This window comes from Loktanella agnita, assembly GCF_046640325.1.
GTDB classification, from domain to species: Bacteria; Pseudomonadota; Alphaproteobacteria; order Rhodobacterales; family Rhodobacteraceae; genus Yoonia; species Yoonia agnita.
In genome coordinates, this window is sequence record NZ_JBJMBF010000009.1 from 112388 (window position 1) to 170058 (window position 57671).

Genomic DNA, 57671 nt, shown 5'->3' on the forward strand with positions numbered 1-57671 from the left:
CAAGGGCGGGGAAACATCTTTGGTCAGCGGCGCTTTACCGGTCACGGTCAACTGATATCCTGCATCCAAACGCAGCGTGGCCTCTGTGCCGTCAATCTCCAGCAGAGTTTGCGGAAATGTCTCTGGCGTGCGACGGGTCGCGTAAGAACAATCCACGACACTGGTTGCGCCACCCTCATGGGCCAGCAACATGGTCGCGACGTCCTCGCCTTTGATGGCAGGATTTACACGTTTCGTTGTCGCGGTGATCTGACTGGCATCACCGAAAAACGCCCGCGCAATATCAAGAGTGTGAATGCCAAGGTCTTCGATGATGAATCGTGTGCCTTCTGCCAGATAGGGCTGGCCGGAAAACACGTCATACCCGGATCGGAAGCTAAAGCGCCCAAAGAACGGATCGCCAATACCGCCCGATTTCACCACCTCCAAAGCCGCTTGTATCGGTGATTGCCAGCGGAAGTTTTCATGCACCATCAGCACCTTTCCGGCGTCTTCTGCCGCCGCGACCATCACACGGGCATCTTCCAGATTTTCCGCAAATGGTTTTTGGCAGATGATGTGCATGCCCGCCTCTGCCGCCATGCGCACAAGCGGCAGATGAGAACCTACAGTGGTGGCAATATCAACGAAATCAAAACCACCTGCCGCGAACATGTAGGCGGCATTTTGATAGGTCCGGCTGATATCAAAATCCGCAGCGCTCTGCGCAAGCCGACCGGCGTCTTGGTCGCACAGCGCGACGATTTCGACGCCATCAATGTCACGCCATGCGTGGAGCTGATTTTGGGCAAAAAACCCACAGCCGATCAGAGCACCCTTCATGCTCTCCCCCCTATTTATCCATCGCCGCTTGTGCCCGCAGCACGACACGCGCTTGAACCTTTTGTTGCGCTTGGTCGATCACCACCGCCGCAATGATCACAAGACCTTTGATCACCGTCTGCCAGAAAGACGACACACCCATCATGACCAGCCCGTCTGACAGCACGCCGATCACAAAAGCGCCGATAATGGTGCCGATGATCCGGCCGCGGCCGCCTGACATGGACGTGCCACCAAGCACCGCCGCAGCAATCGCATTCAACTCGAATGTATTGCCCGTTGCGGGGTGTGCTGCCACCAATTGGGACGAGATGATCAGCCCGACCAAGGCCGCACAGAAACCCGAAAAAATATAGACGAAATACTTGGTGCGATTAACCTTGATCCCGGACAGACCGGCCGCACGTTCGTTGCCGCCGACCGCATAGATATGGCGGCCAAGTGGCGTGCGCGCCGCGATGTACCCCGCCAGACAACCGACCACGATCAGCAGGGCAATTGAGAAAGGTATCCCAAAAATCTCGCCCGCTCCGATCCAGCGAAAGGTGTCAGACCCATATTCCGCATTGCCGCTCAGGTTCGGAAAAGTCCGCCCGTCCGAGCTCAGCATCGCCGCACCGCGCGCGACGTATAACGTGCCCAGTGTCGCGATGAAGGGGGCGACGTTTAACTGAGTGATAAGGAACCCGTTGATCGCACCAATTGCCATGCCGACAAGGATCACTAACAGGCAGATTTCGACGGTGTTGAAGTGGATCGTCCAGCCCAGGCCCACATCAATCCCATTCAACAGCAGATACCCCGCGACCATACCGCACAGCCCCACAATAGAGCCCACCGATAGATCAATCCCGCCCGAGACAATGACAAACGTCATACCAATCGCAAGAAAAGCGTTCAGCGCCACGTGTTTGGACATGATCAACATGTTCGCTGTGGACAGAAAGTTCGGCGCGTTCAGCGCGAAAAAACTAAAGACGAGTATCAGCGCGATGAACGTCCGCGCCTTGAGCAGCAAAAGCCACACATTCGCACTCGACCATGATGGCGCATTCGTTGTTTGATCAGCCATCAGACGGATTCCCTGCTATCTTGTTCTGTCTTGTGTCCAATTGCCGACGCTGCAACCAGCTTGGCGTTGGTTGCTTCGTCGCGCGTAAATTCTCCAGTGATACGCCCGTTGGACATCACCAAAATCCGGTCTGAAAGCGACATTACCTCGTCCAGATCGGAGGTGACGAAGATGATCCCAAGCCCCTCTGCCGCGAGTTGTCGCATGACGCGAAACACCTCTGCCTTGGCGCCAATGTCGATGCCGCGTGACGGCTCATCCATCAACAGCACCTTCGGCCCCGTCATCAGCGCCTTCGCAATGACCACCTTTTGCTGGTTGCCACCCGAAAGGGACGAGACTTCGTGTTCGGGTGATGCGATCTTGATAGTCATGCTTTTTACAAAATCCGCGACCGTTTTCTTTTCGCGGCCAAGGCTCAGATGAACGCCTTTGGTAAAGCGGCCCAGACTTGACATGGTCATGTTTTCGCGGATCGACAAAAGCTGCACCAGACCGTCGTTCTTTCGATCTTCGGGGATCAACGCCAGCCCGCGCTTGATCCGCCCTGCAACGCTTTTTTCTTTAAGTGCAACGCCATCAATCGACAGTGCGCCAGAGGCATGACCATGACGCCCGATGACGCACTCCAGAAACTCGGACCGCCCTGCCCCCATCAATCCGTAAACGCCTAAGACTTCACCTTTGCGCAAGGACAGAGAGACATCATTCACGACCAGCCCCCCACCCGCGCCGGGCAGGGAAACGTTTTCAGCGCGGAACACCTCTTCACCGAACGGATGGTCGATCTCTTTCGCGAAATCCTTGCCGCTTTCGCCGATCATGTTCCGCACGATCCAATCAATGTCGACACCTTCCATCGACCGCGCGCCGGTGATCACGCCATCACGCAGCACCGTAATGTAGTCGCCAATCCGGATCAGTTCTTCTAACCGGTGCGAAATATAGACCAGCCCGACACCGCGCTTTTTCAAATCGGCAATGACACGAAAAAGGATTTCAACCTCGGCAGAGGATAACGCCGATGTGGGTTCGTCCAGGATAAGAATGCGCGCGTCATGCGCCAGCGATTTGGCGATCTCGACGATCTGCTGCTGGCCAACCCTCAGGTCACCGACCAAATCATCCGGGTCAATATCCTGTTCCAGCTGTACCATCAGTTCACGGGTGCGGGCTCGCTGCGTCGCCGTGTCGATATCAATGCCGACACGGGTTTTTTCGCGCGCCACAAAGATGTTCTCGGCCACCGTCATATTGGGAAATAGGTTCAGCTCTTGAAACACGATACCGATGCCATGGTGGGCAGCCTCCACCGTATTTCGAAAACTCACCTCGCCGCCATCGGTGATGATCTTCCCCTCGGTCAGCTGCTCAACCCCAGCGATGACTTTCATCATCGTCGATTTGCCCGCCCCGTTTTCCCCCACAAGGACGTTGACCGCCCCCATGTGCAGGTCGAAATCCACAGATTTCAGCGCAATGGTGCCCGGGTATACTTTGGTGCCGTTACGGATCGACAAGCCGATGTCATGGGGCGTCATGGCGCACCGAATGATAGGGAAATCGGCACGATTTCGGGGCGGCTCGCAGTATCCTTGAACGTATAGACACCCTCAAACGTGACTGTTTGCCCGATTGGGTCCTCTGTCGGGATTGTCAGCGCCTCATACGCCATCGCGTTCAACCCGCCTGCCAGTTTCGCGAACTCGATCTGGTCGCGGAAATCGGTAAAGCTGAGGAACGGCATGGCGTCGCGCAGCGCGGTGCCTCGGATGATGGGTCCCAATTGGAGCGTTACATCCGCTTCACCATCACTGTCCGTATCAACCTGTATCTTTGCAGCACGGCTTTCCATCTTCGTTTCAACGATGACACCCGTTCCGGCCACGGCAAAATTCCAAGGACTTGCTTCGCCTTCAGGCTTATAGCCAAATTGCGCGCCAGCGGCATCGACATCCTGCGCCAATGCAGCGCGCAGATCCACAAGCGGCGTGACAAGCTGCGCGACCGCCGGAAGAACCTGCGGCTCCCACATCTCGCGCGCGAGGTTGGCCATGCGCACTTCGTCGGTTTGCGCCTCTTCCGCTTGCCCCGCCTCGGACGGATCAGCGTTTTTGACCACCTTGCAGGCACTCAGGGCAGCAAGACTCCCCGCTAAAAGCACTGATAAATACAGAGCACGATGCATGCTGCCCCCTTCCCGCAAAAGGCCCGCCCCGAACGGCGGACCCCTTGGTTTTAAGTAAATGTAACCTTGATCAAGAACTTAAAGCAAAGGTCTCAAGATCGGCGGCATTGTCAGCATTGATCAGAACACAATCCATCAGCTGCTTTTCTTCCAAGCCGGTAGAGCCGGTCTGGATATACTGATCGGCCTGCTCGACCGCGATCTGCGCTTGGCGATAGGCTGGCTGCAAAACAGTCGCTTTGATGCCACCAGCAAGGATGCTGTCACGCACATCGTTAGAGCCATCAAACCCGACAACGATCACCTCATTACGGCCCGCAGCTTCAAGCGCGGCCCACGCGCCCATTGCCATTGTGTCATTGCCACAAATGACACCCTTGATGTCAGGGTTCGCCTGAAGGATGGATTCCATCTTTTCAAAGGCTTCGGTCTGGGACCAGTTTGCAGATTGCTGCGCCACCATGACTAGATCAGGATATTGGTCGATGATATCGTGATACCCGGCTGACCGAATACCGGCATTGGTGTCCGCCTCACGCCCGACGAGCTCAACATAGTTGCCCTCTTCGCCCATGATGGTCACGAACTCTTCTGCACCCAATTGCGCGCCCTGATAGTTGTTCGACACGATCTGGCTGATGGCGATACCAGATTCCTTGATTTCACGATCAATCAGGAAGGACGGGATGCCCGCATCAAGCGCGCGCTGCACCACAGCGACAGTGGCATCTGCACCTGCGTTATCCAGAATGATTGCATCCGCACCGCGTGCGATGGCCGTATCGAAAAGCTCGGATTGTTTGTTCGGGTCATCGTCGTGGACCAGAATAATTGTCTCATAGCCCAATTCCTGCGCACGTGCTTCGGCCCCAACGGCCTCTGCCTTAAAGAATGGGTTGTCATGGCTGGGCGTAATAATCGCGATCAGACCCTTATCCTGGGCCCTGCCCACACTCGTAGTTGCCAGTGTCACTGCGGCAGCAAGCCCGGACACAAAAACGCGGCGGTTCGTGTTCATATTTGTTTCCTCCCAAAAACGCAGCTTGGCGAAACCACACTGCTTGAGAGCCACTTTTTTATAGTTTCATCATATTGTCAACAGGTATGATGAGTATGCACTTTTTGATACCAAGCGAATGCACTGCATGTTCACCACGCAGCTAGTCCCCAAAGCATTTCAAAAGAACAACCGCACAGTCTTTCTCAGACCTACGTGCGGCCACGAGATCAGCTTTCACGATTTAAAACATCGATTTCATTGCTGGGTGGGAGGTGGCATTGTAGAAGTGGCGTGCAGTCGCTGACTGTCGCTACTCCGTCAGCAAACCTTCAAGGTATTGTCCGTAATCATTCTTGGAATACTTCGCAGCCTCGGCCGCCAGCCGATCACCTGTGATCCATCCCTTGTTGAACGCGATCTCTTCGGGGCAGCCGGTTTGCATGCCCTGCCGTGATTGCAGGGTGCGAACGAAGTTCGATGCATCCAGCAGGCTGGAATGCGTGCCCGTGTCCAGCCAAGCAAAGCCACGTCCCATCGTCTGCACGTTCAGCTTCTGTTCAGCCAGATAGCTTTGCAGCAATGTGGTGATTTCCAATTCGCCACGCGCCGATGGCGTGATTTGGCGCGCACGGTCAGGCGCCGTCTCGTCCAGAAAGTAAAGCCCGGTTACAGCATAGCGTGAAGGTGGATTTTGCGGTTTTTCAACGATCTCTGTCACTTGACCGGTCGCATCCATGGCCACAACGCCATAACGCTCCGGATCGGACACATGATACCCAAACACCGTTCCACCTGCCCCGCACATATCGGCAGAGGCCAAGAGCTCTGGCAGCCCATGCCCAAAGAAAATATTGTCGCCCAACACCATGACAGACGGGTGGCCATCGAGGAATTCCTCACCCACCAAATACGCCTGCGCCAACCCCTCTGGCTGCGGCTGAACAAGATAGGTCAGCGACACCCCCCATTGCGACCCATCGCCCAACAAGTTCTGGAACTGCGCGGCATCCTGCGGCGTCGTAATAATCGCAATCTCACGAATGCCAGTCAGCATCAGAACCGAGATCGGATAATAAATCATCGGCTTATCGTAGATTGGCATAAGCTGCTTGGAAATGCCCATGGTAATCGGATAAAGCCGCGACCCGGTGCCACCGGCAAGGATCAGACCTTTGCGCTTACTCATGGCTAACCCTTTCGCAAATCTCGCGCAGCGCAGTGGCCCAGTCAGGGCGGGTGATACCAAATTCGCGCTGCAAATCACGGCAATCCAACCTGCTGTTAAGCGGGCGCACCGCAGCAGTCGGATAATCGGCAGTGGCGATATCATGCACGTCAACGCTCTGCCCGCTGCAAGCAAAGATCGCGCGAGCGAAATCTGCCCAGCTTGTGTCGGGCGTGCCCGATAGATGATAAATCCCTGGCGCGCCGCGACCCGCAACAAGCCCCTCTGCGATTTTCACACACGCTTCCGCAATATGACTGGCAGGGGTCGGTCCGCCGATCTGGTCGGCAACGATGCTTAACTGATCCCGCGTCGCGCCAAGCCGCAGCATTGTGGTCACAAAGTTCCGCCCTACCCCGTCAAAAACCCAAGATGTCCGTAGCACTACGCTCAGGCCTCCAGCAGCCATCACCGTCTGCTCACCAGCCAGTTTGCTACGCCCATAGGCATTGATTGGACCAGTTGAATGGTTCGGACGCCACAGGGCATCCCCGCTGCCATCAAACACATAGTCACTGGACAGGTGAATAAATGGCAGGTCACGCAAAGCAGCGGCCCGTGCCATCACGCCCGGCGCGACAGCGTTGACTACAGTTGCAGCAGCCTCTGCCGCCTCTGCCCCATCAACATCAGTCCAGGCCGCAGCATTGATCACGGCGTCAGCATCAGTGTCTCGGATATGTGCGGCACAGCTATCAGGATTGGACAGGTCAGCAGCAGCCCGATCCAGCGTCATGACATGCGCACGAGTCACTTGCGACAGCGCACGGGCAACCTGCCCGCTTTGCCCAAAAATCAGCAATCGGATCATGCTGTCTGCCCCAACCGCATCCCCACGCCATCACGCTCAAGTAGCGGCTGCCACCAATTGGTGTTTTCCAGATACCAGCCAACGGTTTGCGCCAAACCATCCGCTAGGGTGTAAGACGGTGTCCAACCTAGATCATCCCGGATACGGGTCGCATTAATCGCATAGCGCAGATCATGGCCCGGACGGTCGGGCACATGCGTCATCAACCTTGCATGCGGCGCAGCGGCGGGACGTCGGGTATCAAGTATCGCACACAGCTTTTGCACCAGATCGATATTGCGAACCTCTGCATTCCCGCCGATTCCATAGGATGACCCCGGCCCGGCATGGGTTAAAACAAGAAGCAGCGCGCGCGCGTGATCCTCCACATGTAGCCAATCACGCACGTTCAGCCCGGCCCCGTAGATCGGCAATGGCCGCCCCGCCAGCGCGTTCAGGATCGTCACCGGGATCAGCTTTTCGGGGAATTGTCGTGGGCCATAATTGTTAGAACAATTCGTCAGCAGCACCGGCAACCCATAGGTTTCACCCCAAGCGCGGACCAGATGGTCACTGCCTGCCTTTGTCGCTGAATAAGGCGAACGCGGATCATAGCACGTATCCTCATCAAACTGACCCGTGGTACCAAGGCTGCCGAACACCTCATCCGTCGAAATATGGTGGAAGCGGAAGTCTTGTGGTTTTCCACGGCGCTCCCAATAAGAACGGGCCACCTCCAACAGGTTGAACGTCCCCATGACATTGGTCTGCACAAAGGCCGCCGGCCCGTCGATGGATCGGTCTACATGACTTTCCGCTGCAAGATGCATCACCGCATCCGGGCGATGGTCGGCAAAAACCTGGGCAAGCGCAGTCCGATCGCAGATATCCACCTGAGCGAACTTATATCCGGGCCGGTCAATGACATCAGAAAGGCTGGCGGGGTTCGCGGCATATGTCAGGCAATCGACATTCACGACGTCATGGCCATCTGCCAACGCCATGCGCACAACGGCTGACCCGATAAAGCCCGTGCCGCCCGTGATCAGGATTTTCATGATGACCCCTCGTAGATGAACGGGCTATCGAGCGCGGTAAAGGACGGTGCGGCAGCATCCTTGTCAGACAGCACCGCCTGCTCGACAGGTATGCCCCAGTCGATCCCAAGGTCCGGGTCGTCAAAGCGCACCGATCCTTCCGCGCCTGGGGCATAAACATGGGAGCATTTGTAAACGACCTGCGCATTGGGTGTTCGCGTCACGAAGCCATGCAAAAACCCTGCGGGGATGAAAATCTGCTGTCCACTCTCGGCCGACAAATCAACGCCAACCCACTGCCCATAACTTGGGGAGCCCCGCCTGATATCAACAGCCACATCCCAAATCGCCCCGGCGATCACCCGGACCAGCTTGGCCTGCGCGGCAGGCGGGCTCTGAAAGTGCAAACCACGGACCGTGCCTGCCTGACGACTGATAGACTGGTTGTCCTGCACGAATTCTACATCCAACCCATGTCGCGCAAGGGTCTGCCGGTTGTAAGTTTCACAAAAGGCGCCCCGCGCATCGTCGAACCAGCGCGGTGTAATCACTCGCACGCCGTCCAACGCCGTTGGTTCCAACATTCCACCTGCCCCAGTGTCAGTTTCGAGCATAGACATCCTCGTAGCGCAGAATGTCATCTTCACCCAGATAAGCACCGGTCTGCACTTCAATCATCACAACGTCAACCTTACCGGGATTGGTAATCCGGTGCACCGTGCCAAGCGGAATGTAGATCGACTGGTTTTCTGTCAGCAGACGTTCTTCTTCGTCCAGCGTGACGCACGCGGTGCCCTGCACGATAATCCAATGTTCAGAGCGGTGGTGGTGGCTTTGCAAAGACAAGGCCGCACCCTGCTTAACCATGATGCGTTTGACCTGAAACCGGTCACCGATGGCAAGGCTTTCGAACCAACCCCAGGGCCGGTAATCCTTTGGAAAGCTTTCGGCCTGACGTATCTTTTTGGCCGACAGAATCTCGACTGCCTTCTTCACGTCTTCGCCACGGCCACGCTGGCTGACCAGCACCGCATCCGGGGTGGCAATGGCGATGATATCGGTTAGGCCGATCCCCACGATCTCCACCCGCTCATCCTCTGACCGCAGCAGTGTGTCGGTACAGTCAATGACCGTGGCGCGGCCACTGGTGGACACGCCGTTCTCATCGCGGCCCAATTCGGTCCAAACCTCGTTCCAATCGCCCATATCGCTCCAGCCGCCATCAAAACGGACGGCAAAAACATTCTCCGCCCGTTCCGTTATTGCGTAGTCGATAGAGATGTTTTCCGTCTGGGCCCATGCATCGGGGTCCAACCGGACAAACCCAAAATCATCACAAGCGCCCTGAAGTGCGGCATCGACCTGTTGCACCATTTCAGGCGCATATTGATCAAACGCAGCGCGCGCGCCTTTCACCGACATCAGATAAATCCCGGCATTCCAGAGTGTGTTTCCCTTGTCGATCAGATCCTGCGCAGCCTCTTTATTAGGCTTTTCGACAAAACCCGACAGTGGCACCGGACCATCACCCCCCGCCTCGGCAAGTGTCAGATAGCCAAAACCGGTTTCGGGTCGGTCAGGGGTAATACCGAATGTCACAATACTACCCGCTTCGGCCTGCGCGCACCCGCGCACGATGGCGGCATGCAGCGCGGCGCGGTCATTCACCGCGTGATCCGACGGGGCAATGACCATCACAGCATCGGGGTTCTGTCCTGCAAGAAACAAAGTCGCGGCCAGCACAGCAGGCGCTGTATTGCGGCCCTCTGGTTCTATCAGGATCGCCTGCGGTTCAATCCCGATTTCCTGCAATTGTTCGATCACAATAAACCGAAAGGCGGCGTTGGTGACAATCACAGGCCGGCCATAGCCATCGCCTGACAGGCGCAGCGCGGTGTCCTGCAACATCGTATTTTCACCCACAAGCCGGGCGAATTGCTTTGGATAGCTTTTACGCGACATCGGCCAAAGCCGCGCCCCGACCCCACCACAGAGAAGCACAGGCGTTAACATATCAATATCCCCCTTTTTACAAATAGCACAATTTATGCGTTAACGCGAAGGCCGCGCCGCACGCTGATAGGCTGCAATCAGCGGCGTCACCTGATGGTCCCAGCTGAGCTCTGTTTCGATCCGGTCCCGCCCAATGCGACCCATCTCGGCCCTGCGATCTGGATCATCAAGCAGTGTGATGATCTTATCGGCCATATCAGCAGCATCATTCGGCGCGGCATAAAGCGACGCCTCACCTGCGGAATACCGCCCTTCGGTCACATCGAACTGCACAATGGGTTTTGAAAATGCCATGTATTCCAATATCTTATTCATGGTTGACTGATCGTTCATCGGATTCACCCGATCAGGGTTCACACATAAATCCGATGACGCCAAAACCGAAAACAGGTCATCATCCGGGGCACGGCCTGTCATGGTGACATGGTCAGAAAGCCCCAGTTTAACAGTCATCGCACGCACCTCTTCCAATGCTGATCCGCCGCCCACCAGTACGAACTGCACGTCATATCCACGCTCGAAAACGACGATGCGCGCCGCCTCTAGCAGCAGATCAAGCCCTTCTTGTTCGCCCATCACGCCAACGTATCCCACAAGATGTTTGCGCCCGTCGCGCCACTTCGGATCTGGATCGGGGAAACGCAGGCGCGTCAGGTCGGGGCCAGAGCGGACAACAAAAACATCCTCAGGCTTTTTCCGACCGCGCGTCATCGCAATCTTACGATAGGAATTATTGGTCGAAATCACCACATTGGCTGACATAAACGTCAGCCGCTCGAATAATACCATCAACCGCCAGAAAAACCCGCGCTTCCCAAATTTCGCCTCGTAAAGCTCTGGGTTGATGTCGTGATGATCAAAGATGTAACGCTTGCCGAATAGCCTGAACGGCAGCGCCACAAGAAAGATCAGGTCCGGCGGATTGCAGCCTTGGATCGTATCGAACCCGTGTCGGCGCAACACCAGCAGCGCCAGCCGCATTTCATGCCAGAGCGCGGCACCATATTCCGCCAAATAGCCCATCGCGCCCTTCGCCTCCAAGGGCAGCGGATGACGGTATATATGCACACCATCCAGCTCTTCATAGCGCGCATCGTATCCCCGGCCAATTGGGCAGATTACAGACACCAGCGCCCCGGCAGCCGTCAGCGTCAGGCATTCGTGCCAGACGCGGCGGTCAAAAGGCAATGGCAGGTTTTCAACGATAATCAGGACCTTGCGCCCGGCAAGCGGCTTGGCACGGCTGACAGCTTCGATCTGACGTTCGTGGATCATTGCAGCGCTCCGATATCAACAAGCGGGGTGTCCCCGGTAAGCTCCAACTGCTCCGACGTCGCATTGGCCACGATGATACGGTCATAGGTGGTTGACTGGGCGTGCTCATTGCTGACCAGCAAACGCTCCAACGTCGGTAACTGGCTGAAGGCATAACCAAGGTTCGCGCCAATCAGCATGTCCGCCTTCACCGCAGGGTCAAACACATCAAGCGCATAGCCCGCGTGCAAAATCTTTCGCGCCAAATCGACATTGGGACTTTCACGTAAATCATCGGTGCCCGCCTTAAACGCCAGCCCGACCAAAAGTAGCTTCGCGCCCGCAGAAACGTCACGGGTCGCATGCTCAAATATCATGTGCTTATGCGCCTCATTTGAACGCAAAAGGCTGTCTATTAAGTGTAAATTTGATCCCGTATCCGCACCAATATACTGTAGCGCGCGCACATCTTTTGGCAGACATGAACCACCAAAAGCCCCGCCCGGACGCAAGTAATAAGGTGAAATGTTCAGCTTTGTATCGCTGACAAAAATCTCGTGGACTTTCTTGGCAGAGATACCTGCGTTCAGGCACGTACGCCCGACTTCATTGGCAAAGGCAATCTTGACCGCATGCCATGAATTATCGACGAATTTGGTGATCTCCGCCTCTTTGTAGCGGGTCAGGAACACCGACGCGTCAATGTTTGCATTCAGCATCGACATCGCCGCATTGGGCTTTCCATCCACCGTGCCGATCACGATTTTTGGTGGGTGAAAGTAATCATGTATCGCACTGCCTTCGCGCAAAAATTCCGGGTTATAGACGATATCCACGTGATCTTCTGCTGGCGCGTCAAGGATCGAACGAAAGATCGGCGCGATCAATTCCTCCGTTGTGCCGGGACGAATGGTCGACCGATACGCAACGGTGAACCGGGGTAAGCTGTCGCGTTTCACGACTTGCGCGATCTGTCGGCTGACATCCGCGATAAAGCTCATGTTATGGGACCCGTCCGGCGTCGACGGCGTGCCAACGCAAACCATCGCCAAATCGGCACCCTGCAATGCGTCGCCAATTTCAGTGCGCGCGGACAAAAGACCTACCGCAAGCGCCTGCGACAGCATCTCATCCAATCCGTTTTCAAGGATTGGCATCACACCGCTATTGATTGCGTCAACCTTCTTGGCACTGACATCGACACCAATAACTTGATGCCCTTCACTGGCGATACAGCATGCGGCCGTAGACCCAACATAGCCCAGCCCCAGAATAACAACTTTCATCAATATTCCCCAAAACAATCATATCAAAATCTAGCCACGTCTATCGCGTTGCACCCGAAAATTGAGCGCCGAAACCAATCTCATAAAATGTCATAACGTCACGAAAAGCAATAAATTACTGCGACAGCGCCCAATCTGCGGGGCTAAAAGGTCATAGAATACAGCATTGCACCTTACACAGCATGAAAATCACCGCTTTGGCCGCAAACGAAATGCAAAATTCCGGGGCCGCAGCAAATGCAACAGCGGGATCAGCGGCAGGCGCAGCCCCCAATGCCACGCCCGCCCGCGTATCAATGTGGGCAGATGACGAAAGTAGATCGCATAGGCCTGTAGCGGATGACCCTTGGCAAATGCGATCCGTGTGGCGTGGCTGACCGAATGCGCCAACAGTCGAGCGCGTGTCGGGTTACCTGACCGCCCACCCGGATAATGCCCTGCCTTTTCCTGTGCCAGCAAAAAGGCCAGCCCCTGCCGCACATTCGTGACATCTCCTGTCAACTGATCAGTGCCCTCAACCTGATGCGCCATCATAACAGGGGCGCGCAGCAATGCACAGCCAAGCCCCAAGCCGCCCGCACGCAAAAATAGATCCGTATCCTCTGCTGCGTTTACCTGTGTGGTAAAACCGCCCAGTGCCACGAACACATTGCGCCGGATCACCGCGTTGCAACTGGCAAAGCGGATGTGGCGTGTGTACCCGGCAGCGGCCACCACGTGCGGAAAATGTTCGATCTGCAAAGTGGCATCGGGTGCAGAAATCGGCGCATCAGCAGCAAAATCCTGATGTTGCAGGAACAGTAACGCTACATCATTCGATTGCGCGATCGCTGCCAGAAGATGCGGCAACGTGTGGGAAAACCAATAATCATCACTGTCCAGAAACGCCAGATATGCGCCTTGCGCCTTCGCTGAACCAGTATTGCGGGCCGCACCCGGCCCGGCATTATTCTGGGTCAACACCTCCCCCGGATGTCCGCTCTCTGCGAGCGCACGACGCGCAGCATCCGCGCTACCATCGGTCGAACCATCATCGACAACAATGATTTCAGCCTCCGTGCCGCGAATGCTGTTGATCGCACGCACGACAGCACGTTCGCGGTTATAAACGGGAATGATGATAGAGATTTTCGGACGCACAGAATCTTATCCGGTAAATTGAAAAGGCAAATGCAAATTGATTCGTCGGGTAAAGCCCGTTAATCTTAGCCTCATTTACAAAGCGGATGTCAGATATCTGCGATTATTTTCTTTGAACTACTTTTGGAAAGGAATGCCCATTGCCCAAGGTTTCCATTGGACTACCCGTTTGGAACGGCGAAAAATACCTGCCCGCAGCGCTGGACGGGATCCTGTCGCAGGATTTCACCGATTTCGAACTGCTGATTTCGGACAATGCCTCCACGGATACTACAGCTGAAATCGCAACCAGCTACGCCGCACGCGATCCGCGCATTCGCTATATACGGCAGCCGCGCAATTTAGGTGCAGCAGGAAATTTCAATGATGTCTTTCATCAAACAACGGGCCCCTATTTTCGCTGGGCCGCCTATGATGACGTCATCGCGCCCGGGTATCTGTCTGCTTGTGTGACCGCATTGGATGCGCAACCGGATGCGGTGTTGGCCTTTCCGCAAACAATGGCAATCGACTCCGAAGGGCGCGCGCTTGGCATTTACGACGCCGTGACTCGCACGCAGGGCCAAGGACCAACAGGCCGCTTGGATGACCTGATCGGCCCCGGCGACCATAGCCAATCCTACTTGCATATGTGTTTCCCCGTGTTCGGGCTGATACGACGCATAGCACTACAGGACACCAGCCTGATCGCGAATATGCCACGCTCTGACAAACTGTTGTTGGTCGAACTGGCATTGAAAGGCGCATTCGCGGAGGTGCCCGAACCGCTTTTCTTGCGCCGCGAACACGCGGCTGGCTCAGTCATTTCCGCCGAAGGGGCCGCCAACGCGGCAGAGCTTGAACGCCGTCTCGCGCATTGGTTTGATCCGCAAAAAGGCAATTTCTTTCCCGCCACGACAACCCGACTTGGGTGGGGATACCTGCGGGCTGTACTGCGCACGCCGATGCGCGCGGGGCAAAAATGGGGCTGTACAAAAACCCTTCTCGGCTGGGCGCGTCAGCATTTCCGGATCATCGGTGGTGAGATCAAGATCGTGCTGCGCGAACGGCTGTCCGCGTGGCGGTATCGTATTTTTGGACAGCCAGCGGGCCAGCAAAAACAGCGCTAAAACGGCACAAACGGCGGCAGCAATGCGATACTCTCAGAAACAAGGCCCGTCAGCCGCGCGTCCGCTTCGGCCTCTGTCTCACCTTCCGCAATATCCGTGACATAACGGACCAACGCGCCGTCGGTGCGGCCCCGGATAATGCCATCATAGATCACGACCAGCTTGGCCGCGACGTCATTTGTCATCCGGCGGCCCCGCTGTTCGAACCAGTAATAGACCAGCTGCCGTTGCAATCCATTCTGAATCACGGCGCGATTGACCGCGAACGTGCCATAGGCGCTGTCAGGAAAACTCAGGCTGTGGTGGTCAAGGCTCGCCACCTCCCACCCGTTCACAGGCAGGCAAACCTCTGGCGAATGAATGGCCGATCCATCCGCCTGATCGCGGTACCAAGCAACAAACAGATTTACCGGGGCAGCCGCCTGCGCCGCACGATAGGTAATATCAAGCGTATCATCCGCCCCAAGCACCCCGGCAATCCCCGGTTCAAGCCCGCGACGCACGCCTTGCCAGTCACCCAGATCGACGGGAAACAGCACGAAAGGTTGCCGTGCAATCTGTCCTAGCGGCTTGGATTGCACCGCCACTGCCAGTGCAGAGGCGATCACCCCTGCGGCAATCACCCCCAGCAGGCGGCGACTATCTGGCAATTCAGCGAAACGGGCGGCGGCGCTGCCCAAACCCGCTGTTTCGATCATCAACATATGGGCCGGACGATCCGCACGCGGGATCGTCATGAACAACAGCCACGCCACGACCAGCAACAGCCCAATGCAACTGGCAAAGATCACCCAGCCTTCGAACAGATGGATCAGCCCCTCGGCCTGCGCGATGCCAAAGCGGTCGACCGCAATTCCGACGATCCCAATCCTGATCGCATTCAGCAAAACCGTAATCGGGCCCGCCGCCAGCACCAGCAACCAACGATGTGCACTAGGACCATTATACAGCAGCGCCAGAACGATCCCAAGCGACATGACAGGGATCAGGTATCGCAACCCCGAACAGGCCTCGGCCACTTGCAACTGGTAGACGCCCAGATCAATAACATTGCCTTCCAGATAGACTGGCACCCCCGCCTGCGCGATCACCCAAACACCGATTTGCGAGGAAACCAATTGCAGCCAGATCGTAAGCTTCCAGTAAAGCACCTGCGGAAGCGGCAGCATGAAAACCAAAAGTGCGACAGGAATCAAAAGATGTCGCCCGCGCCAGCCGCCTGCCAACAGCAGAACCATGCCGCCGATCCAGAAGATCAGCCCATATGCAGCGATATCGCCAACCCGCGCCGCTGTCCCTAAAACGCCCAGCATCAGTCCAAAGACAAGCACCACAGCGCCCGGCCAGACAGGGTCTTCCTCACGGCCCCGCGACGGAAGCGTATGCACCGCCCTTAGAAACAGATAGATCGCCAGAACCACGATGGCCGGGCCATGGCTGTATTCGGCGGTCATCCATTCCCGCAGCAGCGTTTCACCCGCCAACCAGAACACAGGCAGGGTGATCAGCACGGCCACGACAACCAACATTGGCGCTGGCCGCAATTGCCGCGCTGCGCGAAGACCTAGCGTCGCCATTAAAAGCCTCGCCGCAGTGCGATGTAAACATTTGCCGCTGTATCAGCATCAGACCCGTCACGGTCGGACCGATCAACCCCAGCGCCCACCGCCGCAACCCAGTCACGCGTAAAATCATATGCCAGATCAATGCCAACATTGGCGCGATACGTGGTATCACCGCCCGCAGACAGGTCCTCCACCTGCGCCAGTTCGGTCGACAGCGTCAACGTCAATGGTCGGTCAAGCTCTTGACTATGGCGCAGGCTGGCGCGCGTCAGAACCCGGTCAGTTTCATCATCACTCACTCTGACAGAACGCGACGCCGTAATGCGCAGTTGGCTTCGCGATAGATCCTCTTGCCACTCAATCTGGCCGATCAAAGCCGGATCCGTCGCCGTTTCGCTGACGCCAAGGGCAAAAGATAGAACACCACGCGGCCGCTCGGCCACACGCCCGAAACGCAATGTACTGCGCTGAAACGGATCGTCTGATACCCAAATCAGATCGGCACTATAATCAGCCGTGGCTGTCTCTCGCGTAGCATTCAGATGTGTTGTGACACCGTCAGTGGTACGGCTTGTGCCACTTTCAGTAATCTCAATGCGTGTGGCACGAACATCGCCCCCCAGTGTCGTGGTTGCGTCCAAATGGGCCGTCAGCCCAAAACCGAAGTTGGTGCTTTCACGCTCGGTCTCTTCCGCATCATCGGCCCGATAAAACGATCCGCCCGCAACAAGATGCGCCGCAAGAGCAGGTGAAACAGCAAGACGCAGGTCGGCGTCCAGCGTATATGTTTCCTTGTCCGACAGCGTGTCGATTTCAACATCTTCATAGCGCAGGATTTGCCCGCCTGTCGCCAGCGTCAGCCCCAGTGGACGGTCGATACCCAGCACCAGATCGGCGCTGTAATTGCCGCGCGACAGCGTCCCGGTATCCGCAGTCAGCGCATCCGGGTCGATGATACCGCCATCTTCGGGCAGGATATCCCCGAAATAGACCGCACTGCTCTGGTAATTGGCACTCAAGCCAACGCGGCTGCGGCTGCCGTCGCGGGTATAAGCAAGGTCAGTGCTCTGCCCCGACAGACCATAACAACCCGATGCATCCGAACAGCCAAAAGTTCCGGCAAGACCGAAGGTCAGCGATTGGGTCCGGGTTGCAGTGGTGTACCCCGCATCCAGTGACTGGGTCAGGACAATCGCGCCGGTTTCACCATTCGGATCAGCCGGAAGGTCCTCCCCACTGGTCAGGCGGGTCTCGCTGTTCAAACTGAACCCGCCGCCATCTTGGTCTTGCGCAGAAAGCGGCAAGACCAGCATGGTCAGGATCAGACAACTCGTTGCGGCATGGCGCATGTCAGCCTAGCCCCGCTATTCGAACAGGGCGCGTTCGGGGATGACAATCACATCACCTGAGAGCAGCCGCGTATTGCCCATGCTTTCACCGCCGGCCAACGCATTATCATAGTTGAACGGATAGACGGTTTCCTGCCCTGTCCGGCCATCGGTACGGCGCAGCTGGATACGCTTCGTCGCAGCAAAGCGGGTCATCCCCCCGCTTTCAGCCAAAAATTGCAAAAGCGTGGTACCGCCGGACACAGATAACTTACCCGGGCTTTTAAACTCACCCAGCGCAAAAACGTCGATGGTTGCCGGACGGCGTGCGACCGGGGCGGAACGTTCCGCAAGGCCGGTGACCGCGACCGTGACCGAAGGCACGCTGACGAAATTCGGCTGTAGCGCGGCGGCAATCGCCGTTTCCACGGCAGAGACACTCCGTCCCCCCGCCTGCACTGACCCCGCGATGGGCAGGTTGACCGACCCGTCCGGCAGGACCAATACCGATCCATTGACCGTCTGATCTTCCAACACCCGGACGGACAGCGTATCACCGGGCCGGATGCGATATTCCCCCTGCGCGATCGCGGATGTCGCCCCGGCGCATAGCAGCAGTACACCAATAAGAATGCGAAACATGGCGTATATCCTTTCGTGTTGTTTTTCGGCGCGCGTAAAAAGCGGTTTTTTGTCAATGCTTTGGCCAGATCGTATTTCTCTAAAGATTGTCATTGCACCACCGCCGTATCCTGATCGAGGCGGGCCAAGGCATCGGTCGCCTGCTGGCGCAGCGCTGTCTGATCCGGCTCAACCACATCCAATGCAGCCATGTAATAGGCGCGCGCTTGCGCGGCTTGACCCGCAGCCACCAATATCTGGCCAGCCCTAAATTGGGCCAGCGCACTACGGGGTAATTCACTTGCAGCGGGGACCTGATAGGCCAGCGCAGTATCCAGATCGCCCTTGCGGAACGCGACCCAACCATAGGTTTCGCGAAATTCCGGCTGTGGCATGTCTCGCAGACGTTCCGCAATCACAGCGGCACGGTCCAGACTTTCAGGATCATCGCGATATGTGGCCAGCAGGTTCGCCAGATTGTTCACTACAGTGGGGATCGCACTATTGACGGCAAGGATGCCGTCATAGGTACTGATCGCCGCCTCGATCTCGCCTGCGTTTTCCAACAGGATACCGACCTTCCAATGCAGCTGCAGCGCACGGGGCAAAGCCGCGACGCCCTCACGTGCGGCCACTAGCGCAGCTTGCGGATTATCCATCGCGCGCAATGTCTCAATCAGGTTCAGCCACAGCTCTTGGGATTGAGCATTCTCCGCAAGCATACTGCGATAAAGTGCAACAGCCTCACCCGGTTGCCCCTGCATCCGTGCCAGCATCGCCAGCCCTAACTGCAACGGGCCATTCTCTGGAAAATCCGCAACCCCCTGCCCGGCAACAGCATAGGCCTGCGCGATATCCCCCACTAAAATCTGCGCCCGGATCACCGCAATGACGGCTTGCGGGCCATCTTCGATTTCAGCGGAAATTGCATCCAGCGCCGCCAACGCCTCTTCGCCCTGCCCCTGCGCGATCAAACGATTAGTACGCAATGAATTGGCAGCGGCGACTGCATCCGGCGTATCAACCGCGCGCAATTGCACTTCAACGGTTTCGGCACGCACCCATGCTTCGGTGCGAACATAGAGCTCACCCAGCGCGATCAACACGCCCGCATGCGCAGGGCGTCGTCGCCGGGCCTCTTCCAGCACATTAATCGCAACAGCCAGCCGGTCATCCGCCGCGAGGAATGCAGCATAGTTTAACGCATCCTGCGCCCCATGGTCCGCGCGTTCAACCGCCATGGCCAACATTCGCGCCTGTAGATCAGGTTCAGCGCGCATCCCATGCGCCTGCGCCAAAAGACGCAATATCTGAACATTGTCCGGTTCCCGATCAATCGCGCCGCGCAACAGGATGATAGCCTCATCCGTTTGGCCCCGATCCAGCAGCCACCCCGCACGCAGCACATTGGCCTGCGTATTGTTCGGGTTGCTCTGAATAACCTCGGCAAGCACCACCTCTGCCGCGTTCCTTTGGCTTGTGGCATCAAGCATTATCGCCAATGTTGTCTGAAACCCTGCACGGATCGCCGCATCTGGGGTGGTCTCTATCAGATCGCGCATCATATCGATTGCAAGATCCTTGCGGTCTGCATCGAAATGCAGCGCGGCGGCCATCGCGTGAAAAACATTCGGGTCGGCCACATGCGCAATCAGCGTCGAAATTTCCTCCAACGCAGCATCAGCGCCATGCAGTTTGGCAACCAAACGGACCAGCACCATAGCTGCCCCCATGTCCCCGGCCATCGCCCAGTCATGCAACGTGCGTTCAGCGCCTGAAACGTCATTGGCCAGGTACCACTGTACCATCTGCCCCTGTAGCGCCTCGTTTTCAGGGAACTGCCTGATGAGATTCTGAAAACTTGCTGCGACATCATCTTTGCGACCCATGGCATCCAAGATACCGATACGCGTCAGATGCGGATTCAGCTGGTCAGGACGATCCTTAATCACCGCCTCGGCCAGTGGCAGTGCGGCTGCGTAATCGCCCACGCGGATCGTGCCATCCAAAATGACATCATCAAGCACATGTAAGCTGTCAACCTTTGACCGCAGCGCCTGCGCGGCAGTCAAAGCTGCAAAACGCGCTGTGGGCGCATCCGCGATAATCGCATCATAATAATCGACAACGCGACCCAAAGCGCGGACCCGCAGATCATCGGGCGCAACTTCGGTTGCACGGCTGATCTGATCGCGGGCGGCAGCCCAGGCACCCGCATCAATCTGCATTTCAGAAAGCAAAATGCGGGCATCCAGATTGTCCGGATCCTGTTCAAGCAAGCGCAGATACTGGCCAGAGGCTTCGATCACGTTGCCGCTCTGCAGCATCAGCTGCGCATAGGTTTCGCGGGCCTCTAAATTCATCGGATCGTATTTCAGCACATTACGAAAGGCGACCGACGCTCTCGCGACATCGCCATCCGCCGTGAAACCCAACGCCTGCGCATATGCGTGCGCAGCACGCGTCGCATCATCCTCATGAAAATAGAGCGCCAGCCCGGCCATCACAGCCAGCACTACAGAAATTCCGCCCAGTATCTTCACAATATTTACTCGCTTTTTCGTTCAGGTCAGGCGACCCTCGCCGCCCTGGCAATCACTCGCCAGAGCAGGCAAACACGACCGCAAATGTTTGTAGAATAATTCGCAGGTCTGTCTTTAGTGACAGCGTTTCGTAATAGTCACTGTCGTAGCTTGCGCGCGCAGCAAACGTGGAATTACTGCGTTCGGACACCTGCCACAAACCTGTCAGACCCGGACGCATGCTCGCATAATCTGTGCCGGGATAGATGGCCCATTGATCCGGCATCATCGGGCGTGGACCGACAAGCGACATTTCACCGCGCAGGACGTTCCAAAGTTGCGGCAGCTCGTCCAGCGACGTCTTGCGCAGCAAGCGACCAAAAGGCGTCACACGCGGATCAGGCCTAAGTTTCTGGTGCTTTGACCAATACGCGGCTTTCACGGGATCTTTCGCAAGTATGCCAGCCAGTACAGCATCACCGTTCGGCACCATACTTCGCAGCTTGATCAAGCGAAAAACCTTTCGGTTCCGCCCCAGACGTTGCTGGAAATAGAAAGGCGAGGCACCGTCCAACACGCTGAGAAGACACATCAACAGCATCAATGGCACAATCACAGGCGCTGCAAAAACTATGAGCGTGATATCAAGTGTTCGCTTACCGTAACGCTCGTAAAATCGCGCCTTGCGCAATAGGCGTGACAGCGATCTTGAATCCGATGTAGCAACGTCAAAACTGTGATCTAGTCTTGTATATGACATAAAAATAAAACCGAACCGGCCCCCGAAAAATTACAAATTTATTGAATTAGGGATTAATCACCCCTAGGTATTCTTCTTGATACTAAAATTGGCACCGATCCACATATTCAAATGCGCGGAACGGCAATTCATTGGCAGGGAATACTGCCAGAAAAACGACTTTAACAACGTCACCAATGACCTATCGAACACATTGTTGACACATTTTTTGCGCAATTACTAACAAATAATTAACGAAATTATCGGTAGGTTGCCTTATATGCTGTTTTTTATGGGCGCCGGGACGGTGTTTTTTGGGAATCGCGCCAAGGGAGATCAGCACACGCCAGCCTCACAACCGCGAATCAACTCAATCCAAGCGAATCGATACTCATCAACAATTTATTAAATTTACGCCTATCCGGCGAAAATAATTACCGACATGACACCTAGGATGTATTGAATGAAGAACTTCGGCAATGTTGCCAGTGTATTCGGGTTCGATGACCGGCCCTTCAAGCTGCTGCCCGATCCAAATGTCATTTTCTGGTCCCCGCGCCATGAGCACGCGTTTGAGACTCTGCGCTACGGCCTGACCTCTTGTGCGCCAATTACCCTGCTCACCGGCGAGATTGGCGCGGGCAAAACCACCCTCCTGCGCAAGCTAATGGAAGAAACCGCCGAGGATCTGATCATCGGACTGGTCTCTAATGTGATGGGTACCACCGATCAGCTATTGCACTGGATCCTGAACGCACTGGATGTCCGGATCGAAAGCGGCGCGAGCTACGTCACACTGTTCCAGACCTTACAGGACTTGCTCATCGAACACTACGCAGCCGGGCGGCGCGTCGTACTGATTTTTGACGAAGCACAAAACATCCGTAGTTCGGGTCTCGAAGAACTGCGGATGCTCACCAATATCAACTCTGGTGTTGACGAACTGCTTCAGCTCATCCTGATCGGCCAGCCAGAGTTGCGTGATACGATCAACCTCCCAGAGCTGCGCCAGGTCAAACAACGCGTCGCGGCAAACTATCATCTGACATCAATGGGACCGGAAGAGACCACCACCTATATCCGCCACCTTCTGCGCGCCGCCGGTGGCACGGGAAACGAAATTGCCGACGATGCCATATCAGACATCTTTACCGCAACCCAAGGCACACCGCGCCTGATCAACCAGCTTTGCAATTTCGCCATGGTCCGGGCAGCCACAACTGCGGAAAACCCGGTCAGCCGCAAAACAGTGACCGATGTACTGGGGGACGGAATGTTCCTGCCCTATAGACTATTTCAACAGGAAAAGACCTCATGACGTTCGACCTGCGACATTATCTTGCCGTTCTCAAACACCGGTTCGGGCTCTTTCTTTTGGTGGCGGGCGCGATTATCGGGCTGGCACTGACACTCGCGATAACATTGCCGACCGTTTACCGGGCAAATGCCAATCTACTGGTCGAACCTTCGCTGATCCCGGGTGACCTTGCCGCTTCGACCGTGCGCACCGACGCACTGGAACAACTTCAGATCATCCAGCAAAGGCTTTACGCACGCGGCACGCTTCTCGATCTCGCCGCGACGTTGGATATCAAGGCACCGGGGCAGATACAGACACCTGATCGCCTCCTCAGGCACATGCGGGACTCTATCGTGCTGGACATCCGCTCTGGTGGGCGCGGACAGGCGACACTTGTGGCAATCAGCGCCGATGCGACAGAGCCGCAACAGGCGTTGGCCATCGCTAACGCCGTGGTCAGCTTTGTCCTGACCGAAGATACCGCCTTTCGGACAGAAATGGCCGGGCAGACTTTCAGTTTCTTCCAGAACGAAGTGGTCCGGCTCGGTGAAGAACTTGACGCAATCAACGCGGCGATCCTGTCTTTCATGAATGAAAACGTGGACGCGCTGCCAGAAGGCGCAGAATATCGGTTCAACCGACAATCCATCCTGCAAGAACGATTGGCCCAAATCAGGCGCGAGCGCACGCAATTGACTGAACAGCGCAACCGCCTGTTAGAGGTGTTCGAGGAAACAGGTCAAGTGCGCGTCCCGGACGCGGTGCCGATGACACTGGCCGCACGCGAATTGCAGGACGTACGCGCAGAGCTAAACCGCAATTTGGCCGTCTTTTCCGAAACCAACCCAAGAATTAAATTACTACGCGCACGGGTCGCCCAACTCGAAGCGCAGGTAGAGGCAAACGCAGCAACCGTCGTGCCTCCGACCACAGGCACCACGCAGGTGGACGTGCAACTTGCCGAACTGGACGCGCGACAGGAACAGCTGGACGAACAGATTACCGCGGTCGAAACCGAAATGGCCGAAATCGACGCCGCCATTCGCGCCACGCCCGCCAATGCGATCGCGCTGGACGGGCTGGAACGGAACTACGAAAACATGCAGGCGCAGTATAATGCGGCCGTGGAACGTCTATCGACCGCCGCCACCGGCGAACGGATCGAGGTTTTATCCAAAGGGCAGCGCATTTCAGTTGTCGAACAGGCCGTGCTACCGCGGAGCCCGGTTAGCCCCAATCGCATACTGATCGTTGCTGGCGGGCTCAGCCTGGGGCTGGCGCTAGGGCTGGCGGCAGTTTTCCTCTTGGAAATGCTGCGCGACACGGTACAGCGCCCCTCCGACCTGACGCGGACCTTCGGCATCACACCGCTGGCGACGATCCCCTATGTGACCACCGGGGCCGAGCGTTGGCGCACAAGGTTGTTCTGGTCAGCAGCCATCCTTGGAACGCTGCTGGCAGGCTTCGCGATCATCATCTTCTTGCGTGGCGGCTTGGGCGCGGTCTTCGACATCATACAGGCAATTGCACGGACATAGGATTAGAACGATGGAACGAACGCAGAATGCGATCAAAAAAGCGCGCGGACAGCGCAGCACAAAGAAACGGGCGCATATCAGCCCAAATTCCGAGGCGTCAGATGATGCATGGCGTGCACTGCGCCGATTTACGCCTGCGGCGGCACAACTCAAACACGCTCGAATTATCACCTCTGGCTTGGACCCGGCGCAGGTGTCTGTTGATATTTTGCGCACGCGTTTGCTACAGCAAATGCGGCGCTCCGGCTGGACAAAGCTGATGGTCACCTCGGCTGGCAGCGGCTGCGGCAAATCGACCACCTGCGTCAATCTCGCGATCAGTATCGCGCGGCAGCCCGAAATGCGCACTATACTTCTTGATTTCGATCTGCGCGCGCCCTCGCTTGCAAATATTTTTGGCTATCGCAGCGCCATCGGTACCGCCAGTGTGCTGGAAGGCCGCAAAAGCTTTGCGGATCACGCCGTCTGTATTGGCAGCAATCTGGCAGTTTGTATGGGAACAGAGATCAGCCAAAGCCCCGCCGAAAGCCTGCTGAACCGCAGAACGCATGACCTGATCGCACAGATTGAAGAGACCTACGCACCCGACCTCATGATCTTCGACATGCCACCGATTTACTCAAACGACGATACCGCCGCCCTCGCCCCTGCGGTCGACTGCGCATTGGCCATCGTCGCTGCCGAAGAAACCAAAATGTCCGAAATCGACAGCTGCGAGCGTGACTTGGCAGCAATCACCAACGTGGCGGGGTTGGTCGTGAACAAATGCCGCTTCCCCGAACTCGGCCAAGGCAGTACGGACCCATCCTATTGACGGGCTCAGCTTTGCAGAAAACCGACGCTAAGCATCGTCATAAAGCCGCCCTTCAGGGCGCATATCGGGCCTGCGGATGAGCTGCCCAATCATCCAGACCGCACGCATGCTGCGCAATCGCAGCAGCGTCCAACCCGCAGCCAGTTTTTCGCGCCGGGAAAGTAGCGGATGCCGCGCAACCTTGCCTAGATGCAACACGCCCGACCCCGCTACGATCAGCGCGCGCGCGCCCCATCGCAGGCGATCCCTGAAACCCGCACCGTTTCGACTGTAAGCGACGCGCACATTGGATTTCCACTTGCGGCATAGACCCGCAAAATCATCACGTGTCGGATGGGACACAATTAACCCCGGATGCCACACCACAGGAAACCCAAGCGCACCCGCACGCAGGCACCAGTCCTTGTCCTCAAATACGCCCCCAGCGAAAAGACCGGTCTTTTCAAAGACATTCCTTGTCGTGATCAAATTCCCTGTGCCAGTGAATTTCTGGCGCTTTACGTAATCTTCAAACGGGAAGGCAAAGACAGTCTCAAACGCCTGCGCCCCACTCCGCGGTGGCGGGTCCTCGTCAAACGTATTGACCGGACCGCCCGTAATCTTATCAGTAGGACTGATCGCCAGAGCCGTAGCCACCCAGTCAGGGGCCGGAACACAATCGCTGTCGGTAAAAAACAGACGCGGTGCGGTGGTCTGGACAACGCCTAGATTACGCGCCGGACCCGGCCCCTTTTCTGGCTGGTCAAGAAAACGCACCCGTGGAAAATCTGTTTTGATGGCGCTCAGATCAACGGTTGATGCATTATCGACGACAACGATCTCAACCGGCTGATCCTGCACCTGTGGCACCAACACGGACAGGCAGCGGCGCAAGCGGTCGGGATCATTGTAATGCGGAATAATGATCGCGGCCTCGTTCATGAACGATACCCTCCAAGCCACAGCGCACGCGCCGACCAAACTTCGGACCATTTTTCTGCCAGCGCAGGTCCTGAACGCATGCGCAACAACATCATGACACGCGCGGCCAGAACCCTGTTCCAGCCCCACAACCACATCAGCGCGACGCCAAAAGGCACCAGCGTCTGCGGCCAATGATCCCGGATCAGCGTTGTGCGGGCACGCGCCACAAGAATTGCCTTGCTCGCGGCCCATTTCGACGATGCGCCAACCAAATGCATGATCTGCGCAGCAGGCGTGATCATCGGATGATAGCCAATATCTTTCGCGCGCAGGCACAGATCGGCCTCTTCCCCGTACATGAAATATTTCAAGTCGAACCCGCCAAGCTCATCCCACAGGCTTTTACGGATCATCAGGAAACAGCCAACGACAATGTCCACCTCACGCACGGTGTCACGCCGCCAGTCAGCCATGGCCTCAGGATTGAAAAACGCGGATTTGCGAAAGACCGCTGTTAGCCCGGTCGCCATACAGAAAGCGCTCCACGGCGTGATGCGGTTCCAACAGGACGCAATGTTAAGCGAGCCATCAGGGAAAACTGTGCGCCCGCCCGTGATGCCCGCCTCCGGATGCGCGACAGAAAAATCATAAAGCGCGTCGATCGCCCCGGAATGAACTTCCGTATCCGGGTTCAAAAGCAACAGCCACTCAGTCTCTGCCGTTGCCGCTACGATATTATTTGCGGCGGCAAAGCCGCAGTTTTCCCGCGCGCGGATCAGTTCGACCTGCGGGAACTCCGCAGCCACGGCATCGGCTGACCCATCGCGCGAGGCATTGTCGTAGACGACAACGCGAAACGGAACGCGGTGGGTATTGTCAAAAACCGTATGCAAGCACGTCAGCGTCAGGTCCCGTGTGTTGTAGCTCACGACAATGATGGTCAGGATCGGTGCATCAGCCATGCTGAGTTCCTCCGTTAGTCAACCGATCAGCCAGCCGCAACGCCATCTGCACCCCCATCAGTGTCGGCGTAGCCTGGGATGAGGTTGGCAAGATCGCGGTCGAGGCAACATGCAGACCGGGAATATCAAAAACACTGCCCCACGGATCGACCACCGCCGTTTCGCGGTCGCAGCCCAGCGGGATCGTCCCGATCTGGTGATTGCCGTGTTTGGCAACAGCGATGATTTCCTTCGCACGTCCTGCCTTCGGCACCCTGTAGATCAGCTGCCCCAGACCTTCCGCACGCAACCACTCATCCAGCGCGTCATGTGCGCGCAGAATATTGGCGGCATCCATTTCAGAAAAGCGAAAGTCGATGCGCGCGCGCCGTGCGCCGCTGGCATCGCACTCGTCGGACAAAGTGATGCGGCTGTCGGGATCGGGCAAATGCTCCGCATGGAACTCCAACCCATAGCGATGGGCCGGATTGATCAAAAAGAAACCGGGTATACGCAATTTCGCACCAAAACGCTGCCACAAGAACCGGGGCGCGAAACTCAGCACAGACCACAGGTCGCGAAGGACATTGCCCAGATGCGCCACACGGCGATATGGCGGCTGACCGACATGCTTTTGCCGGATCGGTTCCGCAATCACCTGACGTCCCAGCCAACCAAAAGATAGCGTCAGAAAAATCGCAGAGAGGATGCCAGAGCGGTGCGCGGGATCATGGATCGGCGGCACAACGGGCCAGAAGGCGATATTCGCAAGGCGATGCTCGGCTTGCGTGTCATCAGTCGGCACAATACGGTGGCGTAAATAGCTCGTGCCATCTTGAATAAATGGTGCCAGTGCGTGAAATGCCTCCGGCCCCATTTCGATGTCTGCGATCTGGCCGTTAACATGGCCCATGTAATGCCGCCCCAACGGACCTTCCGAACCGCCAAACAGCCGGGGTTCCACGTCCTGAAGGTTAAGCAAGAACTGCGTCGTCGCGACACCGCCCATCGCCAAAACGACGTGATCGGCGTCTATTTCATACTGCTGATCTTCTGACAGCACACGCAGCGCCATCACCCCGCCATCCTCGCGCCGGATTACGCCGGTCAGCATGACACCCAGCACCAGCGCAAGGTCAGGATCTGCCGCTATCTCAGCCCGATGCAGCTTGGCGGTCAGCGGTTGATTGCTCCACCGCTCCAAGCGATCAAGCGTAAAGGGACTGCCTTTTGAGAGAGGCACATCATGCCCGTGCAGAAAAACCGGCGCGCCACATGCCAGTTCGACACAAGCGTCTGCAAGATAGTCATCCATTTCAGTGCTGTCGAACGGCCAACCAGGCAAATTCAACCAAGGGCGCGGCGCATAATCAATAGGATCAAAAGGCACACAGCGCCCCCCCCAAAGATGGCCGCCTCCACCCAGACGGCGGCTGACCGCGATATCAGGAGGGTGATGCGTGAGCGGGGTCAAAAGTTCGGCCTTCGCACTGTCTTGAATATCAGGATCTCGCTGGCGCATGCCGCACTCCAAGACCAACACTTTGCGCCCGTGCTTACGCAGTCGGCGCGCAATACAAAGCCCAATGGGCCCGCTTCCCACCACCACGAATTCTGCTGCAAATCGCGCAACATATGCTGGATCAAAACGGTCGATGATCATGTAAACCGGGAATGGTGATTTCAATTAAGACGGATCAAAGCAACAACGCCGCAATGATGAAATGATTACATAAAATATGGACCCGCCCCAAACCGGGACGGGTCCATAAATAATTGCAGATCTCAGGCCGAAAGACCCAAGGATTCTCCGCCGCGGCGTCGCGCCACCATTCCACCCAGCATCAAGACCACTGCCATGATCGGCAGGCTTGCCGGTAGCGGCACCGGGGACGGCGTTGTCATTGGCACAAGGTTCGCCGCCTTAATCTGCAAGGCAGATCCAAGCGTCCCATTGTGATCCAGCCACTCTAGCCCATCCATACGCACCTTAATCTCAGAACCCTGAGCGAACGATACCGTTTGCCAGTCCTTGCTCCACTGAACGGCTCCTGAGATAACTTTTCCCATAAAGCTAACAAATGTTGCCGCCCCACCGGTGCCCCCGGTGACGGAATCCGGTGCCGAAAAGACAATATCAAGGCTCACATCGTATTCCCCAATGGATGATCCGTTTGCTGACCAGATCACAAAATTCCGGATCTGCTCGCGGCTACCTGCACCCGACGGGTCAAGGGAAAATGATACGTCGCTCAACGCAGGATTAATTATCGGCGTAATGCCGCATCGCGGCAAACAACTTGCAGATGTGACACTTACGGATGAAGCCGCCGCATCAACAGTAAAGGTAGGGTATTCGACGGCAGCGGCTTGCGACGCGGTCAATGCAATTGCAGCAACTGCCAATAAACGTTTCATGTGAACTATAATCACGGGTCACCTATGTTCTGATTAAAATAATTATCATAATTAACACGAGTTGATGAAATTTCAAAACAAATTCGTACGGGATAACCCCTTGATAAAAGGTTAAATTGAGCAAATTTTTAGGCTTCGCCTATCAATCCATGCAAAATCTCTAGGGCGCAATCAATCAGGGATTGTGCTCTTGACTGGTTTGCGACTGCGCACGACGGCAAGCCAGTCGCTTCAGACACGAAAACGCAGACATCGCGATCACCACAGCTAGCCCGCCAAAGACGCCGTTCCGCAGTGCCGCGCCAAACCCCGTGCCAGCCAAGAGTGTCGCGATCAATCCGATCCAAAAGGCCGCTGCTGCCAGCAGAACCATAACCACCATCACAAGCGTCGCTTGCGGCCTTTGCGAGTCGTTCATCTCAGTTAATTGCTCTTTCATAGTCGGGACCCAGACCAACCCTTAGCCCCGAGCAAATACAAAATCAACTTGGCAGAAAAGCGACGTAACGGTGAACCCGAACAATACACCGAGACCCGCACACGCCACCGTGCCCAGGCCGGTCGTGCGCACCGCTCCAACCGATGCGGCGCAATGCATCCACGAGCCCAAATGTGGCAGCGCCCGCCACAATTGGGCACCCCCTCCCCAAGAATAGCTAGCAAGATACGCGAGACGACCACACCCTGAGTTGCACCAAACGGTGCATAAGCAAAGATTCGCCGACATCGCGAGTAGATAGGCGGATTTCTGCTATCACCTGCATTTAAAGCCTAAGGAAGCGCCCCGATGTTAACCTATCGGCTTAAATCAGCCGATAACCGCGATGACGAGCACGCCGCGCCAGCGTTTTGAACTCCAACATTTTTTCACGCCTGTGTTGAAATTATCGCACCCATAAAATCGCAACAATCGTCTCTGTTAGGAAAACTTAAGCCGCTTTTATCATCAATTAACCACCCCGGTTGAGCTTCACCCAGAACCCGCCACATTACTCTGGAACGATCACAGCAAAGCCTGTCAGGGGCCGAAGGGGACGAGAATGGGACTTCTAGACATGAAGTGAACACATTCCCCCTAAGACTTGGCAGTACGAAGCACGCAATGGAGAATCAGAATTTTGGCAACCGATCAACACATCATCGTATCCAGCACAAACGAACTAAAAACGGCATTGGCGGCAGCATCCGGCGGCGAAACCATTGTCCTCAAGAACGGCAACTACGGCACCATTCAGATCAACGACAACTATTCTTCCATGATCACGATAACGGCGGAAAACCCGCTGCAGGCGACCCTATCCGGTATCAACTTCGAAGGTGCATCAAACGTCACCGTGAACGGGCTAAACGTGAACAGCCATGTGCGCGCACTCAAAGGCTGCAGTGATCTTGTCTACACCGACAACAACTTTAAGGCGGGCATTTATTTCCGTGACGCAGACAGCATCACCGTGGACGGAAACGAAATCGCAAACAGTTACAATGTACTAACGCTAAACGATGTGACAAACTTTCGGATCACCAATAATGATATGCATCATGCCGAAAGTGACATGCTGCGGGTGACAGGAACCTCGAAATACGGCCTTATTGAAAACAATACGCTGCATGACATCACTGCTACTCCCCCCATGCACCCGGACATGATGCAGTTTATCGGAATTAAAGGCGTAAACCCCTCCGACATCGTGATCCGGGGCAATCTGCTCTATGACAACGAAAATACCGGCAGCGTCTATGGCCAAGGTATTTTTATGAGCGAATCCTACGGACCCGGCTACACGAACATGCTGATCGAGGATAATCTGATCGCCATTGGCTCGCCCAATTCCATCTACATCAATGGCGGGCAAAGCGACGTACTGATCCAAAACAACACACTAATTCCTTGGTCCAACGACGGCGGTGCGGTAATCCGCCTGACCGACAAAAATGGTTACGATAACAGCGGCACGACCGTACGCGACAATGTCGTCAAACTGATCATGGATGAAACAGGTTCATCTGCAATCGACGGCAACTATGTCTATGGGCGCGGCGCCAACCTAGAGAACCTCTTTTCAGGCGACGGCAACGTGTGGACCGATTTTCTGCCACCCAGCGGCTCACCTGTTGGGCTTTCGTCTGGGGTCGGGGCCTTTGAACGTCTGCGTGAATTGATACAAAACGACGGCGGAACGTCGACACCTACGCCGACACCCACCGATCCGCCCACTGGCACACCGACCACACCGGAACCGGCGGACACATTGCCGGGGGTCAGTGATACCATCACTATCAGCACCGTGGCGGATGTGCTTGAAATCGCGCCAGACCTGATTCCTGATCTGGAAGAAGGCATCATGCGCTTCAGCTTCAACGCCAACGATGTTGACGGGCGTCAAGGTCTGGTGTCGCGGGATGCGTCCGGCTGGGGTGATCATCTGAACGTCTATCTGCAGGGCGACACGCTGATTGCACGTTTCCAGACCACCGACGGAACAGAAATTTTGCTGACCCGCGACGGGATCAGCGCAGGCACCGACTACGATATCGCAGTGACGACAACCGGCGAAAAAATTCAACTCTCCATCGATGGCACCGTGGTAGACGGCGCCGATCTCGATTGGTCTTGGACCGGCTCGGCTGAATATATGCAAATCGGTGCGAATGGCTGGGCAAGCAGTTCTGGTGGTGCAGGCTTCGTCGATGTCTTCTCGGGTCAAATCAGCGACCTGAGCTTTGGCAGCCTGACGCCGGATGTACCGGACCCGCAGGAACCAGTCGTCACTCTCCCGCTGCCGGGCGCGGAAGAGGCGTTGATGATCCGCACTGCCGCTGATGTGGTGGAAATTGCGCCTGACGATGTGCCTGAGCTCGACACCGGCACACTAAATTTCAACTTTAACGCCATCGACACCAGCGGTCGACAGGGGTTGATATCCCGCGATGCCTATGGTTTTGGCAACCACGTGAACGTCTATCTCGAAGGCGATACACTGATTGCGCGTTTCCAGACCGAAGACGGGCAACAGGTATCACTGTCCTATAATGGGATAGCGGCGCGCACCAACTACGAGGTGGCGGTGATTGCAACCGGAGACACGGTGGCGCTCTCCGTCGATGGACAGATCGTGGACGACGCCGCGATGAACTGGTCTTGGTCGGGCTCCGATGAATACATGCAGATCGGTGCGAATGGCTGGGGCAGTGCGCCCGGCAGCGCGGGTTTTGTCGAGGTATTTGCCGGAGAGATCGATGGCATATTATTCAGCGACGTCGACCTACCGGCCCCGGTACCGACACCGGATATTGATCGAAACGAACTCCCCCCTGCAACGGCGGTCATCGACTTTGCATCTGATGCCGACGTGATCGAAGTTGCGCCAGACGGGGTGCCCGCCTACGACGCGGCCTCTTTAAGCTTCAGCTTCAATGCAGCGGACGCCGATCAGCTTCAGGGGCTGGTCTCGAATGATGCCAAATATTCGGGGCACCACCTCAACATCTACCTGCAAAACGGCAATCTGAACGTCCGTTTCCAAACACCAGAAGGTCGGGAAGTCGTGATGACACTACCCGGTATCAACGCAGGTCAGACCTATGATGTAGAGGTCACAACCGACGGGACCGAAGTCGCCCTGATCGTGGATGGTGCAGCGGTACAAGACGCGCAACTCGCGTGGTCTTGGGCGGACACCGATCAATATCTGCAAATCGGCGCCAATGGCTGGGCCAGTAGCGACGGCGCGCCCGGCTATGACAATGTGTTCACGGGCAGAATTTCTGGGTTCACCTTTGAAGAGATTGCAGTCCCCTCAGCCGCATCTGCAGCCGCGCCGACAGTTATAGCTGGTCCGATGGTGGACGATGAAACAGAAGCCACCAATACGGATGATGCCAGTGGCGATGCCAGCTCTTTCGCAGAAATCATGGCACAGTGGTTTGATTTCTTGCGTGGTTTCGATGCGCAATCGTCCAGCCGCATCGCAGAAACAGATGCCGTAGCTTCGACAGAGGACGATCAAGGGGTGATTGTGACAGCCGAAATGATCGAATCCGTATTGGAGGCGCATATCGACACCAGTGACGCGTTCATATTCTAAGCCGTTTCACTGCACCTCATAAGCACCAAGATCAGGAGCCGGGCCCAAGGGTCTGGCTCCTGCGTTAATGTCTTGGTCCCACCCGGGCAGTGTCCGCGCTGCATCAATCAGCGGTCCGCCCCGACGCGGGCGATAATCCAATTGCAGCGGATCGGCAAAAGCCGAAACAAGATCGACCACCGTGGCATTCTCTGCGGCGATAGGCGTGGTGATCGCCCCGCTGCGGTCGGAAAAGCGCATGGCAACATTATTCACCAGCGTCACATTCCGCGCCGGCGTCCCTTCCTTGCCATTGCCAATCATAATCCACGGATGCCCTGCAGAAATGCCAGCGTCGATCAGCACCACCGTATTGCCGACAATCTCCAGCCCCTGCGCGCCGCTGACGGTAATCCCATGATAGGCACTGACCGCGACCAGATTGTTGCGAATGCGAATATCCTGATAAGGGCCGTCGAACATACCAATCCCTTGCAAAACACAGCGCAGCGGATGATTTGGCGGCCCGGTCCATTCAATGAAACTGTTTTGCTCTAGCACCAACCCGCTCAGGGTCGCCCCTGCCTGATCGCCGCGCGGGGCCCAAGCCTGAAATCCATCATCGTGATTACCGTCGATCTTGATGCAATCCTCAATGCGATTGCCCACAAATGTCGTTTCATCCCCCAGCCCGCGCAACCCGTCCGCACTGAACCCCGACAGATAATTGCCAATTACCTGCGCCCCAACCCCGGTAGAGGTTATACCCGTCGTCATGCCGATAATCCGACTGTCCAACAGCCGATTACGCGGCCCATTCAATCGCACGCCGCCAACGGCCATCGGGCCAGTCCAATCGGCGAAACGCCACGCCCGATATTCAAGGTCCGGGCGGGATTGAACATGAAGACCCTCAAAACTGATATCGGAGGACACGCTATCGGTCTGCACCAATACGCGCTGGCCGGTCGGCTGGTCCGGGATCACATGCAAATCACGGATGGTCAGGTTACGACTATTCTTGACCGCAATGTAATCCACCCGCGCAATCTCGCCCGGAACGGGCTGAAAAATCACGGGCCGGTCATAGTCCAACCCACCCAGCACCAGTGGCCCATAAGAGCCTTCGCGCATCAGCAACCTGTCACCGCCGTTCACGGTGGTCATACGAAACGCATCGGCCAGCGAAGGGTAAGGCCGCGCATCACTGCCGTCCGGATCAACATGCGTCGGCGCCCCGATGGGTGCAACATAAAGGTCGCGCGCGATCACCGGCGACGCGGCAAACAGGTAAAGCATCAATATCGCGGCAACACGGATCACGTCGCAATCCCCCGCAAACTGGTCCAAAGCGCACTCGCCAGATATTTCAGGTTCCCCGGCTGCAACCGCCACGCCGCTCTGGCATGGGGCACACCCTGCCGGTACTGCCCGAAACTGCGATATCCGCCCGCCACCCGGTGATGATGCCGCGCCAGCGATGCAGGATAACGTGCCAACAGACCACGATGCTTTTTCAGCACATATTCCTGCGCGACCAGTCGCTTTTGCGTGGATTTGGTGATTGAATTCGCCGTCATCCGCTGCACCACCAGATCAGCATCAACAAATGCAACAGGCCCCTGCCCCGCCACCCGCAGCATCAGATCCCAATCAACCAAAGCAGGCAGGTCCTCGTCAAAGCCACCAACCTTGTCGAACACGTCACGGCGCACGGCCAACATCTGGGTAGAGATATAATTGCCACGCGTCAGACTGGGCAGAATATCCCCTTCAAGCGGATGCACGGTGCGGTCAGGATAGCGGCGCTGAACCGGCGTGTTGGGGTCCGTATCCGTCTTGACAAGCATCCCGCAATACACGGCAACATAATCGCTGCCAGCCACCCGCGCCATCTGCGCAGCAAGCTTACCGGGCAGCCACAGATCGTCGCTATCCTGAAACGCGACCCAATCCGCGTCCGACATGGCCACACCATGGTTACGGGTGCTGCTGGGGCCCCGCGCGCCGGGATTGACGGTCACCCGCAACCGCGGATCGGTTATTTTCTCCAACACAGCGCGGGTGCCATCAGTCGAATTATCATCGACAGCAATCACATCGAACGGCGCGTAGTCTTGGATCAACACGCTATCAACCGCATCGCGAACGGTCTCCTCTCGGTCAAAGCATGGAATAACAACTGTGACAGTGGGGTTATGCATACCGGTTCACGCGAGCTGACGGCCAAAGACACGGGCGACGGCGCGCCTGTCCTGCGGCTCAAGGCAAAAGGCATAAAGCACGATCAAATAAACCACGCCCCCCGTCAGGCTAACGGCGATCAGGCTGGTCCAGTCAGTTGGCGGTTCGATCAGTTTCAGCGTGATCCACATCGCCCCGCCCGCAAGTGCTGGAAGATGGCCAGGGATCAGCACCTGACGCGTGAACTCCGCCAGATTGACCTGCGCCATGCGCAAGCACATCCGCCAATAATAGCTGACTTGCGATCCAATCGTAATCAGCGTCAAAGCCAGCGTGGCAGCAATCGCGGTCTGATCGGTCATCCGCACAAAGATCAGCATCAACACAAGCCCCAGCAACTGAAACAGGAATGCAGGCAGATAAAATGCGCGAACTTGCCCATTGGCGATGGCCAGCATCCCCAAAAGCTGGGTTGGCTTGGTAAAGGGAAACATAATCATGAACAGGATTGTCACACTGACCGCCTGCGAAAACCCGGGCCCAAGATAGATATCAATAAAGTCATCCGCATAGATCATCAGCGGCACCGCCACCGCCAGAGAGACCCACAAAGCGTAGCGACCACCGCGCAAAAGCGTGGTGCGCAGCCGCAATGTGTCACCCGTCGTATGCATCGCCGTCATCGCCGGTTGCAGCGGCAGCGACGCAAGCGAGATCACACTTTCCATCTGCCGAAAGAAGGTCGACCCGATATGATAGGATGTGACATCGGCGGCAGAGCCATAAATATTCAAAACCAATGTCGCCGCATGGGTATACATCACACTCCCCAGCCTCCCCACCGTCGTCCAGAGGCCAAAGGAAAACAGCTGCCGTGCCTGCCCCGCATTGAAGGCGGCAGGCCTGAATTGCAGCTGCGGCACAAGCGCCTTACCACGAGTATAGGTCACCAGCGCATACAGCGTCTCGGCAATGACGGTCGCGGTGACGACCCAGATCACCTGCGGTCCGACCCCCAGCAACAATACCAGCAGCAGCACCATCCGCAAAAGATCGCGCGCCACACCCAGCAGGTTCAGTTCAATGAACTTCTGATGCACATGAAACCCCGTCTGATAAGGGGTTGCCAGCATTTGAAAGGCATAGCTGATCACCAGCAAAGCCATCATCATCCGCGCCTGCCCCACCATATGCGGCGCGATATTCAGGATCGCATCAATATGGGCCGCGAATACCAGCCCCAGCCCGATAAATGCCAGCGCGGCTGCCGCCAATGGCACCATGATCGATGATATGATCTGCGTGATCCGCGCATCATCACCCAGCGCATAAGCCGCCGTGACATATCGGCTGATCCCGCCGGTGAAAAAGGAAAAGAACAGTGGCGCGAAAACCATCATCGCGCCGACCACCGGCAAGACGGCGAATTCCTCTGTGCTGATCCGTTTCAGCAGATACTGATAGGTCCACAAGATCACCGTGACACTAATCAGCTTGGACAGCACCGAACTGGCCGCGTTGATCATCACCAGACGTTTCGACAGAATGACTTTGCCAGCCTCAGCCATCGCCGGTCACCCGGCGATCACACCAAAATCCGGTGACAGCCCCATATCGCGGACCTGTCGCGTGATTTCGGTTTCATAAAGCGTGTTGGCAATCAGAATCAGTGCCGGCTGCACGTGCGATAGCGCCTCGGGTGCCATCACGGGCAAGGCCGCACCCGGTGCATAAAGCCCATGTTTGCGCGTGTTCAAATCGACAAGCCCGGCAAGGCTATCTGGCGGCGCGCCCACTGCATTGGCAAAGGTGATCCCTTTGGACCCTGCCCCCCAGATCACGGCCTGTCCGTCCAATTCAACCAGCCGGTCGTGCCATTTTTCCAGCTCAGCATTGGACAAATCGGCAAAGCGCTGTGCCGCATCGCGCGTTGCCTCAACGGCTGGATGAACACTATTCGGCTGGGCCTCACCCGGCCACGCCCGCACCATCAGAAACTGATCGCCATAACCAACATTGACAGCCACCCTGTCAAAACCTGCCCGTACAAAAGCCACGCTGATCGACGCTTCGGTCCAATAGCCCACATGTTCATAGATCACATCCCAAAGCGACACGCTGTCCAGCATCCAGCTCGCATTCGGCACCTCGAAATAGACGGGAATATCGCGGTCGCCAATTGCTTTGCGGATATCACGCAGCAGCAACATCGGATCGTCGAGATGTTCCAGCACGTGGCGGCAAAGCACCGCATCGAATGGTCGGTCAAGCTGATCTGATCGGAAATACTCCGGCTCAATGCGCACCCCGTCGCGCCGTGTATATGGGGTTTGCACGTCACGCATGCTCGGGTCGAACCCAGTCGCATGGGCCACACCATTGGCGGCCAGCAGATCCAGCATATAGCCATCGCCGCAGCCGATCTCGACCACGTCTTTACCCGCCAAATCGAATTCATCCACGAGCGATTTTGCAAGGCCTTCGGCGAAGGTGCGAAAATTCGGTGAAAAATGCAGCGCGTTTTCATAGCCCGGCGCATAGACCATCTTCTCTGGCGCAAACCCCGCGTTCCAGATCATCGCGCAATTATTGCACAAAGTCAGATCCACATCACCCGCAGGCGCCGCGCGCCCGGCCGCCGCATCAGGCCAAAGCTGGTTGCAGATGACTGGCACAGCCGGCAGCGTAAAGAAAGACGCCACATCCGCGCTGCCACAAACCGGGCACATCATACCGCCACCAGTTCAGGGGCAAGACCCATACCCGCCAGTTGGTCACGGATCTCCGGCAAATAGATCGGGTTCATCACGATGACCGTATCAGGCGGTGCCGCGTGCAAATCATCTGGGCCACTGACCCGGTGGCCGGTGCCAGGCAGATACTTACCCTGCTTAAACGGATTGATATCAATCACCTGTGCGATCTCCGCCGCCAAGTCATTTGTGGTCAGGAATGAGACACCCTTCGATCCGCCCCCCCAGATCGCAACGCGCTTCCCGCTTGCATGGCGGCTTTGGACATAGTCCGTCCAATAGGCGCGGGTTTCGGCAACTTTCGCCGGGAAACGCGCTGCCAATGCCCGCACGCGGTCAAGGTCATCCGCCTGCGCCAGATACTCCGACCCACCAATATTTGCATATTGAATGATATATTGACCATCATAAGCGAGATAGAGCCGCGTCACGCCCATCCCTGCCCGTTCAAACAACCGTGCGTGACTACCCAGCGTGAAATACGAACAATGCTCGTAATAAATATCCCAGAACGCACCTTCATCCAGCACGCGCGCCACATCCGGTGTCTCGAAAAACACGCCGATCTCATCTCGGCCTCGCGTGGCAGCCATCACATCAGCCATGAACTGCCCCACCGCAGGAATATGCTCCAGCGTATGGCGACAGACGATATAATCGGTGGCAGGGACCGTTGCAGGGTCAAAATATTCGCGCTGAAACCGGATGTCCTGCCCATTAGCACCGGGCAGGCGCGCCGGGATGAAACCGGGATCAACACCCAGGCCCTGTGCCCCGGTCTGCTGCACCAGCTCTTGCAGGAAGTCACCCTTGCCACAGCCGATTTCAAGCACCTGCTGGCCTTTCAGATCGTGCAGCGACGCAATCTCAGCAACAAGATCGCGCGCAAAGCGATTGAACGTACCCGAAAAATGCTGGCTTTCTTCAGTGGTCGAAGCGTAATCCACCTGCGCCAGATTAAAGACCGCATTATAGACAAAGCCACAATCATCACAAAACCGCAGCACCAACGGGCGGCGCGGAAAAGCGCGCGCCTCTTCCGGCGTGTCCAGCAAAATACAGCTTTGCACCGGGATCGCGTCAAGCTGGTAGATCACCGATGTGGCAGCGCTGGCACAAGCCGGGCAGCAGGTGATCTCGCTCATGCGCCAACGACCTCAAGATAGGGAATTGGCACGATGAACTTACCCCCGGCTTGCAGGTAATCCTGCTGCTGGCGGATAATTTCTTCGCGAAAATTCCACGGTAGGATCATCACGTAATCCGGGCGGTCCGTCTGCATTTTCGACGGATCAGCGATCGGCACACGCACGCCGGGCATATATTTCCCCTGCTTGTGCACATTGCGATCCGCCGCCCAATCCACGATGCCTGCATCAAGGCCGAGATAGTTCAGCATGATCGTGCCCTTCGCCGCAGCACCATAGGCTGCGACACGTTTCCCCTGTTGTTTCAGATCATGCACCAGCTTGCGGGCGGCTGTGCGAAAGTTGACGACCCGCGCGCCGAACGCCCCATAATAGGCGTAGCTATCCAGCCCCAGCGCTGTCTCTTCCGCCAAAAGATCGGTCACAGTCCGACTGGGGTCCGACGCTTTTCCGAAATAAAGCCGGATAGAGCCGCCATGGATCGGCAACCGCCGCACATCGTTCAAATGCAGCCCATGGCGGGCAAACAGCACTTGGGCAGAGCGGGCTGAGAAATAGCAAAGATGTTCATGATAGATCGTGTCGAATTCGATATAGTCGATCATGTCGCGCACATAGGGGAATTCAACAACCACCTGCCCGTCATCGGCCATCAACCGGGCCATGCCTGCAACCAAATCATTCTGATCCGCCACATGGGCCACAACATTGTTGGCGATAATAATATCCGCGCGGCGGCCTTCTTCATGCAATCGGGCGGCGAGGTCATGCGTAAAGAAATCGTTGATCGTGTCGATCCCTTTTTCCTGCGCAGCAGTGGCCGGTTGTCGGGCCGGGTCAACCCCAAGCACAGGCACGCCCGCATCCTTGAAATTTTTCAGCATATAGCCGTCATTAGACGCAATCTCGACCACCAGACTGTCCGCCCCCAGATCGCGGTTCGCAATCAGTTCAGTTGCATTCGCGCGTGAATGGGCCAGCAGATCGTCGGAAAAAGACGAAAAATACACATAGTCATCGCCGAACATTTCCTCAGCCGGGCGGGTTTCCAGCAGCTGCACCAGCGTACAGGCGGGGCAGAACCCCAAACGCAAAGGCACAAGGCTTTCCTGCCGGGCCAGCGCGGCATCGTCCAGCAACCCATCGGATCGCGGCATCAGACCCAGATCAATGATCGGCATCAAACCTTGATGCGCACAGGAAATGCAGGCCACACCAGCCGCGTCACGGGTAAAAACTGCGGAAAAGCTCGGCGGTCGCGCGCCCTGACCTTTGTCAGTATGACGCAGCTCTGCGTCGATCAGATCGTCGGCGATTAACTTCTTAATATGACCAATGCGCTGATATCGCGGCCCCTCAAACTCTTCCAGCGTCAGCTCCTGCGCCATGTAAGCATCATAAAGCTGCTGCGCGCCCCGCCGGGCATCCCATTGCGGCTTGAAATGCGGCATGACGCGCTGGATCTTATCGCAGTTCACTCGGTAAGACCGCTTGTCCGGCCCCGCATCATCGGCAAAGGTCACCTCGCAACCCGGCACAATATCAGCCACGACCTGCGCCAGTTCACTGATCTGATAGTTGTGTTCTGTCACGCCGACGTTGAACGCCTCGTTTCGGATCATCTCAACCGGCGTGTTCAGCGTAGCCACCATTGCAGCACTGATATCCGCAATATGCGTGATCGGACGCCAAGGCGTGCCATCCGATTTCATATGAATATTACCCGTGGTCACAGCCCAGGCGACCAGATTGTTCAGCACCAGATCAAACCTGATCCGCGGGCTGACACCATAGGCCGTGGCAGAGCGCAGGAAGGTCGGACAAAAATCATCATCGGCGAGTGCCGCCAGATCCTGTTCCGAACGCACCTTGCTGACGCCATACGGGGTCACCGGATTAAAGGCGCCAGTTTCATCAATGAAATCAGCCCCGCCTGCGCCGTAGTTGGAACAAGAGGACGAAAAAACAAAGCGTTTCACGCCAGCGGCCTTCGCCGCGCGGGCGACGATCATCGTACCTTCGTGATTGATGGCGAATGTCGTGTCAGGCCGGAAATCGCCCAGCGGATCATTTGACAGCGCCGCAAGATGGATCACCGCATCGACACCCGCGAAATCCGCAGGCACGCAATCACGGATATCCTTCATCACCGTGGGCACCTCGGGCATGTCACCACCCGGCGCGAATGTGCAACGCTCGTAAAGATCGCTGTCGATCCCCAGAACCTCATGGCCCTGCTCTTGCAACATCGGGGTCAGCACCACGCCGATATAGCCACGATTTCCTGTTACCAATACACGCATCTCAAACGTCCCACTTTGCCCATGGGCGATTGCCCTGATCCCACATCTTTTGCAGCACATGCTTGTCGCGGAGCGTATCCATCGCCGCCCAGAACCCGGTATGGCGGTAGGCCATCAACTGGCCATCAGCGGCAAGATTTTCCAAAGGCGCATGTTCGAACATCACGTCATCGCCGGCGATGTAATCCAGCACCTGCGGCTCCAGCACGAAAAAGGCACCGTTGATCCAGCCCTCGGCGGTCTGCGGCTTTTCTTCGAACGCGGTGACCTGATCACCGTCAAAACGCATATGACCATAGCGCGCAGGCGGACGAACGGCAGTGATCGTGGCCAGCTTACCATGGCTGCGGTGAAACGCCAGCAACGCGTCCAGATCAACATCCGCCACGCCATCGCCCCAGGTCAACATAAAGGTTTCATTGCCCAGATGCGGCTTCAGCCGTTTGACACGCCCACCGGTCAGGGTCTCATCCCCGGTTTCAATCAGGTCAACATTCCAAGGCGCATGATCCTGCTCATGCCGCTGCACCGGGTTCTTTTCCCCCAGTCGCACAGTCAGATCACCGCTCAGCGCACCGTATTCGGCAAAATAGCGTTTGATGTAATCGCCCTTATAGCCCAGCGCGACCGCAAAGTCGTTATACCCGTAATGGGAATAGATTTTCATAATATGCCAAAGGATCGGCTTACCGCCGATTTCCACCATAGGCTTGGGTCTTACAACAGTTTCTTCGGCAAGGCGCGTGCCCTTACCCCCTGCAAGAATTGCAATCTTCAAAACAAAGCCTCTTCAAAAAATTCAGGCGTATATCAACAAAGGCACCGGATGCAGTGTGCAAAACCGGCGTATCTAATGGGCTAAACTTTGCATGAAATCCGGGTGTTTTCCAAGAAGATTCGATTGTGGCAAAAAAATGGCATGTTTCCCGCGGCTTGCCGCTCGTAATTCACTCACTCTGGCGCAAAGCGGGTATATCTGACGGGCGCACGCATAGGGCGTTCCGAGGGAACCTGCGCGTCAGGATTCTGTGGTGGCTGTTGATACATCCACGCACCTGCCCCGATATAGAACATCACAAAGACAGACAGCGTTTCCCAGATATGCACCGTAATCAGGGTAAAACCGATGCTTATCAGGGTGATGACATAGGTGATGCGCGCCCAATCGACAGCACCAGACAGCTTTGCCCGCCCAATTAGCAGCAGATGAAAAAGGAACGCGGCGATCAGCAACCCTGCCCCCGGCATCCCATAGCGCATCGCCGTCAGCAGCCAGAAATTATCGACTGAACGGGTCAGCCAGCTAGGCTTTGGCCAATCATTGAACCCAATACCAAAGACCGGGTTATCCAACGCCGCCGCCCAGCCATATTTAAATATGGCAATCCGCACCCAGCCGGTGCCCGAATTGAATGTGACCGTATCAATCATAATCGTGATCGGCGTCCGGTTTGAGGCGAGGTCGAGCGCGCCATAGGCCAACACGGAAAGGATAATCAACAGCACCCAGCGCCCGCGCATCAGCCACCACCAAAGCAGCAGCCCAATTTGCATTCCGCAGGCCAAAAGCGGTGCCGAAGACAGCGACATAAAGGTCATCCCCAGCGCCAGCGCTATGGTCATCCATGTCAGCGTGATCCGTGACCGCATCAGATAGACGGCATTGGCCAGCAATGTCGCGCAATACAGCCCGTAAAGGATCGGATGATGAAACACCCCATAGGCGCGCTCCAGCCCGATCCGGCCATAGGCACTATGAGCACGGACCGGCGTGTCGGAAAACAGACGGCCAGCCTCTAGGATCAACTGCCGTCCGCTCAGGGTTTCGACAACCACAAAAGGCAAGAGTACGATCAGCGAGATCAGAATAAAACGCAGCACGCGACGATAATCTTGCTCACTGCGCACAAGGGCGCGGCCCACAAAATAGCCGCCCACCAGTTCAACGGCCGTAATGCCCGCAAAAGGCAGACGCGCCAGGCCGTGCATAACAAGCAGCGCAAGCACGATCCACAGTCCATGTAACATGAAAAGCACGTCAATTAACGTGATCCGACCCTGCACCACAGCGATCACACAGGGCACAATCGCCAGTAGCAGGTAGACCCGATTAGGCGACAATCGCAGACCGGCCAGCGTAAAGGCAAAGGGCATCAGAATAGTTAATAGGAACAGCGTCAGAAACACAGATCGCGCATCTGATTTGCGCTCCAGCCGGGGTGAAATATCAGCAGACGCAAGGACCACCTGAAATACCTCCGCTGGTCGCAATAATTTTATTCGCACGTTAACAATAGCGCAAAGGATATCGCAAAATCTGCCACCCGCCAAGAGGCGCAGGGCGCTTATAAAGGCTCTGATATAGATCGCAGGCGGCTTTTTTTATTGTCACGCGCCCTGCGTTCTGTTGAGTTAACCATATTAACAGACGAATTTTAACGCCACGTGCTTTACCGACCGGGGCTAATACAAATGACCTATATTGCTGACCGGTCAAAAAGCCGGGATAACAATTTTAATCTCATCCGAATTCTCGCCGCTCTGGCGGTATTGATTTCGCATGCGCACCCGATCACGCAGGGTTTCGGCGCAACAGAGCCTTTTCAGCAAAGCCTTGGACATTCGCTGGGCACTTTGGCCGTCTATGCGTTCTTTATCCTCTCAGGCTTTCTGATCGCCAACAGCTTTGAACGCAGCCGCAGTCAGGCGGATTTCATCATCGCGCGGATGCTGCGAATTCTTCCCGGCCTGATCATATCGGTTCTATTCGTCATGCTGGTCATCGGCCCCATTGCCACGACCCTGCCCCTGCATCTTTATCTGGCAGCGCCCGCCACATGGGAATTCCTGCCGCGCAATGTGCTGCTGATGTACCCGCAATATACCTTGCCGGGGGTTTTCACAGACCAGCCCTACCCAAGCGTCGAAGGCTCGATCTGGACATTGTTTTACGGGGTTATCTGTTATTTCGGGCTGTTTCTCATAGGTGTGATCGGATTGTTGCGGCATCGGGTGGCCTTCACCGTCGCGACCCTGCTTTTCCTCGCGGCATGGATCACGCTATCGGTCCTGACTGTCGATCTGCATCCGAAACTGCGCAACCTGATGGGGCTCTCTGCCCCTTTTGCGATCGGGATGCTCGCCTACACTTGGCAGCATCGGATCGGACTATCGGTCTGGATCGCTCTCACGCTCTGCGCACTGACATGGGCACTACGGGCGACAGTACTTTATGACCTAAGCCTGCTTGTCACAATGACCTACGCACTCTTCTGGCTCGCCTATATCCCGTCAGGGCTGATCAGGGCCTATAATCGCCTTGGCGATTATTCTTATGGGCTTTATATCTATGCCTTTCCGATGCAGGGGTTTGCGGTCTTTCTATTTGGCGCGCAAACACCATTGCAGAATATCATGTTTGCGCTACCGCTCAGCCTGATTCCAGCGATCCTGTCTTGGCACTATGCAGAGCAGCCGTTTCTGTCAGCCCGCCGCATGCTCGTGGCGCGCTGGCATACCATCGTCTAAGCGATTGTATCGGCGAAAATAAAATCATCACTGCCCAGATCAAGCCCATAAACATTGCCCGCAAGCCCGATCAATTCACCATCGCTGCGCAATATCGCGGTCCCCGGTTGCAAGCCCGCCATATCCACCAATAGCGTATAATTGGCAGCACTGCCCGCAAGTTGAATGTGATCAACACCAGTTACGAAATCCCAGATGTAGGCATAATCCGCCTCGCCCAGCGTACCGGCCTGCCCGTCGTCGTAATAGGCCCCCATAGCGTCACCCAGCACAAAGGTATCTGCCCCATCGTCGCCGACGAAAACATCGACCTCACCCAGTCCGGGCAGCGATGCTCCGGTATCGACCGCGGACAACACATCATCCGTGTCCAGCCCGCGCATGATGTCGCGCCCGGTAATTTCGGTCACTGTAAGATCATTGAAACTGACATCCATGTAATGAGCATTAAGGTAAAGCGAGCCGGTCGCGGGCATGTCCGTCAAAGCGTAGGTCTGAACGCCCTGCATGGTCCAGCCCACCGGTTCCGTCGCACCATCTGCCCAGATGCGAATACTGTATTGGCGGTCGTAAAGCCCGACTTGCTCCACCCGCATGACGATATTGTAGGTAGCACCTTCATCCAGATCCAACGGGGCCTGCGCGAGTTCATCAAAGAAACTACGCGACGGATGCAGGTTAAGCTGGCCCACACCATCGCCATCATTATCCGTGTAAAAGAACGCCGCCCCCGGTTCCCAGCCAGCCTTGGGTTGCCAGCCTGAAACAGGCGTATCTGTATGCCCGCCCCACAGCATACCAATGGCGAACCCATTGCCATCACGACCGTTGGGGTCTGCATTGATCAAGTCGTGCGTGGTGACGGTCAGTGACAGTTCGTAATTGTCCCATGTGTGATCACCAAAAACCAGCAGGCGGTCATAGCCCAACTCCACCGGGCGGACCCCGCCATCTGCGATGTCCCACACCCCATCGGCCACTTGCACCACATCCTGAATATTGGTGACCGTCTCCCAATCAATATGGTAATTGGCATCCCAGGTCGGACCAACCTCATAATCGATAACGACCTCACGCGTTACGCTGCGCCCGTCGCTCATCACTGCGGTGATTGTGATGATGTCATCAACGCTGCTGCCATCCAGCGCGCTATAGGCAAGGTCAATATTGAAATCGCCCTCATTCTGAAGCCGTCTTGTATCCGCACCTACTGACAAAATGCGAGCCGCCCCACCGTTCAGGGTATAGCTCAGCATGTCCACATCGCCTTGCACATTGCCAAGCACATTGATCCATTCCTGCGCCTGCCCCTGCGCCCCAAATGTCTGCGTCTCACCGTACCAGACATCAATCGGGTTCCCGACGAACAGCGAAACCGTGGCAGGGTCAGCCAGCAGGCCATCTGTCGCGCTGTAGACAAAGCTATCCATCCCGACAAAACCCGCGTTCGGCGTATAGGTTAGCGTCCCATCTTCATTATCGGTCAGCGTTCCGTGCAAAGGTTCGGTAAACCCGTCAAACAGCACCGTATCGCCATTGCTGTCCGCGTCATTGCTCAACAGCCCGACGATACTGATCAGCGTCACCTGATCCTGCGCAAGCACCAGCGTGTCATCCGCCGCGATTGGCGCGACATTGGTCGGCGTCAGCGCGCCGTCTTCCGCAATGATCGGGTCCGCATTGTTTTGAAAGTAATCAACGAAGGCCGTGTAGCCTAGCACCGCGCTCGTGTCAGAGGTGCTGCCCGCAAACAGGCCAACCTGCGACACGACGATACCATGGTCCAGCGTATAGCGCGCGGTCCAATTCACGCCGTCAGCAGAGGTCTCAAATGTGAAGATGTCTCCGACGCGAGTAATACGGAAGTCCGACACATTTCCGGAAGGCACCGTGGTGAACAGCGGATAGGTTGTTTCGCCCCCCGCAATCACCCCGACGATCAGGCTCAGATGACCATTGGTATAGGCAAGATCAAAGCGAATCCAGTTTTCATCGTCCTGCTGAATCAGCAGGCCATGTTCCTGATACTGGCTCTCCGGTTCCGTCAAAAACCCCGCGCTGATTGAAAAATCCACGTCAGGTTGTTCTTGCATCAGCCGTGGTGTTGTCAACTGATCCGAAGCGCTGACCGACACGCCCGGCGCGGAGTGCAGTTGCAAAAACCCTTCCGTCGCCGTGGTCGCAATCTGGGCCGACCCGGTGATGCCATAAAAAACCCATTCCGGTGCCAGCGGCCCGCCTGAAAAATCATCCGAAATCGCTGGTGGCTTGACCGCGACTGTCGCGGTCCCCGTCACCTGTGTTGTGCCATCAGAGATTTGATAGGTAAAACTGTCATTGCCTGAAAAGCCCGCCAGCGGCTGATAGGTATAGGTCCCATCACCGTTCTGGATCAGCGTCCCGTGTTGCGGGGGGTCAAGCGCAACAAGGCTGATCGTCTCACCATCTGCGTCCGTGTCATTTGCCAAAAGCGCATCATTTGCGTTGAATATCAGCGCCGTATTCACCTGCGCGGATAATATGTCAGCGACCGCAATCGGTTCGGAATAAGGAATGACGACGCTGCCATCCTCATCCGTAATTGGGCTCGCATTGTTCTGAAAGTAATCAACAACCGCCGTAAACCCATCCGATCCGCCAACATTCCCCGCAAACAGCCCAGCGCTACTGGCCGCCATTGCATGGGCAAAGCTCCCGGCAATCGCCCAAAGTGTTCCATTGGCAGAGGTTTCCAAGCGCCAGACATCGCCGCTTCGGGCCAAGCGCAGATATTCGGCCTGCGCCGGGTCTATTTCCTGACGGAACTGTATCGTGCTGTCGCCATTGATGGTCGACGCCCCAAAAGCATAAAGCTTTGTCCCGTCAGTATAAACATCCAGCCTGACCCAGTTATTGGTATCCTGCGTGACCAGAAACCCCTGCATCTCATTCCCTTGGGACGGGGTCGATAGAAACCGCGCCTCCAGCGTGAAATCGGTATCCATGACCGACTGCATCGCGCGGGCTGTCGTGTTCTGATCCCAAGCGTCAAAATTCCCGTCAGCCGTATGCAGCAATAGCGCGCCATCCTGCCCGACAACGGCAACCTCTGCCGAAACGCCAGCCGGGCCGGCCACCAGCCACTCCGGGCCCAGCACCGGAGCCGCGAAATCATCCGAGACCGCAGGCGTCACGTTCCCCGAGGCAAGCGTTACAGTCGCCGTATCATGCTGCCCACTCTGATCGGTGATCTGATAGGTGAAACTATCGGGGCCATCATAGCCGACATTCGCGGCATAGCTGAAACTGCCATCACCGTTCAGCGTCACAACCCCATACAGCGCGTCTGTCAGCACCGACAGTATCAGCCCAGCCCCGTCGTGGTCCGTATCATTGGACAGCACCCCTGACATAACATCGACGCTCAGCGTGCCGTCGGGTTCCAGCGTGTAATAATCATCCTGCGCCACAGGTATCAGATCACCGGGGATGATGCTGCCATCTTCATCAGACAGCGGCGCTTGTGAGGTTTCGAAATAATCAACAGCAGCAGTAAACCCCGTAGAGCTTCCCGTGTTCCCAGCAAAGACCCCGACCTGGGACACGGTCATCGACTGGGTGAAACTGCCCGCGCTGACCCAGGTCTGCCCATCGAGTGAATAAAGAAACGACCAACTGTCACCGCTGCGGCCAACCTTAAGGAATGGGGCGCTGCCGCCCGGAATTTCGACCTGAATCCGCGCCGCACTGCTGACCCCGGTATTATAGGCCGCAAAGGCATAGAGGCTGCCGCCATCTGAATAGGTATCAAAGCGCAACCAAGTGTCAGCATCCTCTTCGATCAGCAGCCCCTGCATCTGATAGCGTTCAATGGGCGTGGACAGAAACCGGGTTTCGAGCACAAAATTCACATCGTCATGGGCCTGCATCACACGGGATGCATTATTGGTTCCCCAGATATCCTGCGCGCCATTCGCGGCGATCGCAATCCAGCCGTCTGCCCCCGCCTGATCAAAGCTGATCGCGGCGCTGTCAGGGCCTTGCAACGTCCAGATCGGCGATAACGTACCGCTTGCGAAATCATCCGATTGCCCCGTGGCAGTCCCCGGCGCAGGCGCGACGGTGACAGCGACAGACCCAATCGTCTCGTTCACCCCGTCGCTAAGCGTATAGGTGAAATTGTCATGGCCCGAAAAACCCGCCGCTGGCGTATAGGTATAGGTGCCATCGCCATTGTCGTTCAGCGTGCCCTGCGATGCCGCGCCCATCAGGATCAGCGTGATCGGATCGCCTTCTGGATCGCTGTCATTGGCAAGCAATACAGCAGCCGAGAATGTCAGCGGCGTGTCAAAAGGGACAAGGATCGCATCATCACTTGCCTCGGGCGCAAGGTTGACAGGCACCACGCCCGGGTCCTCTGCTCTGAGCGGCGCGAGCGAGGTTTCAAAATAATCAATCTGCGCGGTGTAGCTTGTAGAGTCACCGGCATTGCCCGCAAAAACGCCCACTTCAGCCACTGCAATGCTCTGGATGAAGCTACCGGCGGTCGTCCAGTTTTGCCCATCGACCGAATGAAGCAGCGTCCATTGATCGTCGGTGCGGGTGACCCGCAAATAAGGGGCGGTACCGCCGCTTATCTCAACCCGGATACGCTCTGTGCTGACGCCGTTCACTGTAGATGCGGCAAAGGCGTAAACCTCGTCACCGTCGGAAAAAATGTCAAAGCGCAGCCATGTGTCTGCGTCCTGCTCAACAAGCAGCCCCTGCATTTCGTAACGTTCGGTTGGGTCGGACAGAAACCGGGTTTCCAGCACCAAATCACTGTCCAGACTGTCCTGCATGATCCGGGACGCGTTGTTACTTCCCCAGATGTCCTGAACCCCATTGGCGGTCAGGGACAGCCATGCCTCAGATGCTGATGTTGCCATCATCACAGCATCAACACCCGCCCCCAGAGCAGACCAAAGCGGATCAAGATCGGCGTCATCAAAATCATCGGAAAACGGATCATCTGCGCTGACGGGCGCATCCGCGACAGTCAGGACAATTTCCCCTGCCACCGTATCCGTCCCGTCGCTCAGCACATAGCTCAGCGGATCAGTCCCGGAATATCCGGCGGTTGGCGTATAGGTATAAGTCCCATCACCATTGTCGATCAGGATGCCATGCGCCGGGGCAGAGATGGACAGAATAGAAAGCGTATCGCCATCCGCATCAGTGTCATTGGCAAGGATTTGCGCCTGACTGAAGGTGATCGCATCGTCATGCGCCACCGCAAAATGATCGGTGACAGCCACAGGCGGCGCATTGGGCGGCAAGATCACCGCGTCTTCGTCAATGATCGGATCAGCAGCAGTTTCGAAATAGTCGACTTGCGCCGTAAATGCGCTATCGCTGCCGACGCTGCCCGCGAACAGGCCGGCAGAACTTACGTTCATAGCATGTGTAAAGCTGCCAGCGCTGACCCATGCAGCCCCATCCAATGAATATGAAAATGACCAAAGATCACCGCTGCGCGTGACACGCAAATAGGGTGCCACATCGCCCGGAATAGCAACTTGGAACGCCGGGCTGCTGACCCCGCCAACCGTGATTGCCGCAAAAGCATAAAGCCTGTTGCCATCCGAATAGGTATCAAAACGCAGCCAGTCATCCGCGCCCTGCGCGATCAGGAAACCCTGCATCTGGAATTTCTGCGTCGGCTGCGACAGAAACCGCGCAGTCAGCGTAAGATCTTCGTCCACAGCGGCCTGCATGGCACGCGCCGCCGTGATCGTGTTCCACGCATCATAATCACCGTCAGCTGTCGCCAACTGCAGCACGCCGTCCGTCGTTGTATTGAATTCCTGCGCGCCCAGCGGTCCTGTGACCGACCAATTCGCCGCAATGATTGCGTCTGAAAAATCGTCTGAAATAACCATACCACCCGCCCCTGAATAAGGCCGAACCAAAAATGAAAATATGGCTTACCGTATCATGGTTTTGGCGGTTGGGGTTCACAATTCCGCAACTTTAGACACAATTTTGCCGCTAAATCGCCTCGATTCAAGCGATAAAAATACTTCAGGTTGACTATTTTTCGACCATAAAACCCTGGATTGCGACTTCAAATCACTTAGACAGGTAATGATTCTATCATATCAGAATCGCTGGAACGCGCGACAAAAGTCGCGTGCCATGGGGCGCATAGGCCTGATTGGCCGTCACCCCTACCCCCTACTCTGCGGGTTCAACCGACCTCCCCGGCGACAAACGATAGGTCAGCGTAGCGTCGCCTTCCTCTGCAAACGCCGCCGCATCCGCTCGCAGCCTCGCATGATGCGGTGATTTCACGCACACAGGGTCCGTGGCCCCCGGATCGCCCAAAATCGCCATCGCCTGACAGCGACACCCGCCAAAGTCGACTGTCCTGCGATCGCAGGATTTGCAGGGTTCGGCCATCCAATCGGTTCCGCGATAGGCGTTAAATGCCGCGCTATCGTACCAAATATCGGCCAGCCCGCGGTCGCGCACATTCTCAAACCGCAGATGCGAGATGGATTGCGCCGCATGGCAGGGCAAGACCAGCCCGTCAGGCGCGACATTCAACCCCGTCGTGCCCCAGCCGCCCATGCAACGTTTGGGGTATTCATCGTGATAGTCGGCAGGAACATAATCCACCACCAGCTTACCCTTCAACGTCGCGCGGGCGTCCTGCACAATACGCGTCGCCTCTGCCGCTTGGGCCCGCGTGGGCATCAAGGCAGCACGGTTCTTTAACGCCCAACCGTGAAACTGGACCGTCGCCACCTCAATCCGGCGCGCGCCCATCTCCTGCGCCATTTCTAGCGCGCGGGGTAACTGATGCAGGTTCCGGCGATGCAGCACCGCGTTCAGGGTCAGGGGAAAGCCGATCTCGGCGATCCAGCCTGCGACCCCCATTTTGCGCTTGTAGCCACCGCGATAGCCGCCAATCTCATCCGCCATCTCTGGCGTGGTGCCTTGCAAGGACAGTTGGATATGATCCAGACCGGCGCTGTCCAGCTCATCTAACCTACGCCTGCTCAACCCAATGCCAGAGGTGATCAGATTGGTATATAGCCCCGCTTCCCGTGCCGCCTTCACAAGGGCTACCAAATCGCGGCGCGACGCCGGCTCCCCCCCGCTCAGATGCAGTTGCAGCACCCCCAACTGCGCTGCCTCATTGAACACCCGCTCCCAGGTGTCAGTGTCCAGCTCCGTATCGATCCGCGCCAGTTCAACGGGGTTGGAACAATAGGGGCAAGACAGCGGGCAGCGGTGGGTCAGTTCGGCAAGCATTGCGATGGGTGGGGGGATTGTCATGAGATCACATCCAGAAAACGACGGGCGCGCAAGCTGCCCAAAAAAGCCGCACTATCCGCCGCGATCTGCGGCTTGGGGGCTGCGTATTTCGCCGCCAGACCGCTGGTGATCGCATTAAAGCTGCGGCTGCCGTCGATCTCAGACAGGATCGCATGGCCAATTGCATCCAACATCAACGCACGCTCGGGTGCCAGCAGGACCCAACTATCGCGGGCCTTGTCGAAATGCAGGCGCACACCACGCGGCAGCGCCGGGATATCATCCGGCGCCATCACGAAGCCTTCTGCGCCAGCAACAGCCCTGTATCAGGCTGCCAAGCCCCCGGCGGAATACGCCCCGGCGCAACATAAGCACCCCACAGCGCGTCCAACTGCGCCCAAAGAACATCCGTCTTAAAGATCAGCGCCGCCGCCGCCATATCCTGCTTTTCTGCCGTGTCAGCGTGCACCAGCACCCACTCCAAGCCAAAAGCCACATCCTTGGGGGCTTCGCGCAGACGGTTGCGGAAATAAGACAGCGCATAGTCATCAGCGAAATCATAATTCTGCAACAGCCCCGCAATCCGGTTGGCGTGGATTTTTGGCGCAAAAAGCTCCGTCAGTGACGCAGCCACCGCCTCCAGCAGGCTCTTGTCGCGCACAAACCGCAGATAAGCATCGACAGCAAACCGCGTCGCGGGCAAGACACCTTCGGTAGAGGCGACATAATCAGAATCAAGCCCTACAGCCTCGGCCAGTCGCAGCCAGCGGCGAATACCGCCCTCGTTCGTCTCCGTCCCATCGTGATCCTCAATCCGAGACCGCCATTTACGGCGCAGATCCGGATCGCTGACGCGCGACATAAACGCCGCATCCTTCATCGGAATCGCCTGCTGATAATAGTACCGATTGATCACCCAGGCCCGCAGCTGATCAGGCGAACAGCCACCACCATGCAGCATGTCGTGAAAAGGATGCAGATCATGGTATCGTTCTGCCCCGATCTGGCGCAGGCGGGCTTCGAACGCATCACGCGACTGGGTCATAGGCACAACTCCATTCCATCCTGTCCGATTATCCACCCGGCAGCTTCAGCCTCGGCCCGTTCGGGGGAGGTCGGGCGCAGTACCGGGTTTGAATTGTTCATATGCACATAGACGCGGCGGGCAATATCCAGATCGGCAAGGGCGGCGATTGACCCGTCAGGGCCGCTCATCGACATATGCCCCATGCGGTGGCCGGTTTTGCGGCCCAACCCCGCCCGCAGCATTTCATCATCGCGCCATACCGTGCCGTCAAAACAAAGCATATCCGCGCCACGCAGACGGGCACGCAGATCATCGGTCAGCATCGCGCAGCCCGGAATGTAGTATGCCGTGTGATCACCGGCCTGCAGCGCCACGCCCACCGTCTGATCCCCAATCAGATCCGTCTGCACATCATCGCCTTCCAGATAAAGCGGCACCTTTCCCGGCACCGGAAACAGGGTCGCCTGCAAACCGGGGGCGAGCGTAAACGGTGTCTCCAGTCCAACCGCCTGGCGGGTCACCACATCTGCGTTCAAGGCGTCAAAGACCGGGTTCTGCCGCAACACGTCATGAATGCCCTGTGTGGCGAACAGGTCGAATGGCTGCATCTCGCGCAGGGTCAGCAGGCCAGCGATGTGATCAATATCACCATTGGTCACCAGCACCGACGACAGCGGCACTTCCCGCAATCCGGTCGGATGCAGCGCTTGCGTCGCCGCCAGTTGCACCCTGATATCCGGGGAGGCATTCAGGATCGCCCAATGTATGCCATCACCGGTGAGCGCGAGTGATGACTGGGTCAGTGCCGGAATCGTACCCTCGCGGGCAAGATTGCAGTTGTTACAACCGCAATTCCACTGGGGCAAACCACCGCCCGCAGCAGCGCCGAGTATATATGCGCGGAACGTCATGAAAACATCCCGCGCCGCCAATCGTCAGAACAGCACTTCCTGCTCTTCTTCAGAGTCTGGTCCGTACATATTGATTTCCATGCCACACTGGATTTCACGGATCTTCGGTGTGTTCCAAGCCATCGCTTTTCTCCTTGGTTACGACCTCTTCAGGCTCTCAGGAAACCCGGCACACAGCCATTCTTAATTTCTAAGACCGGGCTAAGCTTTGGTCGCTATCCCGTGGTGCGAATGGTCGGCACTAGCCCCGAAATTACGAAACCTTTGCTGCGTATTGTTTTGATTTCAAAATGGAAATTCACCTCAGCCAACTTCTTACGCAGATAGCCTACATAAACATCCACCACATTTTCATTCCCCGATCCTGCCTCACGCCAAAGCGCATCAAAAATCGCCCCCCGCGACAATGGCGCGCCTGCATGGGCGCACAGCAGCACGAGCAGGTCACATTCGCGGTCCGTCAGGCTGACACTGCCAAAGGCGTTGTGCAATCGCCCGGCAGCAGGTGACAGCACCGCCGGGTCAGGACGCTGCGCCTTTGACCGCTGTTCCTGAACCCGCAGCCGCGCGACCAATTCGTCAAAGCTAAACGGCTTGACCACATAGTCATCCGCCCCCGCCGCAAGCCCCGCCGCCCGGTGTTCCACATCGGACAAGGCCGACAACATCACGATGGGCATAGACATCCCCGCCGCCCGGACGGAACGCACCAGATCAATCCCGCTCTCTGCGCCCAGCATCACATCCACGATCAGGCCAGAGAAAACCTCCCGTTCCAGCCGCGCCAGCGCTTGATCCGCCCTGTTTTCCGCCACAGCGTCATAGCCATGCAATCGCAAGCCCCGCTGCAAGGCCGCTGCGATGTCAGACTCATCATCAATGATCAGCAAGCGGGTCATGGGTGGCGAAATCTATAAATCATAAAGATATCATACTTCGACATCTCATTTTTTCGAAATGGGTAAAGTCACCGTCACCCGCGTGCCCGGCGCATCCCTAAGTGCCTCCGCGCGCGGCAGCGGGCTAGTCAGCGTGACCGTCCCGCCATGCGCCTCTGCCACCCAACGGGCCAGCGGTAGGCCCACACCAAAGCCCTCAGCCTTTGCATCGCCTCCCTGTGCAAAACGGGTGAAAACTCTCTCCTGATCTGCCGCGCTCACGCCCGGCCCGTTATCGATGACATCTATCGCAACCTGCTTGTCACGTTGGCGCAGCGTGATGCCGATCTGACCACCCTGACGCGCATAGCGAAGCGCGTTCCTCACCAGACTCACCAGTACTTGTCGCATCCAGTTTGGATCGCATGATATTGAGATATCATGAAAGTTTACCAAACTCAGACACATCTGCGCGGTCTTCACTTCAGTGCCCACCTCCTCGGCAACTGCAGTAATCAAGCCTTGTAGGGACACCTCTTGCGGGTCCAGCGCCAGCTGTCCCGTTTCTGACCGGGCCACCCGTAAAAGATCGTCAATCCGGCGGCTCAGCCGCTCCGCCCGTGCCTCGATCTTTGCAAACGCATCCTGCGCCGCCCCCGGCTCTGACGGGCCAAGCTGCGCCTCCATCAAAATGACGGTCAGTGGCGTACGCAGCTCATGGCTGATATCGGCGAAAAAGCGGCGGCGGTTTTGATCAATCTGCGCAAGGCGCGCATTGGCTCCGCGCAGCGCCTCTGTCCGGTCCGCAATGGTCTGGTTCAGGCGCGCCGCTTCACGTTCCACTGCCTCTTCACGCAGCTGAAGCGCGACCGCCATCCGATTGGTTTCAAAGTAAAGTTTCCCGATCTCATCATCACTGTGGGTTGGCAAGGCAACCGCGAAATCGGCTTGCCCGATTTGTTGCGCCGCACATCGCAATCGCTCAAGCCGCTGAAACTGCGGCAGGATCAGCCCGAAATAAAAGACGCCGAACGCAGCAACCGTCAGCGCCGCGATCAAGGCCGCGAGCCGCACAAGGCGCAAACGCAGATCAGCAATCCCAACAAGGATCGCAGTCTTAAAGACACCCTCAGTACTGATCGCCTGGCTCAACAGCGGATCGAAATTGGCCGCAAACTGGTCGATCTGGGCTCGCAGTTGTGCAGTATCATCCGTGTCCTGCGCCAGCCCTGCAAGGGTCACTTCCAGCATCGCCTCCATCCGCGCCAAGCCAAGGGACTGGGTGCCGTAGCGGGATTGCTCATCAAGGCCGAGCGTCTCTGCCGCTGCCACAGCCGCCTGCACATCGCGGCGCAGTTCTGCAAATGTCCCGGCAAGTTGATCTGCCACCGGTGCGATACGCTGCATCCGGATCGCCGTCGGACGACCGGTTTGCACCGCCTCAGTCGCCACGATCAGAAAGCTCGCCGCCTGTTGTGACAGCGCCGCGTAACGGGCGATCCGGTTTTCAGCGGCAAGCGCCGCATCCAGCCTGTCAGCCACCTGCCCCATTCCCAGCCAGACAATCGCAGCAATCAGGCAAGTTCCCATGCCAAGCGCCGCAGCGCCAATGCCCAAACGCAGCCGCAGTGACATGTCAGAGATGCGGAATTTTTGGGCAAACGCGCTCATACCCTGCGGGACCATAACGCGTGATACGCAAAACCGACACCGCACCCCAGTCTTGACGTTTTTTCAACTTCAATGGACCTATAGTGCATCATCAAATGGTGATCGTGTGAATGGTGTCTGGATAATCTTATGATCGAACTGCTTTTTGTTGCCTGTCTGGCGTCCGCGCCAGAGGAATGCCGTGAAACAAGTCTTGTCTTCACAGATGTGACCCCGGCCGCCTGCCTGATGGGCGCCCAGCCGGAATTGGCAAAATGGACCAATACGCATCCGAATTATCAAATCCGCAGTTGGAAAT

At 56.7% G+C, this 57671-nt stretch carries 46 protein-coding genes and 2 pseudogenes (2 of these 48 running past the window's edge); 7 read left to right on the forward strand and 41 right to left on the reverse strand.

Annotated features, from left to right (window positions below; genetic code table 11):
• The 13 genes from ACJ5NV_RS12100 to ACJ5NV_RS12160 all read right to left on the reverse strand — a co-directional run.
• Nucleotides 1–822 carry the 5' portion of a Gfo/Idh/MocA family protein gene (locus ACJ5NV_RS12100; RefSeq protein ID WP_411644022.1) on the reverse strand. Its footprint begins 195 nt before the window's first position, so the window shows 822 of its 1017 coding nt (coding positions 1–822); its start codon is at nucleotides 820–822; its stop codon lies off the left edge, out of view.
• Nucleotides 823–832: 10 nt separating this feature from the next.
• A complete protein-coding gene (locus ACJ5NV_RS12105; protein ID WP_411644023.1) occupies nucleotides 833–1894 on the reverse strand; it encodes an ABC transporter permease in 1062 nt (353 codons plus the stop codon).
• On the reverse strand, nucleotides 1894–3435 hold the full coding sequence (locus ACJ5NV_RS12110; protein ID WP_411644025.1) for a sugar ABC transporter ATP-binding protein: 1542 nt from the start codon (nucleotides 3433–3435) through the stop codon (nucleotides 1894–1896). The genes ACJ5NV_RS12105 and ACJ5NV_RS12110 overlap by 1 nt, the downstream gene beginning before the upstream one ends.
• Nucleotides 3432–4082, reverse strand: a complete 651-nt coding sequence (locus ACJ5NV_RS12115; RefSeq protein ID WP_411644026.1) for a DUF2291 family protein — start codon at nucleotides 4080–4082, stop codon at nucleotides 3432–3434. The genes ACJ5NV_RS12110 and ACJ5NV_RS12115 overlap by 4 nt, the downstream gene beginning before the upstream one ends.
• A gap of 70 nt (nucleotides 4083–4152) precedes the next feature.
• Nucleotides 4153–5100, reverse strand: coding sequence for a D-ribose ABC transporter substrate-binding protein (locus tag ACJ5NV_RS12120; RefSeq protein ID WP_411644028.1), 948 nt, complete (start codon nucleotides 5098–5100; stop codon nucleotides 4153–4155).
• Nucleotides 5101–5392: 292 nt separating this feature from the next.
• Nucleotides 5393–6268 (reverse strand): glucose-1-phosphate thymidylyltransferase RfbA, encoded by an 876-nt coding sequence (gene rfbA / locus ACJ5NV_RS12125; protein ID WP_411644030.1) that lies wholly within the window; start codon nucleotides 6266–6268, stop codon nucleotides 5393–5395.
• Complete coding sequence (rfbD, locus tag ACJ5NV_RS12130) at nucleotides 6261–7118, reverse strand: dTDP-4-dehydrorhamnose reductase (RefSeq protein WP_411644031.1); 858 nt, start codon at nucleotides 7116–7118, stop codon at nucleotides 6261–6263. The genes rfbA and rfbD overlap by 8 nt, the downstream gene beginning before the upstream one ends.
• Nucleotides 7115–8155, reverse strand: a complete 1041-nt coding sequence (gene rfbB / locus ACJ5NV_RS12135; RefSeq protein ID WP_411644033.1) for a dTDP-glucose 4,6-dehydratase — start codon at nucleotides 8153–8155, stop codon at nucleotides 7115–7117. Before rfbB ends, rfbD begins: the two co-directional genes overlap by 4 nt.
• Nucleotides 8152–8748, reverse strand: coding sequence for a dTDP-4-dehydrorhamnose 3,5-epimerase (gene rfbC, locus ACJ5NV_RS12140; protein WP_411644035.1), 597 nt, complete (start codon nucleotides 8746–8748; stop codon nucleotides 8152–8154). Before rfbC ends, rfbB begins: the two co-directional genes overlap by 4 nt.
• Complete coding sequence (locus ACJ5NV_RS12145; protein WP_411644037.1) at nucleotides 8735–10147, reverse strand: mannose-1-phosphate guanylyltransferase/mannose-6-phosphate isomerase; 1413 nt, start codon at nucleotides 10145–10147, stop codon at nucleotides 8735–8737. The genes rfbC and ACJ5NV_RS12145 overlap by 14 nt, the downstream gene beginning before the upstream one ends.
• Nucleotides 10148–10186: 39 nt before the next feature.
• Nucleotides 10187–11422 carry a glycosyltransferase family 4 protein gene (locus tag ACJ5NV_RS12150; protein WP_411644039.1) on the reverse strand — a complete coding sequence of 412 codons (1236 nt, stop codon included), beginning with the start codon at nucleotides 11420–11422 and terminating at the stop codon, nucleotides 10187–10189.
• Nucleotides 11419–12687, reverse strand: a complete 1269-nt coding sequence (locus ACJ5NV_RS12155) for a nucleotide sugar dehydrogenase (protein WP_411644041.1) — start codon at nucleotides 12685–12687, stop codon at nucleotides 11419–11421. Before ACJ5NV_RS12155 ends, ACJ5NV_RS12150 begins: the two co-directional genes overlap by 4 nt.
• A 189-nt stretch (nucleotides 12688–12876) precedes the next feature.
• Nucleotides 12877–13827, reverse strand: a complete 951-nt coding sequence (locus tag ACJ5NV_RS12160) for a glycosyltransferase family 2 protein (protein ID WP_411644043.1) — start codon at nucleotides 13825–13827, stop codon at nucleotides 12877–12879.
• Nucleotides 13828–13967: 140 nt separating this feature from the next.
• Here ACJ5NV_RS12160 and ACJ5NV_RS12165 point away from each other — a divergent pair, with 140 nt between their 5' ends.
• Nucleotides 13968–14936 (forward strand): glycosyltransferase family 2 protein, encoded by a 969-nt coding sequence (locus tag ACJ5NV_RS12165; RefSeq protein WP_411644045.1) that lies wholly within the window; start codon nucleotides 13968–13970, stop codon nucleotides 14934–14936.
• On the opposite strand, the gene xrtD is transcribed toward ACJ5NV_RS12165, so the two are convergent.
• The 5 genes from xrtD to ACJ5NV_RS12190 form a co-directional block, all read right to left on the reverse strand.
• The gene (gene xrtD / locus ACJ5NV_RS12170) at nucleotides 14933–16465 is read right to left on the reverse strand and encodes a VPLPA-CTERM-specific exosortase XrtD (protein ID WP_411644047.1); all 1533 of its coding nucleotides are present in this window, start codon (nucleotides 16463–16465) and stop codon (nucleotides 14933–14935) included. The two genes, ACJ5NV_RS12165 and xrtD, sit on opposite strands and share 4 nt — an antisense overlap.
• Before the next feature lie 47 nt (nucleotides 16466–16512).
• On the reverse strand, nucleotides 16513–17850 hold the full coding sequence (locus ACJ5NV_RS12175; RefSeq protein ID WP_411644049.1) for a hypothetical protein: 1338 nt from the start codon (nucleotides 17848–17850) through the stop codon (nucleotides 16513–16515).
• A gap of 15 nt (nucleotides 17851–17865) precedes the next feature.
• A complete protein-coding gene (locus ACJ5NV_RS12180; RefSeq protein WP_411644050.1) occupies nucleotides 17866–18471 on the reverse strand; it encodes a polysaccharide biosynthesis/export family protein in 606 nt (201 codons plus the stop codon).
• 89 nt (nucleotides 18472–18560) lie between these two features.
• The gene (locus tag ACJ5NV_RS12185) at nucleotides 18561–20993 is read right to left on the reverse strand and encodes a tetratricopeptide repeat protein (protein WP_411644051.1); all 2433 of its coding nucleotides are present in this window, start codon (nucleotides 20991–20993) and stop codon (nucleotides 18561–18563) included.
• Nucleotides 20994–21045: 52 nt separating this feature from the next.
• Nucleotides 21046–21732, reverse strand: a complete 687-nt coding sequence (locus tag ACJ5NV_RS12190) for a sugar transferase (RefSeq protein WP_411644053.1) — start codon at nucleotides 21730–21732, stop codon at nucleotides 21046–21048.
• Nucleotides 21733–22174: 442 nt separating this feature from the next.
• On the opposite strand from ACJ5NV_RS12190, the gene ACJ5NV_RS12195 reads away from it, so the two are divergent.
• The 3 genes from ACJ5NV_RS12195 to ACJ5NV_RS12205 are packed head-to-tail and all read left to right on the forward strand — an operon-like array spanning nucleotide 22175 to nucleotide 25363.
• Complete coding sequence (locus ACJ5NV_RS12195) at nucleotides 22175–23029, forward strand: ExeA family protein (protein ID WP_411644054.1); 855 nt, start codon at nucleotides 22175–22177, stop codon at nucleotides 23027–23029.
• A complete protein-coding gene (locus tag ACJ5NV_RS12200; RefSeq protein WP_411644056.1) occupies nucleotides 23026–24549 on the forward strand; it encodes a GumC family protein in 1524 nt (507 codons plus the stop codon). Before ACJ5NV_RS12195 ends, ACJ5NV_RS12200 begins: the two co-directional genes overlap by 4 nt.
• 10 nt (nucleotides 24550–24559) lie before the next feature.
• Nucleotides 24560–25363, forward strand: coding sequence for a CpsD/CapB family tyrosine-protein kinase (locus ACJ5NV_RS12205; protein WP_411644057.1), 804 nt, complete (start codon nucleotides 24560–24562; stop codon nucleotides 25361–25363).
• A gap of 27 nt (nucleotides 25364–25390) precedes the next feature.
• On the opposite strand, the gene ACJ5NV_RS12210 is transcribed toward ACJ5NV_RS12205, so the two are convergent.
• The 6 genes and pseudogenes from ACJ5NV_RS12210 to ACJ5NV_RS12235 form a co-directional block, all read right to left on the reverse strand.
• Nucleotides 25391–26284, reverse strand: a complete 894-nt coding sequence (locus ACJ5NV_RS12210; protein WP_411644059.1) for a glycosyltransferase family 2 protein — start codon at nucleotides 26282–26284, stop codon at nucleotides 25391–25393.
• Nucleotides 26281–27228, reverse strand: a complete 948-nt coding sequence (locus ACJ5NV_RS12215) for a glycosyltransferase family 2 protein (RefSeq protein WP_411644061.1) — start codon at nucleotides 27226–27228, stop codon at nucleotides 26281–26283. The genes ACJ5NV_RS12210 and ACJ5NV_RS12215 overlap by 4 nt, the downstream gene beginning before the upstream one ends.
• Entirely contained in the window at nucleotides 27221–28729 is a 1509-nt protein-coding gene (locus ACJ5NV_RS12220; RefSeq protein ID WP_411644114.1) for a GMC oxidoreductase, read from the reverse strand. The genes ACJ5NV_RS12215 and ACJ5NV_RS12220 overlap by 8 nt, the downstream gene beginning before the upstream one ends.
• An 18-nt stretch (nucleotides 28730–28747) precedes the next feature.
• Nucleotides 28748–28870, reverse strand: a pseudogene (locus ACJ5NV_RS12225) (NAD(P)-binding protein); the annotation flags it as partial.
• Between the two features lie 122 nt (nucleotides 28871–28992).
• Nucleotides 28993–29625, reverse strand: a complete 633-nt coding sequence (locus tag ACJ5NV_RS12230; protein ID WP_411644062.1) for a hypothetical protein — start codon at nucleotides 29623–29625, stop codon at nucleotides 28993–28995.
• Between the two features lie 175 nt (nucleotides 29626–29800).
• A complete protein-coding gene (locus tag ACJ5NV_RS12235) occupies nucleotides 29801–30043 on the reverse strand; it encodes a hypothetical protein (RefSeq protein WP_411644064.1) in 243 nt (80 codons plus the stop codon).
• Between the two features lie 700 nt (nucleotides 30044–30743).
• Between ACJ5NV_RS12235 and ACJ5NV_RS12240 the strand changes: the two genes are divergently transcribed.
• Nucleotides 30744–33710 (forward strand): LamG domain-containing protein, encoded by a 2967-nt coding sequence (locus ACJ5NV_RS12240; RefSeq protein WP_411644066.1) that lies wholly within the window; start codon nucleotides 30744–30746, stop codon nucleotides 33708–33710.
• A 6-nt stretch (nucleotides 33711–33716) separates the two neighbouring features.
• Here ACJ5NV_RS12240 and ACJ5NV_RS12245 read toward each other — a convergent pair whose 3' ends face one another.
• From ACJ5NV_RS12245 to ACJ5NV_RS12285, 9 genes and pseudogenes are all read right to left on the reverse strand, one after another.
• Nucleotides 33717–35012 carry a right-handed parallel beta-helix repeat-containing protein gene (locus tag ACJ5NV_RS12245; protein ID WP_411644067.1) on the reverse strand — a complete coding sequence of 432 codons (1296 nt, stop codon included), beginning with the start codon at nucleotides 35010–35012 and terminating at the stop codon, nucleotides 33717–33719.
• Nucleotides 35009–35893: a glycosyltransferase family 2 protein gene (locus ACJ5NV_RS12250; RefSeq protein WP_411644069.1), complete on the reverse strand. Its 885-nt coding sequence runs from the start codon at nucleotides 35891–35893 to the stop codon at nucleotides 35009–35011. Before ACJ5NV_RS12250 ends, ACJ5NV_RS12245 begins: the two co-directional genes overlap by 4 nt.
• A 6-nt stretch (nucleotides 35894–35899) precedes the next feature.
• Nucleotides 35900–37441 carry a lipopolysaccharide biosynthesis protein gene (locus tag ACJ5NV_RS12255; RefSeq protein ID WP_411644071.1) on the reverse strand — a complete coding sequence of 514 codons (1542 nt, stop codon included), beginning with the start codon at nucleotides 37439–37441 and terminating at the stop codon, nucleotides 35900–35902.
• 6 nt (nucleotides 37442–37447) lie between these two features.
• Entirely contained in the window at nucleotides 37448–38605 is a 1158-nt protein-coding gene (locus ACJ5NV_RS12260; RefSeq protein WP_411644073.1) for a class I SAM-dependent methyltransferase, read from the reverse strand.
• On the reverse strand, nucleotides 38602–39771 hold the full coding sequence (locus ACJ5NV_RS12265; RefSeq protein ID WP_411644074.1) for a class I SAM-dependent methyltransferase: 1170 nt from the start codon (nucleotides 39769–39771) through the stop codon (nucleotides 38602–38604). The genes ACJ5NV_RS12260 and ACJ5NV_RS12265 overlap by 4 nt, the downstream gene beginning before the upstream one ends.
• Nucleotides 39768–40955 (reverse strand): methyltransferase domain-containing protein, encoded by a 1188-nt coding sequence (locus tag ACJ5NV_RS12270; RefSeq protein WP_411644116.1) that lies wholly within the window; start codon nucleotides 40953–40955, stop codon nucleotides 39768–39770. Before ACJ5NV_RS12270 ends, ACJ5NV_RS12265 begins: the two co-directional genes overlap by 4 nt.
• A 423-nt stretch (nucleotides 40956–41378) precedes the next feature.
• Nucleotides 41379–42137 (reverse strand): annotated as a pseudogene (locus ACJ5NV_RS12275) (NAD-dependent epimerase/dehydratase family protein); the annotation flags it as partial.
• A complete protein-coding gene (rfbF, locus tag ACJ5NV_RS12280; protein ID WP_411644075.1) occupies nucleotides 42079–42855 on the reverse strand; it encodes a glucose-1-phosphate cytidylyltransferase in 777 nt (258 codons plus the stop codon). The pseudogene ACJ5NV_RS12275 and the gene rfbF, both read right to left, overlap by 59 nt.
• Before the next feature lie 173 nt (nucleotides 42856–43028).
• Entirely contained in the window at nucleotides 43029–44324 is a 1296-nt protein-coding gene (locus ACJ5NV_RS12285) for an O-antigen ligase family protein (protein ID WP_411644077.1), read from the reverse strand.
• 225 nt (nucleotides 44325–44549) lie between these two features.
• On the opposite strand from ACJ5NV_RS12285, the gene ACJ5NV_RS12290 reads away from it, so the two are divergent.
• Nucleotides 44550–45605, forward strand: coding sequence for an acyltransferase family protein (locus tag ACJ5NV_RS12290; RefSeq protein WP_411644078.1), 1056 nt, complete (start codon nucleotides 44550–44552; stop codon nucleotides 45603–45605).
• Here ACJ5NV_RS12290 and ACJ5NV_RS12295 read toward each other — a convergent pair.
• The 8 genes from ACJ5NV_RS12295 to ACJ5NV_RS12330 form a co-directional block, all read right to left on the reverse strand.
• A complete protein-coding gene (locus tag ACJ5NV_RS12295) occupies nucleotides 45602–51505 on the reverse strand; it encodes a cadherin-like domain-containing protein (protein WP_411644079.1) in 5904 nt (1967 codons plus the stop codon). The genes ACJ5NV_RS12290 and ACJ5NV_RS12295 overlap by 4 nt on opposite strands.
• 295 nt (nucleotides 51506–51800) lie before the next feature.
• On the reverse strand, nucleotides 51801–52907 hold the full coding sequence (gene pqqE, locus ACJ5NV_RS12300) for a pyrroloquinoline quinone biosynthesis protein PqqE (protein WP_411644080.1): 1107 nt from the start codon (nucleotides 52905–52907) through the stop codon (nucleotides 51801–51803).
• Complete coding sequence (pqqD, locus tag ACJ5NV_RS12305) at nucleotides 52904–53179, reverse strand: pyrroloquinoline quinone biosynthesis peptide chaperone PqqD (protein ID WP_411644082.1); 276 nt, start codon at nucleotides 53177–53179, stop codon at nucleotides 52904–52906. The genes pqqE and pqqD overlap by 4 nt, the downstream gene beginning before the upstream one ends.
• Nucleotides 53179–53931, reverse strand: a complete 753-nt coding sequence (pqqC, locus tag ACJ5NV_RS12310) for a pyrroloquinoline-quinone synthase PqqC (RefSeq protein ID WP_411644084.1) — start codon at nucleotides 53929–53931, stop codon at nucleotides 53179–53181. Before pqqC ends, pqqD begins: the two co-directional genes overlap by 1 nt.
• Nucleotides 53928–54824 (reverse strand): pyrroloquinoline quinone biosynthesis protein PqqB, encoded by an 897-nt coding sequence (gene pqqB / locus ACJ5NV_RS12315; RefSeq protein WP_411644085.1) that lies wholly within the window; start codon nucleotides 54822–54824, stop codon nucleotides 53928–53930. Before pqqB ends, pqqC begins: the two co-directional genes overlap by 4 nt.
• A 24-nt stretch (nucleotides 54825–54848) precedes the next feature.
• Nucleotides 54849–54947, reverse strand: a complete 99-nt coding sequence (pqqA, locus tag ACJ5NV_RS12320) for a pyrroloquinoline quinone precursor peptide PqqA (protein WP_411644087.1) — start codon at nucleotides 54945–54947, stop codon at nucleotides 54849–54851.
• Nucleotides 54948–55039: 92 nt separating this feature from the next.
• A complete protein-coding gene (locus ACJ5NV_RS12325) occupies nucleotides 55040–55723 on the reverse strand; it encodes a response regulator transcription factor (RefSeq protein ID WP_411644089.1) in 684 nt (227 codons plus the stop codon).
• 45 nt (nucleotides 55724–55768) lie between these two features.
• The gene (locus ACJ5NV_RS12330) at nucleotides 55769–57373 is read right to left on the reverse strand and encodes a sensor histidine kinase (RefSeq protein ID WP_411644091.1); all 1605 of its coding nucleotides are present in this window, start codon (nucleotides 57371–57373) and stop codon (nucleotides 55769–55771) included.
• Between the two features lie 129 nt (nucleotides 57374–57502).
• Here ACJ5NV_RS12330 and ACJ5NV_RS12335 point away from each other — a divergent pair, with 129 nt between their 5' ends.
• Nucleotides 57503–57671, forward strand: the 5' portion of a protein-coding gene (locus ACJ5NV_RS12335; protein WP_411644093.1) for a hypothetical protein. Its footprint extends 35 nt past the window's final position; the window shows 169 of its 204 coding nt (coding positions 1–169); it begins with the start codon at nucleotides 57503–57505; the stop codon falls past the right edge of the window.

What these genes read in the sequence shown, in the direction of transcription:
- ACJ5NV_RS12325 (WP_411644089.1), bottom strand. Translation starts at nt 55,723, where the DNA reads ATGACCCGCTTGCTGATCATTGATGATGAGTCTGACATCGCAGCGGCC.
- ACJ5NV_RS12230 (WP_411644062.1), bottom strand. Translation starts at nt 29,625, where the DNA reads ATGAAACGTTTATTGGCAGTTGCTGCAATTGCATTGACCGCGTCGCAA.
- ACJ5NV_RS12175 (WP_411644049.1), bottom strand. Translation starts at nt 17,850, where the DNA reads ATGCGCCATGCCGCAACGAGTTGTCTGATCCTGACCATGCTGGTCTTG.
- ACJ5NV_RS12220 (WP_411644114.1), bottom strand. Translation starts at nt 28,729, where the DNA reads ATGCGCCAGCGAGATCCTGATATTCAAGACAGTGCGAAGGCCGAACTT.
- rfbC (WP_411644035.1), bottom strand. Translation starts at nt 8,748, where the DNA reads ATGCTCGAAACTGACACTGGGGCAGGTGGAATGTTGGAACCAACGGCG.
- ACJ5NV_RS12150 (WP_411644039.1), bottom strand. Translation starts at nt 11,422, where the DNA reads ATGATCCACGAACGTCAGATCGAAGCTGTCAGCCGTGCCAAGCCGCTT.
- pqqE (WP_411644080.1), bottom strand. Translation starts at nt 52,907, where the DNA reads ATGACAATCCCCCCACCCATCGCAATGCTTGCCGAACTGACCCACCGC.
- xrtD (WP_411644047.1), bottom strand. Translation starts at nt 16,465, where the DNA reads ATGTTGGTTGTCGTGGCCGTGCTGATCACCCTGCCTGTGTTCTGGTTG.
- ACJ5NV_RS12195 (WP_411644054.1), top strand. Translation starts at nt 22,175, where the DNA reads ATGAAGAACTTCGGCAATGTTGCCAGTGTATTCGGGTTCGATGACCGG.
- ACJ5NV_RS12105 (WP_411644023.1), bottom strand. Translation starts at nt 1,894, where the DNA reads ATGGCTGATCAAACAACGAATGCGCCATCATGGTCGAGTGCGAATGTG.
- ACJ5NV_RS12145 (WP_411644037.1), bottom strand. Translation starts at nt 10,147, where the DNA reads ATGTTAACGCCTGTGCTTCTCTGTGGTGGGGTCGGGGCGCGGCTTTGG.
- ACJ5NV_RS12295 (WP_411644079.1), bottom strand. Translation starts at nt 51,505, where the DNA reads ATGGTTATTTCAGACGATTTTTCAGACGCAATCATTGCGGCGAATTGG.
- ACJ5NV_RS12260 (WP_411644073.1), bottom strand. Translation starts at nt 38,605, where the DNA reads ATGATGTGCCCGGTTTGTGGCAGCGCGGATGTGGCGTCTTTCTTTACG.
- ACJ5NV_RS12255 (WP_411644071.1), bottom strand. Translation starts at nt 37,441, where the DNA reads ATGGCTGAGGCTGGCAAAGTCATTCTGTCGAAACGTCTGGTGATGATC.
- ACJ5NV_RS12155 (WP_411644041.1), bottom strand. Translation starts at nt 12,687, where the DNA reads ATGAAAGTTGTTATTCTGGGGCTGGGCTATGTTGGGTCTACGGCCGCA.
- ACJ5NV_RS12270 (WP_411644116.1), bottom strand. Translation starts at nt 40,955, where the DNA reads ATGCCGATCATTGATCTGGGTCTGATGCCGCGATCCGATGGGTTGCTG.
- pqqC (WP_411644084.1), bottom strand. Translation starts at nt 53,931, where the DNA reads ATGACCCAGTCGCGTGATGCGTTCGAAGCCCGCCTGCGCCAGATCGGG.
- ACJ5NV_RS12190 (WP_411644053.1), bottom strand. Translation starts at nt 21,732, where the DNA reads ATGTCATATACAAGACTAGATCACAGTTTTGACGTTGCTACATCGGAT.
- rfbA (WP_411644030.1), bottom strand. Translation starts at nt 6,268, where the DNA reads ATGAGTAAGCGCAAAGGTCTGATCCTTGCCGGTGGCACCGGGTCGCGG.
- ACJ5NV_RS12290 (WP_411644078.1), top strand. Translation starts at nt 44,550, where the DNA reads ATGACCTATATTGCTGACCGGTCAAAAAGCCGGGATAACAATTTTAAT.
- pqqB (WP_411644085.1), bottom strand. Translation starts at nt 54,824, where the DNA reads ATGACGTTCCGCGCATATATACTCGGCGCTGCTGCGGGCGGTGGTTTG.
- ACJ5NV_RS12215 (WP_411644061.1), bottom strand. Translation starts at nt 27,228, where the DNA reads ATGGCTGATGCACCGATCCTGACCATCATTGTCGTGAGCTACAACACA.
- ACJ5NV_RS12115 (WP_411644026.1), bottom strand. Translation starts at nt 4,082, where the DNA reads ATGCATCGTGCTCTGTATTTATCAGTGCTTTTAGCGGGGAGTCTTGCT.
- rfbD (WP_411644031.1), bottom strand. Translation starts at nt 7,118, where the DNA reads ATGATCCGATTGCTGATTTTTGGGCAAAGCGGGCAGGTTGCCCGTGCG.
- ACJ5NV_RS12180 (WP_411644050.1), bottom strand. Translation starts at nt 18,471, where the DNA reads ATGTTTCGCATTCTTATTGGTGTACTGCTGCTATGCGCCGGGGCGACA.
- ACJ5NV_RS12250 (WP_411644069.1), bottom strand. Translation starts at nt 35,893, where the DNA reads ATGCATAACCCCACTGTCACAGTTGTTATTCCATGCTTTGACCGAGAG.
- pqqA (WP_411644087.1), bottom strand. Translation starts at nt 54,947, where the DNA reads ATGGCTTGGAACACACCGAAGATCCGTGAAATCCAGTGTGGCATGGAA.
- ACJ5NV_RS12200 (WP_411644056.1), top strand. Translation starts at nt 23,026, where the DNA reads ATGACGTTCGACCTGCGACATTATCTTGCCGTTCTCAAACACCGGTTC.
- ACJ5NV_RS12205 (WP_411644057.1), top strand. Translation starts at nt 24,560, where the DNA reads ATGGAACGAACGCAGAATGCGATCAAAAAAGCGCGCGGACAGCGCAGC.
- pqqD (WP_411644082.1), bottom strand. Translation starts at nt 53,179, where the DNA reads ATGGCGCCGGATGATATCCCGGCGCTGCCGCGTGGTGTGCGCCTGCAT.
- ACJ5NV_RS12120 (WP_411644028.1), bottom strand. Translation starts at nt 5,100, where the DNA reads ATGAACACGAACCGCCGCGTTTTTGTGTCCGGGCTTGCTGCCGCAGTG.
- ACJ5NV_RS12330 (WP_411644091.1), bottom strand. Translation starts at nt 57,373, where the DNA reads ATGAGCGCGTTTGCCCAAAAATTCCGCATCTCTGACATGTCACTGCGG.
- rfbB (WP_411644033.1), bottom strand. Translation starts at nt 8,155, where the DNA reads ATGAAAATCCTGATCACGGGCGGCACGGGCTTTATCGGGTCAGCCGTT.
- ACJ5NV_RS12110 (WP_411644025.1), bottom strand. Translation starts at nt 3,435, where the DNA reads ATGACGCCCCATGACATCGGCTTGTCGATCCGTAACGGCACCAAAGTA.
- ACJ5NV_RS12210 (WP_411644059.1), bottom strand. Translation starts at nt 26,284, where the DNA reads ATGAACGAGGCCGCGATCATTATTCCGCATTACAATGATCCCGACCGC.
- ACJ5NV_RS12235 (WP_411644064.1), bottom strand. Translation starts at nt 30,043, where the DNA reads ATGAACGACTCGCAAAGGCCGCAAGCGACGCTTGTGATGGTGGTTATG.
- ACJ5NV_RS12265 (WP_411644074.1), bottom strand. Translation starts at nt 39,771, where the DNA reads ATGAGCGAGATCACCTGCTGCCCGGCTTGTGCCAGCGCTGCCACATCG.